The sequence below is a fragment of the Streptomyces sp. NPDC002536 genome, from assembly GCF_053594995.1.
The window spans coordinates 1-48997 of sequence record NZ_JBSFWU010000058.1 but is presented as its reverse complement, the minus strand read 5'-3'; the positions used below and the strand labels follow the sequence as shown (position 1 = coordinate 48997).

52 protein-coding genes and 1 pseudogene are annotated in these 48997 nt (G+C 70.8%); 25 read left to right on the top strand and 28 right to left on the bottom strand.

What is annotated here, in order from left to right:
- Positions 1-145: 145 nt before the first annotated feature.
- The 4 genes from ACWD4B_RS21625 to ACWD4B_RS21610 all read right to left on the bottom strand — a co-directional run bounded on the left by ACWD4B_RS21625 (position 146) and on the right by ACWD4B_RS21610 (position 3535).
- On the bottom strand, positions 146-367 hold the full coding sequence (locus tag ACWD4B_RS21625; protein ID WP_176606305.1) for a hypothetical protein: 222 nt from the start codon (positions 365-367) through the stop codon (positions 146-148).
- Positions 368-381: 14 nt separating this feature from the next.
- Positions 382-681 carry a hypothetical protein gene (locus ACWD4B_RS21620; RefSeq protein WP_451422252.1) on the bottom strand — a complete coding sequence of 100 codons (300 nt, stop codon included), beginning with the start codon at positions 679-681 and terminating at the stop codon, positions 382-384.
- Between the two features lie 157 nt (positions 682-838).
- Entirely contained in the window at positions 839-2068 is a 1230-nt protein-coding gene (locus tag ACWD4B_RS21615; RefSeq protein WP_451422251.1) for a S8 family serine peptidase, read from the bottom strand.
- Between the two features lie 237 nt (positions 2069-2305).
- The gene (locus tag ACWD4B_RS21610) at positions 2306-3535 is read right to left on the bottom strand and encodes an acyl-CoA dehydrogenase family protein (protein ID WP_451422250.1); all 1230 of its coding nucleotides are present in this window, start codon (positions 3533-3535) and stop codon (positions 2306-2308) included.
- Between the two features lie 184 nt (positions 3536-3719).
- Between ACWD4B_RS21610 and ACWD4B_RS21605 the strand changes: the two genes are divergently transcribed.
- The gene (locus ACWD4B_RS21605; protein WP_451422249.1) at positions 3720-4364 is read left to right on the top strand and encodes a TetR family transcriptional regulator; all 645 of its coding nucleotides are present in this window, start codon (positions 3720-3722) and stop codon (positions 4362-4364) included.
- Positions 4365-4517: 153 nt separating this feature from the next.
- Here the strand turns inward: ACWD4B_RS21605 and def are convergent, their stop codons facing one another.
- Entirely contained in the window at positions 4518-5087 is a 570-nt protein-coding gene (gene def / locus ACWD4B_RS21600; protein ID WP_451422248.1) for a peptide deformylase, read from the bottom strand.
- 165 nt (positions 5088-5252) lie between these two features.
- On the opposite strand from def, the gene ACWD4B_RS21595 reads away from it, so the two are divergent.
- From ACWD4B_RS21595 to ACWD4B_RS21575, 5 genes are all read left to right on the top strand, one after another.
- A complete protein-coding gene (locus ACWD4B_RS21595) occupies positions 5253-6491 on the top strand; it encodes a MurT ligase domain-containing protein (RefSeq protein ID WP_390778637.1) in 1239 nt (412 codons plus the stop codon).
- A 26-nt stretch (positions 6492-6517) separates the two neighbouring features.
- Positions 6518-7246: a type 1 glutamine amidotransferase gene (locus ACWD4B_RS21590; RefSeq protein ID WP_336417238.1), complete on the top strand. Its 729-nt coding sequence runs from the start codon at positions 6518-6520 to the stop codon at positions 7244-7246.
- 101 nt (positions 7247-7347) lie between these two features.
- Positions 7348-8373, top strand: a complete 1026-nt coding sequence (locus tag ACWD4B_RS21585; RefSeq protein ID WP_336417237.1) for a 6-phosphofructokinase — start codon at positions 7348-7350, stop codon at positions 8371-8373.
- A 78-nt stretch (positions 8374-8451) separates the two neighbouring features.
- Positions 8452-9411: a cytochrome c oxidase assembly protein gene (locus tag ACWD4B_RS21580; protein WP_451422247.1), complete on the top strand. Its 960-nt coding sequence runs from the start codon at positions 8452-8454 to the stop codon at positions 9409-9411.
- 110 nt (positions 9412-9521) lie between these two features.
- Positions 9522-9680 carry a hypothetical protein gene (locus ACWD4B_RS21575; RefSeq protein ID WP_336417235.1) on the top strand — a complete coding sequence of 53 codons (159 nt, stop codon included), beginning with the start codon at positions 9522-9524 and terminating at the stop codon, positions 9678-9680.
- Between the two features lie 21 nt (positions 9681-9701).
- On the opposite strand, the gene ACWD4B_RS21570 is transcribed toward ACWD4B_RS21575, so the two are convergent.
- The 4 genes from ACWD4B_RS21570 to lanL all read right to left on the bottom strand — a co-directional run bounded on the left by ACWD4B_RS21570 (position 9702) and on the right by lanL (position 13928).
- Positions 9702-10091, bottom strand: coding sequence for an SSI family serine proteinase inhibitor (locus tag ACWD4B_RS21570; protein ID WP_451422246.1), 390 nt, complete (start codon positions 10089-10091; stop codon positions 9702-9704).
- A 233-nt stretch (positions 10092-10324) separates the two neighbouring features.
- The gene (locus ACWD4B_RS21565) at positions 10325-10771 is read right to left on the bottom strand and encodes a DUF5990 family protein (RefSeq protein WP_451422245.1); all 447 of its coding nucleotides are present in this window, start codon (positions 10769-10771) and stop codon (positions 10325-10327) included.
- Between the two features lie 96 nt (positions 10772-10867).
- Complete coding sequence (locus tag ACWD4B_RS21560) at positions 10868-10990, bottom strand: ALQxL family class IV lanthipeptide (RefSeq protein ID WP_336417232.1); 123 nt, start codon at positions 10988-10990, stop codon at positions 10868-10870.
- Between the two features lie 70 nt (positions 10991-11060).
- Entirely contained in the window at positions 11061-13928 is a 2868-nt protein-coding gene (lanL, locus tag ACWD4B_RS21555) for a class IV lanthionine synthetase LanL (protein ID WP_451422244.1), read from the bottom strand.
- Between the two features lie 235 nt (positions 13929-14163).
- On the opposite strand from lanL, the gene ACWD4B_RS21550 reads away from it, so the two are divergent.
- Positions 14164-14838 (top strand): HdeD family acid-resistance protein, encoded by a 675-nt coding sequence (locus ACWD4B_RS21550; protein ID WP_451422243.1) that lies wholly within the window; start codon positions 14164-14166, stop codon positions 14836-14838.
- A gap of 55 nt (positions 14839-14893) precedes the next feature.
- On the opposite strand, the gene ACWD4B_RS21545 is transcribed toward ACWD4B_RS21550, so the two are convergent.
- The 4 genes from ACWD4B_RS21545 to ACWD4B_RS21530 all read right to left on the bottom strand — a co-directional run bounded on the left by ACWD4B_RS21545 (position 14894) and on the right by ACWD4B_RS21530 (position 20185).
- A complete protein-coding gene (locus ACWD4B_RS21545; RefSeq protein WP_451422242.1) occupies positions 14894-16174 on the bottom strand; it encodes a hypothetical protein in 1281 nt (426 codons plus the stop codon).
- 405 nt (positions 16175-16579) lie between these two features.
- Positions 16580-17179, bottom strand: coding sequence for a methyltransferase family protein (locus ACWD4B_RS21540; RefSeq protein WP_451422241.1), 600 nt, complete (start codon positions 17177-17179; stop codon positions 16580-16582).
- A 127-nt stretch (positions 17180-17306) separates the two neighbouring features.
- Positions 17307-19400, bottom strand: a complete 2094-nt coding sequence (locus ACWD4B_RS21535; protein WP_451422240.1) for an NEW3 domain-containing protein — start codon at positions 19398-19400, stop codon at positions 17307-17309.
- A gap of 146 nt (positions 19401-19546) precedes the next feature.
- The gene (locus tag ACWD4B_RS21530; RefSeq protein ID WP_451422239.1) at positions 19547-20185 is read right to left on the bottom strand and encodes a LysE family translocator; all 639 of its coding nucleotides are present in this window, start codon (positions 20183-20185) and stop codon (positions 19547-19549) included.
- Positions 20186-20354: 169 nt separating this feature from the next.
- Between ACWD4B_RS21530 and ACWD4B_RS21525 the strand changes: the two genes are divergently transcribed.
- A complete protein-coding gene (locus tag ACWD4B_RS21525) occupies positions 20355-21302 on the top strand; it encodes a glycoside hydrolase family 25 protein (RefSeq protein WP_451422238.1) in 948 nt (315 codons plus the stop codon).
- A gap of 55 nt (positions 21303-21357) precedes the next feature.
- A complete protein-coding gene (locus tag ACWD4B_RS21520) occupies positions 21358-22137 on the top strand; it encodes an SDR family NAD(P)-dependent oxidoreductase (protein WP_451422237.1) in 780 nt (259 codons plus the stop codon).
- A 134-nt stretch (positions 22138-22271) separates the two neighbouring features.
- Here the strand turns inward: ACWD4B_RS21520 and ACWD4B_RS21515 are convergent, their stop codons facing one another.
- Together ACWD4B_RS21515 and ACWD4B_RS21510 are read right to left on the bottom strand one after the other, a co-directional pair.
- A complete protein-coding gene (locus tag ACWD4B_RS21515) occupies positions 22272-22769 on the bottom strand; it encodes an RICIN domain-containing protein (protein ID WP_451422236.1) in 498 nt (165 codons plus the stop codon).
- Between the two features lie 246 nt (positions 22770-23015).
- Positions 23016-23318 (bottom strand): DUF1330 domain-containing protein, encoded by a 303-nt coding sequence (locus ACWD4B_RS21510; protein WP_451422235.1) that lies wholly within the window; start codon positions 23316-23318, stop codon positions 23016-23018.
- A 119-nt stretch (positions 23319-23437) separates the two neighbouring features.
- Here ACWD4B_RS21510 and ACWD4B_RS21505 point away from each other — a divergent pair, with 119 nt between their 5' ends.
- Positions 23438-23932, top strand: a complete 495-nt coding sequence (locus tag ACWD4B_RS21505) for a MarR family winged helix-turn-helix transcriptional regulator (RefSeq protein WP_451422234.1) — start codon at positions 23438-23440, stop codon at positions 23930-23932.
- 39 nt (positions 23933-23971) lie between these two features.
- Here the strand turns inward: ACWD4B_RS21505 and ACWD4B_RS21500 are convergent, their stop codons facing one another.
- A complete protein-coding gene (locus tag ACWD4B_RS21500) occupies positions 23972-24571 on the bottom strand; it encodes a 2'-5' RNA ligase family protein (protein ID WP_451422233.1) in 600 nt (199 codons plus the stop codon).
- A gap of 35 nt (positions 24572-24606) precedes the next feature.
- On the bottom strand, positions 24607-26016 hold the full coding sequence (locus ACWD4B_RS21495; protein ID WP_451422232.1) for a helix-turn-helix domain-containing protein: 1410 nt from the start codon (positions 26014-26016) through the stop codon (positions 24607-24609).
- A 360-nt stretch (positions 26017-26376) separates the two neighbouring features.
- On the opposite strand from ACWD4B_RS21495, the gene ACWD4B_RS21490 reads away from it, so the two are divergent.
- Positions 26377-26886: a hypothetical protein gene (locus ACWD4B_RS21490; protein ID WP_451422231.1), complete on the top strand. Its 510-nt coding sequence runs from the start codon at positions 26377-26379 to the stop codon at positions 26884-26886.
- A gap of 244 nt (positions 26887-27130) precedes the next feature.
- Here the strand turns inward: ACWD4B_RS21490 and ACWD4B_RS21485 are convergent, their stop codons facing one another.
- The 9 genes from ACWD4B_RS21485 to ACWD4B_RS21445 all read right to left on the bottom strand — a co-directional run bounded on the left by ACWD4B_RS21485 (position 27131) and on the right by ACWD4B_RS21445 (position 35186).
- Positions 27131-28042, bottom strand: a complete 912-nt coding sequence (locus tag ACWD4B_RS21485) for a helix-turn-helix domain-containing protein (protein ID WP_451422230.1) — start codon at positions 28040-28042, stop codon at positions 27131-27133.
- 271 nt (positions 28043-28313) lie between these two features.
- Positions 28314-29915: an alpha/beta hydrolase gene (locus ACWD4B_RS21480; RefSeq protein WP_451422229.1), complete on the bottom strand. Its 1602-nt coding sequence runs from the start codon at positions 29913-29915 to the stop codon at positions 28314-28316.
- Between the two features lie 176 nt (positions 29916-30091).
- Positions 30092-30886, bottom strand: coding sequence for an urease accessory protein UreD (locus tag ACWD4B_RS21475; RefSeq protein WP_451422228.1), 795 nt, complete (start codon positions 30884-30886; stop codon positions 30092-30094).
- Entirely contained in the window at positions 30883-31575 is a 693-nt protein-coding gene (ureG, locus tag ACWD4B_RS21470) for an urease accessory protein UreG (protein ID WP_451422227.1), read from the bottom strand. The genes ACWD4B_RS21475 and ureG overlap by 4 nt, the downstream gene beginning before the upstream one ends.
- Positions 31576-31605: 30 nt before the next feature.
- A complete protein-coding gene (locus ACWD4B_RS21465) occupies positions 31606-32364 on the bottom strand; it encodes an urease accessory protein UreF (RefSeq protein ID WP_451422226.1) in 759 nt (252 codons plus the stop codon).
- On the bottom strand, positions 32364-34109 hold the full coding sequence (locus ACWD4B_RS21460) for an urease subunit alpha (RefSeq protein WP_451422225.1): 1746 nt from the start codon (positions 34107-34109) through the stop codon (positions 32364-32366). The genes ACWD4B_RS21465 and ACWD4B_RS21460 overlap by 1 nt, the downstream gene beginning before the upstream one ends.
- Positions 34102-34413 carry an urease subunit beta gene (locus tag ACWD4B_RS21455; RefSeq protein WP_451422224.1) on the bottom strand — a complete coding sequence of 104 codons (312 nt, stop codon included), beginning with the start codon at positions 34411-34413 and terminating at the stop codon, positions 34102-34104. The genes ACWD4B_RS21460 and ACWD4B_RS21455 overlap by 8 nt, the downstream gene beginning before the upstream one ends.
- 14 nt (positions 34414-34427) lie before the next feature.
- A complete protein-coding gene (locus ACWD4B_RS21450) occupies positions 34428-34730 on the bottom strand; it encodes an urease subunit gamma (protein WP_451422223.1) in 303 nt (100 codons plus the stop codon).
- A gap of 141 nt (positions 34731-34871) precedes the next feature.
- Positions 34872-35186 (bottom strand): type II toxin-antitoxin system Phd/YefM family antitoxin, encoded by a 315-nt coding sequence (locus tag ACWD4B_RS21445; protein WP_451422222.1) that lies wholly within the window; start codon positions 35184-35186, stop codon positions 34872-34874.
- 84 nt (positions 35187-35270) lie between these two features.
- Here ACWD4B_RS21445 and ACWD4B_RS21440 point away from each other — a divergent pair, with 84 nt between their 5' ends.
- The 3 genes from ACWD4B_RS21440 (at position 35271) to ACWD4B_RS21430 (ending at position 37174) form a co-directional block, all read left to right on the top strand.
- Positions 35271-35909 carry a ClpP family protease gene (locus tag ACWD4B_RS21440; RefSeq protein WP_451422221.1) on the top strand — a complete coding sequence of 213 codons (639 nt, stop codon included), beginning with the start codon at positions 35271-35273 and terminating at the stop codon, positions 35907-35909.
- A 5-nt stretch (positions 35910-35914) separates the two neighbouring features.
- Positions 35915-36226: a hypothetical protein gene (locus tag ACWD4B_RS21435; RefSeq protein ID WP_451422220.1), complete on the top strand. Its 312-nt coding sequence runs from the start codon at positions 35915-35917 to the stop codon at positions 36224-36226.
- Between the two features lie 474 nt (positions 36227-36700).
- Positions 36701-37174 (top strand): C40 family peptidase, encoded by a 474-nt coding sequence (locus tag ACWD4B_RS21430; protein WP_336413639.1) that lies wholly within the window; start codon positions 36701-36703, stop codon positions 37172-37174.
- Between the two features lie 82 nt (positions 37175-37256).
- Here ACWD4B_RS21430 and ACWD4B_RS21425 read toward each other — a convergent pair whose 3' ends face one another.
- Entirely contained in the window at positions 37257-37685 is a 429-nt protein-coding gene (locus ACWD4B_RS21425; RefSeq protein WP_451422219.1) for an ATP-binding protein, read from the bottom strand.
- A gap of 279 nt (positions 37686-37964) precedes the next feature.
- On the opposite strand from ACWD4B_RS21425, the gene ACWD4B_RS21420 reads away from it, so the two are divergent.
- Together ACWD4B_RS21420 and ACWD4B_RS21415 are read left to right on the top strand one after the other, a co-directional pair.
- Positions 37965-38843 carry a helix-turn-helix domain-containing protein gene (locus ACWD4B_RS21420; RefSeq protein ID WP_451422218.1) on the top strand — a complete coding sequence of 293 codons (879 nt, stop codon included), beginning with the start codon at positions 37965-37967 and terminating at the stop codon, positions 38841-38843.
- A 10-nt stretch (positions 38844-38853) separates the two neighbouring features.
- Entirely contained in the window at positions 38854-39105 is a 252-nt protein-coding gene (locus tag ACWD4B_RS21415; RefSeq protein ID WP_451422217.1) for a DUF397 domain-containing protein, read from the top strand.
- Positions 39106-39121: 16 nt separating this feature from the next.
- Here the strand turns inward: ACWD4B_RS21415 and ACWD4B_RS21410 are convergent, their stop codons facing one another.
- Entirely contained in the window at positions 39122-40282 is a 1161-nt protein-coding gene (locus ACWD4B_RS21410) for an 8-amino-7-oxononanoate synthase (RefSeq protein ID WP_451422216.1), read from the bottom strand.
- Positions 40283-40442: 160 nt separating this feature from the next.
- Between ACWD4B_RS21410 and bioB the strand changes: the two genes are divergently transcribed.
- The 9 genes and pseudogenes from bioB to ACWD4B_RS21365 all read left to right on the top strand — a co-directional run.
- Positions 40443-41621, top strand: coding sequence for a biotin synthase BioB (gene bioB / locus ACWD4B_RS21405; protein ID WP_451422215.1), 1179 nt, complete (start codon positions 40443-40445; stop codon positions 41619-41621).
- Positions 41614-42918 carry an adenosylmethionine--8-amino-7-oxononanoate transaminase gene (locus ACWD4B_RS21400; protein ID WP_451422214.1) on the top strand — a complete coding sequence of 435 codons (1305 nt, stop codon included), beginning with the start codon at positions 41614-41616 and terminating at the stop codon, positions 42916-42918. Before bioB ends, ACWD4B_RS21400 begins: the two co-directional genes overlap by 8 nt.
- Positions 42919-42933: 15 nt before the next feature.
- Positions 42934-43725: a dethiobiotin synthase gene (bioD, locus tag ACWD4B_RS21395; protein ID WP_451422253.1), complete on the top strand. Its 792-nt coding sequence runs from the start codon at positions 42934-42936 to the stop codon at positions 43723-43725.
- Between the two features lie 145 nt (positions 43726-43870).
- Positions 43871-44557, top strand: coding sequence for a class I SAM-dependent methyltransferase (locus ACWD4B_RS21390; protein ID WP_451422213.1), 687 nt, complete (start codon positions 43871-43873; stop codon positions 44555-44557).
- 100 nt (positions 44558-44657) lie between these two features.
- The gene (locus tag ACWD4B_RS21385; RefSeq protein ID WP_451422212.1) at positions 44658-45536 is read left to right on the top strand and encodes an LLM class F420-dependent oxidoreductase; all 879 of its coding nucleotides are present in this window, start codon (positions 44658-44660) and stop codon (positions 45534-45536) included.
- Between the two features lie 179 nt (positions 45537-45715).
- Positions 45716-47041 carry a hemolysin family protein gene (locus ACWD4B_RS21380; protein WP_451422211.1) on the top strand — a complete coding sequence of 442 codons (1326 nt, stop codon included), beginning with the start codon at positions 45716-45718 and terminating at the stop codon, positions 47039-47041.
- Positions 47038-48051: a hemolysin family protein gene (locus ACWD4B_RS21375; protein WP_451422210.1), complete on the top strand. Its 1014-nt coding sequence runs from the start codon at positions 47038-47040 to the stop codon at positions 48049-48051. Before ACWD4B_RS21380 ends, ACWD4B_RS21375 begins: the two co-directional genes overlap by 4 nt.
- A 35-nt stretch (positions 48052-48086) precedes the next feature.
- On the top strand, positions 48087-48854 hold the full coding sequence (locus ACWD4B_RS21370) for an SGNH/GDSL hydrolase family protein (protein WP_451422209.1): 768 nt from the start codon (positions 48087-48089) through the stop codon (positions 48852-48854).
- Positions 48855-48903: 49 nt separating this feature from the next.
- Positions 48904-48997: pseudogene (locus tag ACWD4B_RS21365) on the top strand (ABC transporter permease); the annotation flags it as partial.

The window sequence follows — 48997 nt, the reverse complement described above, 5'->3', positions numbered from 1 at the left end:
ACGACCCCGTCCGCGGGAGCCCCGTAAGGGGCGCGGGGCGGTCACATCATGCGGCTCCGCCGCGTGGGCGCGACCAGCCACCGACGGCCCGCAGCCGACGCACCGCCCGGGGTCCGGGGCGAAGCCCCGGGAAGGAGCCCCGCCCTCAGCCGGCGTGGGTGAGCTGCACCAGCGTGATGGTGTCGGCGCCGATGAGGATGACGCCCGCCACCCGGCCACGCGCAATGATCCGCATGATGCCGTCGTCGACGCCGTACGGCGCGGAGTGGGCGACGGGGTCGATCAGGGCGTCGAGGAGGCACACGGCGAGGTCGCGGCGCGGCTCGTCGGGCAGGCCCTTGTAGGAGTGGTGGAGCGTCGGGTCCATGCGGAGCCGGTAGGTCACGCGGCACCCCGGCTGTTGCGGTCCGCGGCGGAGTGCAGCTCGTCCGGCGCGACGTCGATGAGACCCGCCGTATAGGCGGCCGGCGGCCGGCCGTTCTCGTGGACGAGCTCCCGCAGCTGCTCCAACCGGGGCCGTTCCGCCTCGAAGGCCTCGACGAAGGCGACCCACCGCTCCAGGACGGCACCGATCTCGCGCACGTCGGTGAAGGACACCTCGCGCATGAAGGTGGCCCGCAACTCCGGGTGCGGCAGGGCGTGGCCGATCCTGTCGATCGTCCACGGCTGGCCGGTGCTCATCGGTCCTCCAGGCGTCGGCGGTTCGTGGGTGGTGACACCGTAGCGGACGGTGCAACGGACACGGCACGGCCGCCGCGCCCTTGTGGGGGTGGGGCGCAGCGGCCGGCCGGGGTACTGCTTCGGGGTGCTGCTCGGTACTACTTGGTACTGCTTGGTACTACTTGGTGACGCGCAGCAGCTTGTTGGGCGTGCCCTCACCCGGGTTGGAGATCTTGTCCGGGGTGGCGGCCGCGACCAGTGCCGACTGGACCTGTGCCGGGGTGGCGTCCTTGTGCTCGGCGAGGTAGACCGCGGCGGCGCCCGTCACGTGCGGGGTGGCCATGGACGTACCGGAGATGGTCTTGGTGCCGGAGTCGCTGTCGTTCCAGTCGGAGGTGATGTCCGTGCCGGGGGCGTACAGCTTGACGACGCTGCCGAAGTTGGAGAAGTCGGACTGCTGGTCGTCCTTGGTGCTCGAAGCGACCGTGATGGCCTCCTTCACCCGGGCGGGAGAGCTGTTGCCCGCGTCGGTGGACTCGTTGCCCGCCGCCACGGCGAAGGTGACGCCCGAGGCGATGGCCTTGGAGACGGCCGCGTCGAGGGCCTCGTCCGCGCCGCCGCCCAGGCTCATGTTGGCCACCGAGGGGCCCTTGTGGTTCTTGGTGACCCAGTCGATGCCGGCGACGACCTGCTCGGTGGAGCCGGAGCCCTGGGCGTCCAGCACCCGGACCGCCACGATCTTCGCCTTCTTGGCCACGCCGTGCTCGGTGCCGGCGATGGTGCCCGCGACGTGCGTGCCGTGGCCGTTGCCGTCGTCCGCGTTGTCGTTGTTGTCGATGGCGTTGAAGCCGTAGGAGGCGCGTCCGCCGAAGTCCTTGTGGCTGATGCGCACACCGGTGTCGATGACGTACGCGGTGACGCCCTCGCCCGCGCTGTCCGGGTAGGTGTACTTGCCGTCGCCCTTGGTGTCGGCCTGGTCGATCCGGTCCAGACCCCAGGACGGCGGGTTCTCCTGGGTGGCGTTGATGGTGAAGCGGTGGTTCTGGACCACCTTCGCGACGGCCGGGTCGGCGGCGAGCCGCTTGGCCGCGGTCCGGTCCAGCCCGCTGGCGGAGAAGCCGTGGATCGCCGAGCTGTAGGTGCGGTTGACCTTGCCGCCGTACCGCTCGGCGAGGTTCTTGCTCTCCTTGCCGGTGGCCTGGGCGGCAGCCATGCCCTTGCCGTCCTTCAGCATGACGATGTAGCTGCCGTCGACGGCGCCCTTGGACTCCGTCCCGTAGACGGTGCCCTCCTTGGGCGTCGATGCACCGGCGGGCAGAACCAGCAGCGTGGCTCCGGCCGTTGCGGCGGCTGCGGTGGCTATCGCCAGAACGAGACGCCGCTTCCCGGTGCGTTTGTGGGTTGCCATAACGAGGGTTCCTCCTCGTGCGGTTGTGTGGGGGATTGCGCGGTGCACGCGCAACAACACCCGGAACAGCGGATGATCCGCGTCCGGGTGCCCACGACCCTGTCAGGCTTGACACGCTCAGATCAAACCTTCACGGGGAGGTGTGAGATAGGCAACGTCGTTGTGTAACTACAAACCCCTTTGAACGACGGCAATTTGGAAACGTGTTGCGTTCAACTGCCGGGAACCAAAGCCGTATTAACGGATCGGCACACCGGAAACCGCCCGAGCGATGACGAGCCGCTGGATCTCGCTCGTCCCCTCGAATACCGTGTAAATGGCCGCATCCCGGTGCATCCGCTCCACGGGGTATTCGCGGGTGTAGCCGTTGCCGCCCAGGATCTGCATCGCCTGCGCCGTGACGGACTTCGCCGTCTCCCCCGCGAACAGCTTGGACATCGAACCCTCCGCCGCCGTGAAGGGTTTGCCCGCGGTCGCCATCCAGGACGCGCGCCAGACGAGCAGCCGGGCCGCGTCGATCCGTGTGCGCATGTCGGCGAGTTGGAAGGCGACGCCCTGGTTGTCGATGATCGGGCGGCCGAACTGGACCCTCGTCTGCGCGTAGTCCAGGGCGACTTCGTACGCGGCCCGGGCGATGCCGACCGCCTGCGCGCCCACGGCGGGGCGGGAGGCCTCGAACGTGGCCATGGCGGCGTTCTTCACGCGCTCGCCGCCGCCCGCGGCGGCGCGTTCACGGGCGCGCGCCAGACGCTCGTCCAGCTTCTCCTTGCCGCCGAGCAGGCAGTGGCCGGGCACCCGGGCGTCCCGCAGCACGACCTCGGCCGTGTGGGAGGCGCGGATGCCGTGCTTCTTGAACTTCTGCCCCTGGGAGAGCCCGGCCGTGCCCGGCGGCACGATGAAGGAGGCGTGGCCGCGCGGGCCGAGTTCCGGGTCGACGACGGCGACGACCACGTGCACATTGGCGATACCGCCGTTCGTGGCCCAGGTCTTGGTGCCGTTGAGCACCCACTCGTCCTTGGCCCCGTCGTACACGGCACGGGTGCGCATCGCCGCGACGTCCGAACCGGCGTCGGGCTCGGACGAGCAGAAGGCGGCCACCTTCACGTCGTCGGCGTCACCGTACATCTGCGGTATCCAGGTGCCGATCTGCTCGTCGGTGCCGTTGGAGAGGACGCCGACCGCCGCCAGGGCGGTGCCGGCGATCGCCAGGCCCAGACCGGCGTCGCCCCAGAAGAGCTCCTCCAGGGCCATGGGGATGCCCAGACCCGTGGGGTCGAAGAACTGCTGAGCGTAGAAGTCGAGCGAATAGAGGCCGATCTTGGCGGCCTCCTGCACGACGGGCCAGGGGAACTCCTCGCGCTCGTCCCACTCGGCGGCAGCCGGCCGCATCACATCGGCGGCGAAGCCGTGGATCCAGTCCCGGACGGCTTTCTGATCGTCGTTCAGCTCCAGGGCGAACTCGGCCATGTCCCCTCCCAGTCATCGTTACCATCGGTAACGCGAGTATGTTACCGGTCGGTAGGAGGCGTCAAGAGGCCATTGCCTCCGCCCGCCCCTCGAATCCGTTGCGTGGAGCGGGTGTTACGTTGCGCAGGCGTCATGCACCACGGGTCGTGACGTCATGAACCACAGGGGCGGGGAGGCACGTCATATGGAGACCAGCCAGCGGGACGATCAACAGCGGGCGGCGGAACAGCGGCGCAGGGAGCTGCTGGAGGCCGCGGACCGGGTGGTGCTGAGGGACGGGCCGGGGGCGTCCATGAACGCCATCGCGGCCGAGGCGGGGATCACCAAGCCGATCCTCTACCGGCACTTCGGCGACAAGGGCGGGCTCTACCGGGCGCTCGCCACGCGGCACACCGAGGCGCTGCTGGACGGGCTGCGCGCGGCGCTCGACGCGCCCGTCGGCCGGCGCGAGCGGGTCGAGTCGACGCTCGACACCTATCTCGCGGCCATCGAGGCACGGCCCCAGGTGTACCGCTTCCTGATGCACCCCGCGGAGGAGGAGCAGCCCGCGGAGCAGGGCTTCGACGTGGGACGCCACTCCGCACCGCTGCTGCGGCGGCTCGGCGAGGAGCTGGCCGAGGTGATAGCGGAGCGGGTCGACCTGGGCCCGGACGGCGCGGAGCTGGCGCGGGCCTGGGGCCACGGGATCGTGGGAATGATGCACGCCGCGGGCGACTGGTGGCTCCGCGAGCGGCCGTTCCCTCGCGCCCGCCTCGTCCGGCACCTGGCCGATCTGTTGTGGGGCCGCCTGGCGGTGGCGGGCGACCTGGCCGGAGGCCCGGGCTTCTGAGCCCCGGAAGGGGCGCGGGGAACTGCGCGATCAGCCACCGACGGCCTGCAGCCGACGCACCACCTTGGGGTCCGGGGCGAAGTCCCGGGACTTCGACTGCAGGCGCATCGTGGCTGATCGCGCAGTTCCCCGCGCCCCTTCCGGGGCGCCCCGTTACGGGGCGGTAATGCGCAGCATCTCGGTGCGCCCCGCCCACGAAGCCCTGCGCGCAGCGCGAAGGGTGCGCCACCGACGCAACCCGGTCAGCCGGTCCGTGTACAGGCCACCGTCGAGGTGATCGCACTCGTGCTGCAGGCACCGGGCGAAGAACCCGGTGCCGCGCACGTGCACGGGCGCACCGTCGACGGTGACACCCTCCACGACGGCCTCGTCGAACCGCTCGGTACCCGCTTCGAGGCCCGGCAGCGACAGACAGCCCTCGGGCCCGCGCACGGTGATGCCCCCGGTCTCGACCAGCCGCGGGTTGACGATGTGACCGACGTGGCGCACGTCCTCGTCGTCGGGGCAGTCGTAGACGAAGACCCGCAGGCCGACCCCGACCTGGTTGGCGGCGAGCCCCACACCGTTCGCCGCGTACATCGTGGCGAACATGTCCTCGACAAGCCGGGTCAGCTCCGGGCCGAATTCGGTGACCTCGGCGCAGGAGGTGCCCAGACCCCGGTCCCCGAGGAGCCTCATGGGTCTGACTTGTCCGGAACTGCCGGGTATCGAGCCTCTGCGCATGGGCTCAAGAGTACGTTCCTGCAGGCGGCCGGTTCGGGCCCCCGCCGGGATCTCGATAGGCTGATCCTTGACCGAGGCCTCCTGGCCGGCGATTCGGCACGGGGGGAGCGTTCCACCGGCGGACCAGGATCGGGCCCGGCGCGGATGCAAGGAGGATCTAGGACGATGGCAGGCAACACGGGGCCGCTGTCGCCGCGGGCCAAGCTGGCCGTGACGGCGGGCAAGGCTGCTGCGGCGGTGTCTCGGGCCGCGGGGCGCGGCAGCGGATCGGTGATCGGCGGCAAGGTCGCGCTCAAGCTCGACCCCGACCTGCTGGCCCGGCTGGCGACCCACCTGGACGTGGTCCTGGTCTCCGCCACCAACGGCAAGACCACGACGACCCGGCTGATCGCCGAGGCACTGCGGGCCAGCGGACCGGTGGTGTCCAACGCCCTGGGCGCGAACATGCCCGCGGGCATCACTTCCGCCCTGGCCGGCGGCTCGGACGCGCGCTACGGCGTGATCGAGGTGGACGAGAAGTACCTGGCGGGCGTCGCGCGTGACGTGAACCCCAAGGCCATAGCGCTGCTGAACCTCTCGCGCGACCAGCTCGACCGCGCCGCGGAGACCCGCATGCTGGCCGAGAAGTGGCGCGAGGGCCTGACCGGCAGCAAGGCCGTGATCATCGCCAACGCCGACGACCCGCTGATCGTGTGGGCCGCCTCCTCCTCGCCGAACGTGGTGTGGGTGGCGGTCGGCCAGGAGTGGAAGGACGACGCCTGGTCCTGCCCGTCGTGCGGCGGCGTGATGCAGCGCCCCGGCGACGACTGGTTCTGCGGCGAGTGCGGCTTCCGCCGGCCCACCCCGAGCTGGGCGCTGTCCGGCGACTACGTGCTCGACCCGCACGGCTCGGCATGGCCGATCCACCTGCAGCTGCCGGGCCGGGCCAACAAGGCCAACGCCACCACCTCCGCCGCCGTGGCCGCCACCTTCGGGGTGCCGCCGCAGGTGGCGCTGGAGCGGATGTACCAGGTGCAGGCGGTGGCCGGCCGGTACGACACCGTGAGCTTCCTGGGCCGCGACGTCCGGCTGCTGCTGGCGAAGAACCCGGCCGGCTGGCTGGAGACCTTCTCCCTGATCGACGGCCCCCCGGCCCCGGTGATCCTCTCGGTGAACGCCCGCGGCGCGGACGGCACCGACACCTCCTGGCTGTGGGACGTCGACTACACCCGGCTCGCCGGGCACCCGATCTTCGTCATCGGCGACCGCAAGCTCGACCTGGCGGTGCGCCTGGAGGTCGCGGGCGTGGAGTTCCGGGTCTGCGAGACCGTGGACGAGGCCGTGCAGTCGGCGCCGCCCGGCCGGATCGAGCTGATCGCCAACTACACGGCGTTCCAGGACGTCCGCCGCCGCGTCGGCAACTGAAGACCCACCACGGAAGGATTGTGAGCATGAGCCAGAACAGTCTGCGCGTGGTCTGGGTCTACCCCGACCTGCTCAGCACCTACGGCGACCAGGGCAACACCCTGGTCCTGGAGCGGCGGGCGCAGCAGCGCCGGCTGGACGTCCAGCGCCTGGACGTCCGTTCCGACCAGCAGATCCCCACCTCGGGCGACATCTACCTGATCGGCGGCGGCGAGGACCGCCCGCAGCGGCTGGCCGCCGAGCGGCTGCGCCGCGACGGCGGTCTCAACCGGGCCGTGGCCAACGGCGCGATCGTCTTCTCGGTCTGCGCCGGCTACCAGATCCTGGGCCACGAGTTCATCAACGACCTGGGCCAGCGCGAGCAGGGCCTGGGCCTGCTGGACGTGATCAGCACCCGCGGCGAGGGCGAGCGCTGCGTCGGCGACGTGCTCGCCGACATCGACCCGCAGCTGGGCCTGCCCCCGCTGACCGGGTTCGAGAACCACCAGGGCGTCACCCACCTGGGCCCGTCGGCCCGCCCGTTCGCCCGGGTGCGCTTCGGCAAGGGCAACGGCACGGGCGACGGCACCGAGGGCGCGTTCAACGACACGGTCTTCGGCACGTACATGCACGGCCCGGTCATGGCCCGCAACCCGCACATCGCGGACCTGCTGATCAAGCTGGCGCTGGACGTCAACGCCCTGCCGCCGGTGGACGACCGCTGGTACGAGGCGCTGCGCAACGAGCGGATCGCGGCGGCGACACAGCCCGCATGACGGACGGTCCGGGTCCCCGTCACCCCTTCTGAACTAGGGTGGCGGGGATCCAACCGGACGACGGGGTCCGGTCTCCGGCCCTGTTGTGAAGGTTCCCTGTCATGCGCATCGGTGTACTCACCTCCGGCGGCGACTGCCCCGGACTCAACGCCGTCATCAGGTCCGTCGTCCACCGCGCGGTCGTCGACCACGGTGACGAGGTCGTCGGCTTCCGCGACGGCTGGCGGGGCCTGCTCGAAGGCGACCACCGGCCGCTCGGCCTGGAGGACGTCGCCGGCATCCTGGCCACGGGCGGCACGATCCTGGGCTCGTCGCGGGTGCAGCCCGCACAGCTGCGGGACGGCGTCGAACGCGCCAAGGAGCACGTCGCCGACCTCGGCATCGACGCCGTGATCCCGATCGGCGGCGAGGGCACCCTGAAGGCGGCCCGGCTGCTGTCGGACGCGGGTCTGCCCGTCGTCGGCGTGCCCAAGACGATAGACAACGACATCACCTCGACCGATGTGACCTTCGGCTTCGACACCGCGGTCGGGGTGGCGACCGACGCCCTGGACCGGCTCAAGACCACCGCCGAGTCGCACCAACGCGTCCTCATCGTCGAGGTGATGGGCCGTCACACCGGCTGGATCGCCCTCAACTCCGGTATGGCCGCGGGCGCTCACGCCATCGTCGTGCCCGAGCGGCCCTTCGACATCGAGGAGTTGACCGAGGTGGTCGGCAAGCGCTTCGCCGACGGCAAGCGCTTCGCGATCGTCGTGGTGGCCGAGGGCGCCAAGCCGCGCGAGGGGACGATGGCGTTCGAGACCGGCGGCACGGACGTCTACGGGCACGAGCGGTTCGCCGGTGTGGCACGGCAGTTGGCCGTCGAGCTGGAGCAGCGGCTCGGCAAGGAGGCCCGCCCGGTCATCCTCGGGCACGTGCAGCGCGGCGGCACGCCCAGCGCCTACGACAGGGTGCTGGCCACGCGCTTCGGCTGGCACGCCGTGGAGGCCGCGCACCGCAAGGAGTTCGGCATGATGACGGCGCTGCGCGGCAACGACATCACGCTGGTGCCGTTGGCCGATGCGGTCGAGCAGTTGAAGACGGTGCCGGAGGACCGGTACGCCGAGGTCGAGTGCGTGCTGTGAGCCGACCCCGCGGCTGATCCCCCGCGAGTGCGCCTCTACTCTGGTCAAGGCGCATTGGTCCGAATTGGGAGAGAGTGGATGGATCACAGCGGGCATCACGGCATGATGATGATGGACATGCCGCCGTTCACGCTGGGACGGGGCCTGGAGTTCAGCGGCGACCCGTTCTTCATGATCGGCAGCCTGCTGGGGCTGGGGCTCTACGGCTGGGCCGTGGTGCGGCTGCGGCGACGCGGCGACAAGTGGCCCATCGGCCGGACCGTGGCGTGGGTCCTGGGCGTGCTGTCGGTGGCCCTGGTGATGTGCACCAAGCTCAACGACTACGGCATGGTCATGTTCAGCGTGCACATGGTGCAGCACATGGTCATCAGCATGCTCTCCCCCATCCTGCTCCTGCTGGGCGCGCCGGTGACGCTGACGCTGCGCGCGCTGCCCGCGGCGGGCCGCGGCCGCAAGGGCCCGCGCGAGTGGCTGGTCGCCCTGCTGCACAGCCGCTACATGCGCGTCATCACGCATGCGGCGTTCACGATCCCGCTGTTCATCGCGAGCCTCTACGCCCTGTACTTCACCCCGATCTTCGACTTCCTGATGGAGACGAAGACCGGACACATCGCGATGATGGTCCACTTCCTCGCCGTGGGCCTCGTGTTCTTCTGGCCGATCATGGGCGTGGACCCGGGCCCGCACCGGCCGGGCTATGTGATGCGGATGCTGGAGCTGTTCGCGGGCATGCCGTTCCACGCGTTCTTCGGCATCGCGCTGATGATGGCGACCCAGCCCATGATCGGCACGTACATGCACCCCCCGGCTTCGCTGGGCATCGACCCCCTGTCCGACCAGACGGCGGCGGGCGGCATCGCCTGGGCGTTCAGCGAGATCCCCTCGGTCGTGGTGCTGATCGCGCTGGTCTACCAGTGGTACCGCTCCGAGCAGCGGCAGGCGAAGCGGATCGACCGCAACGCGGCGCGGGACGGCGACAAGGAGCTGGCGGCCTACAACGCCTACCTGGCCTCGCTCCGGGCGCGCGAGCAGCAGTAGCAGACGGCCACCGGCCTATGGCGGACGGACCGCGGCGAGGAGACCATGGACTCCTGGCCGCGGTCCGCGCGTTTGTACGGCCTGGCGGGCCGCAGTTGAGGAGGTGCGGGATGCCCGGCTCGACAAAGGCGATGGCAGGACTGACGGTGGGCGCGCTGATCGCGGTGACCGCCTACTCCGTCGCACTCGGCAGCAACGGCTGGCTGTGGTTCACGTGGGTGGTGCTGGGGCTGGCGACGGTGGGAGTCGCGGTGGCCCGCAGAACGTGACGCCGCAGGCGCTGTGGCCGGTCAGAAACGGAAGACGGGCCCGGTGGCGGCGTCGAGCGCACAGGGGTTGGCGAAGGCCTTCCGCCAGTTGACGTCCTGCCCGTGCCACTCCCCCTTCGCGGTGGCGATCACCGGATCGTCCTCAAGGGTGCACGCGTGCGGCTCGCCACGCAGCGCGTCCGGCCGCCCGCCGGCCGCGATCAGGTCCCGGCAGGCCTCGGCCCCGTGCGGGTGCGGTCCGTGCGCCCCGGGGCAGCCGAGCCGGACACCGCGGATCCAGCTGTGCTCGGCACCGGAGACGGTCAGCAGGAGCCGCCCCTCCTCCTGCTCGTCGGCCGATGCCGGGACGAGCGGCAGGGCGAGCAGGGCGGTGGCGGTCGCCGCAGCGGCCGCGGTGGAGCATACGGACATGGGTGGATCTCCTCGGGTGCGGGATGCGGGATGCGGGGTGCGGGATGCGGGGTCGCGGGCCAGGCCACCGCGCACGGGTGCACGGCGACAAGCGCCCGCACCGCCCGCGTCGCCCGTCCGGCGGGGCCCGGCCACTCGGTTGGTCGCCGCCCTGTCAGGGGCGCGGGCATGTCGACTGCGGGTGTGTCGTGGCTGATCGCGCAGTTCCCCGCGCCCCTTACGGGGCGCAGATCCTAGTGCGCGGCCCACTCGACAACCGGCGGTACCACCCGCCCGCACAGCGGATGACCCTTGGCGTCGGTGAGGGCGAGCCGGGCCACCAGCGCACCGCGCCGCCGCGCCTCGGCGAGTACCTCGGGTGGGACATCGGCCAGCATCAGCTTGGCGCGCCGGAACATCCGGAGCTCCTCCTCCTGCGGCTGCCTCCCGATCCACGAGAGGTAGACGAAGCGTCCGCCGAGCCGGTTCTGCACGTACGGGCCGCGCAGTTCGCCGTCGGCAGTGAACGTGCAGGGGAACGTCCACGTCACCGTCGGGGCGTCGCCGGGCTGCGGGTCGAGCAGTTCGGCGGGGCGGTCCTTGCGCTGGACCGCGACCTCGATCCCGGCGGCCCCGGGAAAACCGGGCCCGGGCCCGCAGTGGCGGCCGGGCAACGTGTGGCCTTCGATGCGCAGTTGCATGCCGCCAGTATCGGACCATGGCGCCCCGTAAGAGGCACGAGCGGCAAGCCGGCCCGCCCCGTACGGCCACGGGGCGGACCAGCGTCGTTCACCGGCCTAGACGTTGGTCCAGGAACAGCTCCACGAGCAGCTCCACGAGCAGCTCGACGGGCAGTCGATGCTCTCCTCGAACTCCTCCTCGGACGGAAGCATCTGCAGCACGTTCACGTCGTTCGCCATGTTGGTCACCTCCTCTCGGAATGCGGTGGGTCTCCACACCGGGGGGCGGCCGGGGTGGAAGGGCTCGGTGTCACCGGCCGCCGGGCGGGCCGGTGAAGATGTCGGGCAGCCAGAGGCGGGGGCCGCCGTCCCGCAGGCGCAGCAGGAAGGCCAGTACGCCGGCGAGCCCCGTGTTGTAGTCGGGGGAGACGGCGGCGCCGGTCTCGTCCGGGGCGAGGATGCGGCCGTCGTGCAGGGCGTGACGGGCGTGGATGCTCACGGCGAGCTCCTCGGCCCAGCTGCGGTACTCGCCCTCGCCCGTCGCCTCGGCGAGGTCGAGCAGGAACTCGCCGTCGCCCGCCAGTCCGTGGCACTGCGAGGTGCCGGCGTGCCACCGGGAGCGGCGTACGGCGAGGGCCGCCCGGTGGCCGGCCTCGCGCAGTCTGTCGTCCGGGGTTTCCTGCCAGAGGCGTATCAGGAAGGTGCCGATCCCGGACGATCCGCTGCACCAGTGCGTCTTGAGGGGCCGGCTGGTGGGACCGGCCGGCCAGTAGGCGGCGCCGTCCTTCGCCTGGGCCGTCGCGAGCAGGGTTTCCCCGGCGTCGGTGGCCATGGCGAGGTGGCTGCTGTCGTGGCCGGCCCTGCCGGCGGCGAGCAGGAACGCTCCGACGCCGGCGACTCCGTGGGCGAAGCCGTAGTGGACGAGGCCGGCCAGGCGTGACGCCCAGCCGCGGGGAATCGGCCAGTAGGAGAGGTTCCCCCTGCGCTCGCGTGCCGCCGCGACCGCGTCGGCGGCCTCACGGGCCCTGTCCAGGAAGCGGTCGCTGCCCGTGTCCTCCCAGAAGCGGAGCTGGGTCATGCCCGCCCCGGCCGTGCCGTGACAGATGTCGGGGTTGGGCGAGTGCAGCGGTATGCGTTCGGCGAACTCCTGGGCTCGGGCGACCAGTTCCTCGTCGCCGAGGGCCCGTCCGGCGGCGAGGAGTGCCCATGCCGTGCCGGATCGGCCGAAGTGGAGTCCGGGCAGCGCGCGGGGTTCGCGCCCCGCCGTGCGGCCGATCCAGTGGGCGGCGGTGGCGGTGGCCTCCCGCAGGGCGGGGTCCGGGGCGGACTCGTATGCGCGGGTCAGTACGCCCAGGATGCCCGCGGCCCCGTGCTGGACGTTGCACGGGTCCGTCGTGGCGCCGAACGGCGAGGCGGGCCACAGGCGTTGCGGCGCAGCCGGGTCCATCGTGGTGAGGAGGTGGTCCAGCGCATCGCCGATCATCTGCTTCAGCCCTGCGTCGCCCAGCCGGCCGGTGCTCCGGGACGCGACCGCCCTGTGCAGGGGCGTGCCGCGGCGGAGGAGGTCCCGTACGGCGTCGGGTCCGGGGCGCCGGGCGGGGTCGTCGTGCATCAGGGCGACGATGGCGGGGGCAAGGCGTTGCGCGACGGGGTTGTCGGCGCACAGGGTGCCGAGCCACTCCCGGATCCTCCGGTGCTGAGGGCGTACGGACGGCTGGTCGGGCGGCAGTTGGGGGTCGACGCCGGTGGCGGCGTAGAAGAGGGTGGCGCCCAGGCTGAAGAAGTCGGCCGAGGGCTCGGGTGCCGTGCCGAAGAACGGGGAGGCGATCTGCTCCGGGGCGGCGTAGCCCGGCGTGTACACGCGGGTGACCGGATCGCCCCGGCGGGCGAGGTACTCCAGGTCGATCAGGCGGAGTTCCTCGTCCGGCAGCACCATGACGTTGCCGGGGTTGAAGTCCCGCAGCACGAGGCCCTTGCCGTGGACGTGCTCCACGAGTTCCAGCAGGCGCAGGGCGATGCGTTCGACGGCCTCGGCCGGCGGGCCCCACGTGGCGCCGTCGTGCGTGATGTTCTCGGTCACCCATCTGCGGAGCGTGACGCCCGGCAGCTCCTCCTCGACCAGGAAGAGCTCGTCCTGCTGCTCGAAGAGGGCGACCGGCCGCGGGGTGATGCCTGCCGGTTCCAGCAGTTCGAGCATCGCCGCTTCGTGCCGCCGTGCGTCGCGTACGTCCAGGCCGGTGAGGGTGGCGCCGGTGTGCGGGCGGGCCTGTTTGATGACGACGAGGAGGCCGGTGTCGTCCTCTATCGCGCGGTACACCCCGCCCGTGAAGGCGTGGCGGACGACCTGCCGTACGGTGTACCGGCCGTCGAGCCGTACGGATCCGGCAACCGTCCTGTCGGGAGCGGCAGTCGGCGAGGCGAACGGGTCCCGGGGCGCCCAGCGGGGCGGGGAGAACCATGCGTTGCGCTCGTCCCGGGCCGGTGTGCCGTCCGGGGCCAGCAGCATGGCCTCGTAGGAGCCGTCGTTGCCCAGGACGGGAATTCCTTCGTGGACACCGAAGCGGTAGTGCACCAGGCTGCCGGGGCGATACGGACGGTCGGAGAGGATTCCGGGACCGGGCAGCCCCAGGGTCGCCCGGTGCAGTTCTTCTGCCAGTTCCCGGAGTCGCGTCTCGTCGCCGTCGGGATATGCGGTGATGAACTTTCCGCCGCTGCCCCGGTCGTAGCCCCGGGAGACCAGTTCGGTCACCCGTGCCGGGGTTCCGGCGAACTTGAACGGGCAGCGGTGGCGGACCAGGACGTCTGCGGCCCGCGCCAGGACGAGCGGCGCGGACAGCGGGGTCGCGGAAAGGTGCAGTTTCCATCCCTGGATCCCGCTGCGCCTGTCGTGCGGCGCGACATGGGACCAGAAGTCCCCCTGGCCGACATGCCATTCCGTTGCACCGTGACGGGAAAGGGCCGCCCGAACGCACTCGGAAAGCAGTGAAACCTCACCGGGGAATTCACGATCGTCGTACGCCACGAGTACGCCCACTTCCGGAGATCCATGCCCGTCACCTGGCCTGCCCGGCCACTCAACATAGCCGCCGAAGAGGCCCGTTGACCCGGCCCCGCCGGAACCCTGTGCATGGGCCACACGGAAACGGCCAGAGGAATGATCGACTTCATTTCCCGGCATTTCATTGCCATTTCATCGCGGGCGCAGGATCTCCACTGGCCAGTTGATTCCCGATACGGACCGATACGCTTCGGTTCAGCGGATTCCGTTGAACCGTCCGGTAGGCGATCTGGCGCAAAAGAGCTCTGCGCACTTCTCCGGTTGCCGCTGCTCCGGAACCTGTGCAAGCCTGAGGACAAGAAGCGGTCGGCCGCCTGCTCAAGAGCTCTCCCCGGCTTCAGGAGAGGCGAGTGCTATGGCAACCCCGCATACATCAGGCGAACACCACGACACGGAGCCGCAGGGCTTCGAACCCGGCGGTGGCCCAGGAGCGTTGGCCCGGGCCGGCTGGCAGATTCTGCTGACCACCGGCGTGGCATCCGTCGCCCTCGGCGTCGTCGTCCTGGCCTGGCCGAAGGCCAGCCTCACCGTGGTCGGCGTCCTTTTCGGCATCTATCTGCTGGCCGTCGGAGCCTTCCAGCTGGCAGGGGCCTTCGGGGACCACATCCCCGGTCACCTGCGCGTCCTGGGCTTCATCAGCGGCGGCCTGTGCGTCCTGCTCGGCCTGGTGGCCCTCCGCGGTCCGGCGCAGTCGATCCTGCTGCTCGCACTCTGGATCGGCTTCGGCTGGCTGTTCCGGGGCGTCATGCTGACGGGGGTGGCCCTGTCCACCGCGGCCCTGCCCGCCCGGGGCTGGCAGGTGTTCCTCGGCATCGTCAGCATCCTGGCCGGCATCGTGATGGTCAGCGCCCCCTTCCACTCGATCGCCGTGCTCACCCTGGTCACGGGCATCATGCTCGTCGCACTCGGGCTGATCGAAGCGGTTCACGGCATCCAGCTCCGCGCCCGCCTGGGCCGGACCTCCCGGCCTGCCGCACCGAGCGCCGGTGCCGGGCACGGTCACCGCTGGCACCTGGGCCATCAGCACTAGAACGCGCGCGTGGAGGCCCGGCGGTATCCACCGGGCCTCCCGACGCGGTTGCCGGTTACTGCGCGAGCGACTTCGCGAAGAGGCCGTAGAGCTTCTTGTACGCGTCGTCCTTCTTCGGGATCAACACCTGGACGGTAATGGTCAGATGACCCTTGGCCGGGACGATGTGGACGCCCTCCGGCGGGGAGCCGAGGAGGACCTCGCCGTTGGAGCCGTCCTCGATGATCATCCCCCAGAAGGTGGCGACGAATTCCTTTGCCAGGACCGATCCGTCGGGGAGCTGGCCGAAGCCGAGGTTCCAGTGCTTCACAGCCGTTTCCCCGGCGTGCATGGTGATGTCGTAGGAGTAGATGTACTTGTGGGTCTCCCAGTCCTCCCAGCTGGAGTTGAACTTGTACTCGACCCTGAGGTCCTTGTCGGCCGCGGTGAAATTCACCGTGTCGGGGGCCGACTCCTGAGCACCGCGCACGGCCTTGGCCGTCACGCTGTGCTTGCCTAGGCTCCAGCCGCCCTGGGGGGCGAAACTCCAGACGTTGGTGGCCACCTTGGCGGTGCCGATCTCCTTGCCCCCTTCGGTGAGCGTCACCGTGTCGGCGTTGAACGCGACGCCGTCGACGGAGACGCCGGTGTCCACCTCGGTGCCCTCCTTGGGAGAGCGGATGTCCACGACGGGAGTCGGCAGGGTGACGTAGAAGCGGAGGTACGCCTTGCCGGACGTCACGTTGTCCCGCACGGCCATGGCGGAGAGATCGTGCTGCCCGAGCGTCCAGTCGGCGTCCGGCGTGTACTCCCACGTGCTGTCCTTGACCGGGCACGCGCCCAGTTGCTTGGCCCCTTCGTAGAGCAGCACCTGCTGCGCGTCGGGCGTGGCGCTGCCGCGCACGGCCTGCCGCCGGTTCTGGGTCTGCGCGCCGGCCTTGGGCTCGGTGAAGACCGGGAGCGGGACGGGCTTGGGGGCCGCGAGGGCCGACTGGGCCTGGTCGTTCCACGTGCTGGTCGGGCTCCCGGAGAGCGGGATCCGGGTCAGGTCGGCAATCTCCGAATTCGCGGACACGGGTAGCTGCGAACCGCCCTGATTGGTCCGGGTGAAGAGGATGTTGTCCTTGCCGGTGTTGTTGACGACGCTGCTCACGCCGTCGTCGCTCTGGTCGAATCCGTAGTCGCTGAAGTTGTTCGCCGTTCCGTCGACGGGGATGACGAGAATCTTGTCGCGCGGTCCCCCCACGTTGAAGTTGACGTCGGCGAACAGACAGAAGGAATTCTTCGGGGCCTTGTCCTTGCCTCGGCCGCGGATGACATACGGCTCGTCCGCGGATTTTCCGTTTCCGTTGGCCATTTCGAACCCTCGCCTTCGTTTCGCCCGGCTGGAGCACCGCAAGGCTGCCCAGGGGGATGAACCACGGTCAATTACGGCAAGGACGTTCGAACTCCTTCAGGACATGCACCTGTTGGCCGGATTCCGGTTGGGCCACGGCGGGAGAGTTGCGGCGGGAGCCGCCGTTCCGCTGCCGGCGCCCTGCCGGCTCCTGGGCACCGTTGCTCACACCTGCCCCGGACGTGGTGGCCGAGTACCGGGTGCCGGGTCCGGGCAGCCGGCTGCACACTGCCGCCGCCCAGGGTGCCCGACGCCTGGGGACGCGGATCTTCCGCAACGAACCGGCCGATGTGGCGAGGGCGTTCACCGCGCACCTGTCCGGCGAGGGCCGCTTCACGGACCGGCGCCCTGGTCTTCAGCGGCGCTTCACGCCGCCGGAGCGTCTCCGCGGCGTCGCAGGCGCGGGACCAGCCGCGGGACGCGCCGCTTGTACTCCTCGTACGCACCCGGGAACGCCTCGCTCATCAGCTTCTCCTCGACGCTGATCTTCCACTGCATCAGGCCGAAGGCCAGCAGCACGGCCACCACCCAGCCGCCGAGCAGCATCAGCAGTGCGGTGCCGATGAACATGCCGAAGATGCCGGTGTAGATGGGGTGCCGGACGATCGCGTAGGGGCCGTCGGTGCGCAGTTCGTGGCCCTGCTTGGCCACGGGGGCGGAGGTCCACATCAGGCCGAGGCGGATGCGGGCCCAGATCGCGAAGGCGGTCGCGGCGATCAGCACGACGGCGCCGACGGCACGCAGCCACTGCACGTGCACGGTGAGCGGGTCCCATGTGCCGTGCGGCAGCAGCGTGTTCACCGTCACCGCCACGACGATCCCGGCCGCGATGCTCCACCGCTGGAGCGGCTGTCCGCGCTTTCGTACGGCCGGGGACCGGCGGGCGTTGTAGAGCGCGCCGAGGGCCCACACGGTCAGGAACGTCAGCCAGCAGACGACGTCGATCACCGTCGCGCGTGGCGCCACTGCGCATCGGTCATGTTCGCCTCACCCCCTTCGGCCGGGACGGCCGCCGCGCCACCACCGGCTTTCCGATGAGACGCGGCGGCCTGCCGACAGGTTGCCGTGCAGCGCCTGCGGCGATCGTCGGACGTCAGTTCTGGCGGAAGTCCACGAAATCGGCCTCGCCACTGGCGCCCTCGCTGTGCGAACTGGTGAACACTCCCACGTCCTGAACGGGGTTCACCCGCGGGAGGGTTGCCGCACCGACCCGGGTCCATGCCGTGCCGTCCTCCGAGCGGTACCCGGTGAAGGTCGAGCCCGAGCGCGTCAGCTTCAGCCAGGTCGGGTAGGCGGCCGTACCGCTTCCCTCGTTGGACGGAGCGCTGTTGGCGTCCAGACGGCCACTGCCGGTGCTGTCCCACTGCAGGACGTAGCCCTTGCCGGGGGCTTCGGCGAGGATGACGTAACCCGGTGCGGATCCGGACCCGGTGATGTCGTTGCGCACCATGATCCCCGCCTTGGCCCATTCGTTGGTGGATGCCTGGGCCGTCAACTTGACGACGGTCGTGGAGCCGTCGTGCTCCGCGCCCGGTCGGTAGATCGCGCTGTACTGGTCGACGCCGGACCACAGGTCGGCACCTGCACCGTCGATCGCGAGGCGGTCTCCCTGCGCGCCGAAGACGGCGGTGGTGTCGGTGAAGGTCTTCAACGGGGCCCGGACCGGGGCTGCGAGCTCCACGGCATGCGGCGCGGTGATCGTCCGGGAGCCGCCCGGCCCCCGGACGGACGCGGTGCCGCTGATCGTGGCGTGGGTGATCGGCGCGGGGAGGACGACCGGGGCGGTCACGCGGAACCTGGCCACCGCCTGCTGCCCGGCGGCGAGTCGGTCGAGGCGGACGGGCGTGAGCGGGGTCGCGGTCCACCCGGCGGGCGCCCCGACACCGAGCTGCACGCCGGTGGCGGTCCGTGTGCCCTCGTTGATCAGGGTGGTGGTCACCGTGTCGGAGCTGCCGGCCGTCCAGCCGGGCACGGTGGCGTCCAGCACCAGGTGCGGCGCGTACCGGCCCGGCGCGACGGTGGGCGACACGCGGTACATCACGGTGCCGTGACCGGGCACGGCAGCGCTGATCGCCCCGGCGCTCTCGGTGGTGCGGTGCTCCCACAGGTCCCGCAGAACGTACCCGCGCGCGGGGCCCAGCCCGATGTCCCGGGCGGTGGTGGAGATCACGGCGGGTGCGGTGTTCTCGTTGAACAGCGTCACCGCGACGCTTCCGTCGGCGAGGGGCTTGGCGAGCACGTCCAGACCGTTCTTCATGCTCACCGGCCGGCCCTGCCTGCCGAGCCGGTCCTGGTCGACGGCGATGACCTCCTTGTTGCCGTAGACGGCCAGGGTGTCGGGCCGTGCCGACCGCAGGTCGGCGCCGGAGATCAGCGGGGCGGCCATCTCGGCCCAGAGCGAGAACTCGGTGCGGTCCTCGGCCGGGGTCATGCCGTTGCCGACCTCCAGCATGTCGGGGTCGTTCCAGGCTCCCGGCCCGGCCGCGTCGGCGAGCTTCACGTTCGCGTGGAAGATCGACAGCATCCGGCCGTAGGACGCGTCGATGTCACCGGTGGTGCGCCAGAGGTTGCCGACGGGACGGGCCCAGCTCGTCACGGCCTCCTCGCCCCAGTTGCAGAGGCTGTAGACGATCGGGCGACGCGTCCTGGCCAGGGCATCGCCCATGGCCCGGTAGCGCGTCCGGGAGGGGACGCCGAGGTTGTGGCAGTTGTCGTACTTGAGGTAGTCGACTCCCCAGGCGGCGAAGGAGTCGGCGTCCCGCTGCTCATGGCCGAGGCTGCCGGGATAGCCGGCGCAGGTCAGTGTGCCGGCGCTCTCGTAGATGCCGAGCTTGAGGCCCTTGTCGTGCACGTGGCGGGCCACGCCCGCGATGCCGTGCGGGAACTTGGCCGGGTCCGGGACGAGTTGGCCGTCGGCCCCGCGGGAGCCCGCCATCCAGCAGTCGTCGATGTTGACGTACGTGTACCCGGCGTCCCGCAGCCCGCTGGTGACGATCTTGTCGGCGGTCTCCTCGACGAGTTTCTCGCTCACGTTGCAGCCGAAGGTGTTCCAGTCGTTCCAGCCCATGGGCGGGGTCCGGGCCAGACCGTTGTCGAGGGCGGCGGCCGGGGTGGCGGCGACGGGCAGCGCCGCCAGGGGTGCCGCTGCCAGCGCGACAGCGATGAGAGCAGCCCACGTTCTTCGCATCGGTTCTCCTGTGGCGTCAGGGACAACATGGTCTGATGCCTTACGTCGAGCGCGGGGGGATCGAACCAAAACCAACACAACCAGTCAAGGGGCAACAGAAGATAACCGAAAGCAACGAAGGCCGGAGGGATCTCCCCGTCAGCCTGTCAGTCCTTCCGCCCCGTCACGGCGACACCGACACCAAGGCCGATCATCGTGAGCCCGCCCAGGCCACCGACCAGGGCGAGCCGCCGCGGCGAACGGGCGAACCAGTCCCACGCGGTGGCCGCGGCCAGTCCCCACACACTGTCCGACACCACGCCGATTGCGGTGAACACCAGCCCGAGCAACAGCATTTGAGCCGCGGCATGTCCTCGTTCACGATCGACGAACTGCGGCAGCATCGCCGTGAAGTACACGATCGTCTTCGGGTTGGCCACGCCCACCGCGAACCCCTCCCACACCGAGCGCAGACCCCCTCGCGAGGACCGTCCTCCGGTGAACGCGGCCTGCAACGACCGGCGTTGCCGCCACGCCTGCACCCCGAGGCACACCAGGTATGCGGCACCGGCCAGTTTCACCGCGATGAAGACGAGGACCGAGCGTTCCACGACGGACCCGACCCCGAACGCCACGGCCACGATGAGCACTTGGGCACCGAGCATGTTCCCCGCGACGGACGTCAGAGCGGCACGGCGCCCCTGCGCCAGCGCCCGGCCGATCACGAACAGCACGCTCGGTCCGGGTATCACGATGACCAGGAACGACATGGCCACGAAGGCGAGGATGCGGGCGCCGGACACCATGGAGCCATGTAAGCACGACGGCCCCAGCACCCCGCCTCCCCGAACCCAATGAGTCGGATCCGGCCAAAATCCGTTCCTGTTCCTTCAATCATGGGCACTCCCCCGCTTGACAACGCCTCCGACCGGGCAATTGCTAAGCGCACCGCCGAGGCCGAAGGGAATGATCCGCATGGGGATCTACGGCCAGGACTGGGCCAGTTACCAGTCGTCAACCCCGGACACCGGCGGCCTGTCGTTCGCGTTCGTCAAAGTGAGCGAGGGCCTGTCGTACATCAACCCCAAATGGGCATCCCAGCGGGACCATGCCAAGGCACACGGCCTGGTCTGGGGCGCCTACCACTACCCCCACATGGCCAACAGCCCGTCCGACGAAGCCGACTTCTTCCTCGCCCAGGTCGCCTGGCAGCCGGGTGACATCGTCGTCCTCGACTGGGAAGGCTACGACGACGCCAACAGCGGCGTCTCCAAGGCCCGCCAAGTCGCCTACCGGGACGCCTGGCTGAGCTACGTCAAATCACGGATGCCCGATCACGCGGTCGGCATGTACTGCAATCTCGACTACTGGCTGCACGTCGACACCACCTGGAACTGCGGCGACTTCCTCTGGATCGCCACCGCCGGCCGTCCCGCCGGCAGCCCCGGCATACAGGCCCCCTGGCTCTTCCACCAGTACAGCGACGACGGCGTCGACCGCGACTACTGCCATCTCCGCAGCAGAGCGGCTCTCCGGGACTGGTCACTGTCCTTCCAGCAGCAGCCCGCACCCCCCACCCCTCGCTACGCGGAGGACGACATGCTCGCGTACCTGCCCCCGATCCCCGCGAACACGACCGTCGACATACCGGTCGAACCCGCGGGGACCCTGGCCTCCCCCCAAGGTGGCACCAACAAGGGCCCGTTGTGGCTCTGTCTGGCTCCGCAGGGCGCCGACGGCCAGGTGGTCACCACCCTCCACCACGAAAGAGGCGACTGGGACGCCCCCGCCGCGGCTGTCACCGTGTCCCTCACCGGCAGCAAGCTCGTCCTGCAGCTCCCGGCCGGTGCGAACGTGGACAAGGTCCGGATCCACTCCACGGCCCCGCTGCTCGGCTACATCACCGGGCGCCAGGTCGCCTGAGCACGTGTTCCACCCCGGTCGCCGCCACCGCGGACACGCCGTCTAGGGTGCGGGCATGAGCTCAGACAGCTACCTCTCCGGCCTGTTCTCGCTCGACGGCCGGGTCGCCGTGGTGACGGGCGGCAGCTCCGGCATCGGCCGGGCCATCGCCGGGGCGCTCGCGCGTGCGGGGGCGAGCGTGGTGATCGTGGCGCGCAAGGAGCCGGACCTCGTCGCCACGGTCGAGGAGTTGACGGCGGACGGCTGCCGGGCGGCCTGGGTGAGCGCCGACCTGGGCACCCGCGAAGGGGTGCGCGCGGCGGCGGAGCAGGCGGCCGCGGTGTTCGGCGAGCCCGACATTCTCGTCAACAGCGCCGGGATCAACCTGCGGCCGCCGATGGACGAGCTGAGCGACGAGGTGTGGGACACCACGATGGCGGTGAACCTGGAGGCACCGTTCCTGCTGGGCCGACGCTTCGGACCCGGCATGGCCGAGCGGGGCTTCGGGCGCATCATCCACATCACCTCCCAGCAGGCGCACCGGGCGTTCGTCCAGAGCGGCGCCTACGGAGTCTCCAAGGGAGCACTGGAGTCACTGGCCCGCTCCCAGGCCGAGGCGTGGTCGTCGCACGGCGTCACCTGCAACACGCTGGTGCCCGGCTTCGTCATGACCCCGCTCAACGAGCGGCTGTCGTCCGACCCGGAGAAGGTGGCGGCGCTGGCCGCACGCACCCTGGTCGGACGCAACGGCCTGGCCGAGGACTTCGCGGGAGCGGCGGTGTTCCTGGCCAGCGGCGCATCCGGCTACGTCACCGGTCAGTCGATCTTCGTCGACGGCGGGTTCTCCGTCCACTGAGGCCGGACGAGCAGGTGCCCCTGGGCACCCTCACCCGCGGTGGATCTCTTGGCGCAGACGAATGCCCCGGTCCGGAGGGACCGGGGCACTGATGCAAGGGCTCCACGCCGAGCGCCGGGATGCTGCGCCCGTGCTCAACCGATCGGGAGCTCCCAGCGCTGGTTGTTGCCCCCGTTGTACTCCCACATCTGGGCCCGGGAACCGTTCTCGGTGCTGAAGTCGTTGATCTCCATCACCTGGTTGTTGGGGGTAGCGCCGGCGTAGAAGACAATTTCCTTCTGGTCGTCCTCGCCCAGTTGGGCCACCCACCACGACTGGTTGAGACCGCCATTGCAGTCCCACTGGATGAGCTGGGATCCATCGCCGATGTCCCCGCCAGGGGCGTCCAGGCACTTTCCGGAGTTCGCGTTGACGACAACCTTGCGCTTGGATCCGTCCGGAGCGTTCCGGATGAACCACCTCTGGTTGGCGCCACTGTGGCAAGACCACTGCCGGACGGCGGCGCCGTTGTCCTTGCTCCAGTCCGCCACTTCCAAGCACTGATGGCTGTACTTGTTCTGGATGACCACACGCTCAGTCGGAACGGCCGACGCGGGTGCGATCTGAACCGTCGCCATCAACGCGCCGGCCATCCCGAGAACGGTGGCTGCTCTCTTCACAGGCACATGCATGATTCCCCCAATTACACAGTCTCTGTAGGCCGTCCTGCCCCGTTGGAGCGGTGGCTCGCGGACACTATAGACGGACCTTGATCATTTAGCACCGGCTCGGCATCGACCCGGGCAACAAGAGCCCGGGCCGCAAGCGGACCGTCGCCACCGACGCGCCCGGCCCGGTCGTCGCCGCCGTCGCAGCCGCAGCCGCAGCCGCAGCCGCAGCTAGGCCGCCATACCGCTCACCAGGTTGAACTCGACCGGACCGCCCATGGTCTCGATGCGCCAGATCGCCAGCTCCTGATAGGCGGCCGACTCGTACCAGCCACGGGACGCGTCCTCGGACGGAAATTCCAGGATCGCCGTCCGGGTCAACTTTCCGGTGCCCTCAAGTCGTTGCGGCTGCCCGAAGGCCAACAGCCGCCCCTGGTAGGGCTCCAGGGTCGCGCCGACGTTGGCCAGGTAGGGCGCAAGGGCGCTGTCCGGGGTGTCGTCGGTGCGGGTGATGATCACGTAGTGCAGAGGCATGAGCCAACCCTTCAATGACGAATCTTTTGACGTCGAAGTGATCGTCGAGGCTCACGCTATGCCGCTCCGGCGTCGACGTCAAACAGTTCGACATCGAAGCTTCCTGCTAGGTTGGCATCATGAACGACGCGGTGGACGAAATCATCGGGCGGTGGGGCGCTGTCCGGCCCGACCTCGACACCTCCCCGATCGGCGTGGTGGTCAGGATCTTCCGCGCCTCCCGCCTGCTCGAACAAGGCATCAAGGGCTACTTCGAGGCCCACGGCCTGGAGTCATGGGAGTACGACGTACTCTCGACCCTGCTGCGGGCCGGCGACAGCAGCACCCTGCGGATGGGCGACCTGGCCGGAGCGGCGATGGTCAGCCCCGGTGCGCTGACCAACCGGATCGACCGCCTCGCCGCCAAGGGACTGGTCACCCGCGCCACCGACCCCGACAACCGCCGCCTCGTCCGCGTCACCCTCACCACGGAAGGGCGCCGCCTGGCCGACGGCCTCATCGAGGGTCACATCGCCAACGAACTCAGCCTCATCGGGGGGCTTACCCTGGACGAACAAGCCCTTCTCGGCACCTTGTTGCGCAAGCTCCTGCTGTCCCTCGACGACCGGCCCTGACTTCTCCGTCCACTGAGCCACACGTACGGACACGGGTGTTCAACCGAGCGGCACCTTCGCAAAGCGCTCCCACTCGTACATGCGGTGGTCCCGGTTGAGCACGATCAGCTCGACACTGTCGATGCGGGCTCGTGCCGGCTCGGCGTCGACGCGGGCAAGCGCTTCGGATACCGGTGCCACAGGTCCCTTTGAGTTGCTGTACGCGATGGAGACATGGGGGGCGAAGCCGTCGGCAGCCTCGGGCACTTGGTGCCACACGTCCGCGATGGCGGCGCGGATCGCCGTCCGGACATCGACCGGTAGCCGGCTCGGCGATGCCCCCCACCGGATGGCCTCGGGCGTGATGTCAGGCCGGTCAAGGATAAGTTGGAAGGCGGGCACGGCGCTCAGGCGCGCGGTGGCTGCGTCGACGATGGCTCGTGCCTCCTTCTCCGCAATCTCGTCCACGAAGCCGAGGCCCTGCATAGTGAGGTGCAGCCACCGGTCCGGCACCAGATCGAGGCCCTGCACGTCGGCCAGACCTTGACGGTAGGTCTCGGCGAGCCGATGAACGTCCGTAGCGTCCTGGAACGTGAAGTGCCAGGTGTAGAACCGTCGCCCTGGCCGCCAACCCGGCCTCCACCACCAGTGGTCGGCCATGGTCGCTGGTTGAGTACTCATGGCCCGCCATCCAATCAGCCGGAGCCGCAGCCTGGCGAGAGGGCGAGATGTTGCGGTGCCGTCGTCTCACACCATGCATCGATCTCTTCCCGAAGCCGTACAGCCGATCGCGCTCGGGGGTGGCAGGAGTGGACCACTGTGGTCGCCAGCTCCCGCATACGGCGCATGACCGGTTCGAGCCGGTGTTCCGGTGCAAGCGACAGCACGGGGGCAACGGCATCCGCCGTGCCGTCGGGCGAGTCCAGCAGCAGGAAGGCAGAGGCGCGTGCGATGTGGATCTGGGCGCTGGTGCCGTAGGAGTGAGCCGGCTGACTCCTCAGTGCGTTATCAGCTTCTTCCAGGGCGCGGTGGGCGTCACCAGCCCGAGTGAACACTGCGGCTGCATAGTTGGCTCGCCGGGCTTCCGGACAGGAGAACAGGCCGCCGATCTCGTCTTCACCTCTGATGTGATCACGTGCGTCGTTGGCGCGGGCGAGTGCACTGCGGGCTTCGTCGGTCGACCCGAGTTCCGCCCAGGCATCCGCCTCCTGGGAGGCCAGGAGCACGGCCACGGTGCCCTGTGGGCGGCAGGCACTGCCGCGTTGGGCGTAGCCGATGGCGTCGCGGAGTCGACCGTCCCAGAAGGCGATCTTCGACCGCGTGGAGAGCACCCAAGCGCTCAGCTCCGCGTGCCCTGCCAGTTCGGCGCACAGCCACGCGGTGCGTCCATGGGTCTCGGCGTCGCGGAGTTGGCCGAGGTCGCTGGACATCCAGGCCAGCAGGGTACAGAGGTACCCGGCCACCACATAGAGGTCACAGGCCTGTCGGGGATGCTGTCGTCCTTGGAGCAGGTCGAATGTACGGTCGCGGAGTTTTCGGGTCTGGATGAAGACGTGTGCCGGATGTCCGGTGAGGTAGTCCTCGGAGAGGGTGCGGGCATCCGCCATGAGCTGCTCGATGGCAATGTCGCCGACATTTGTCGCCTCGGCCCACGTTGCCCAGTTCGCGGACTCCTCCGCTGCAGCGTGGAGGAGTTGGGTGCCGACCGGCTCCAGGCGCAGTGCCGGCTCCGGATCCGGGGTGCCGGCCGCTGTTGACCGCGCCGTCGCCCGGGTGAGGACCAGGCGCTCCGTTTCGGGCATCGCCCTGCGATCGTCGAGGTCGAGGAGCTGGTCGATGCTGCACTCGTACATCTCGCTCAGGGCAGCCAGGACGGCGATGGTGGGCCGTCGCCCGGACGGGCCTGGCCACTTCTCCCACTTGCCCACCAGGCTGGCATCGGCTGCAACTACCCCACTGCTACCGGAACCCGCTTCGTTGATGCGGTCGGCGGTTTCCTGCAACGTCCAGCCGAAGGCGTGCCGCCAGGCTTCACGAGGCCTGAAGGCGAAGCGAGCACGCATCTCGGATGCGATCTCCGCCCGAGGGCATCCGACGACCGTCATCTCCTGACGAAGTCGGTCACGCTCGGGCTTGGATCCGGTGCTGGAGCGGGGAAGCATAGGCGTCCTCGTGGCGTGATGGATGCCCACACGGTAGCCGCCGCCCTGCCGCTAAATGCCCGACTCGGGGCAGAGCGACTGTCGTTGTGGGCCCATTCCGTGGCCAAAGGCGTGCCTAGCCCCAGGTCAGTGGCATGTCGGGCTGTCCAGGGTTTTTGGACTCCGCTGCCCGTGACGCGTACGACGCGAGTTGAAACGGTGGTGGGGTGCAAGAGAGGCCCATTCAGGCCTCGGTTGCATGAACCCGAGAGGTGTACGCGCTGCGCATGCCCCTGCCACCAGTCGACCAACAAAGGCATTCAGGTGACGTATCCGGCCCATCCCCTTGATCCCCGTCCGTCCTGCGACGCGGTCCGCTGGCTCGTCTCTCGGGAACTGCGCCCGAGCGATGCCCGCGAGTCATGGGCGAGAGGCCTGACCGCCACACTCAAGGTCGGCCTGCACTTCGACGTCGTCCAACTCCCTTCCGGGATCGTGGAACGAGGCATCCACGGCATCAGGGACCGGGACGGCATCGAGAACCACTTCCATGCGGTCGGCATCACCAGCGCCGTCATCGCTTCCCGCTCACAAACCGCCTACAGCCTGCTCGTGCCACCAGGCACTTCCCAGAACTGGAAGGAACCAGGCACCAAGTGCATCGGCATCGACCACCCCGTCAACTACCTCGGTGTGCCGGTCCCCACCCGCAGGGAACCACCAGGCGCGTACTGGCTCCTGCCCCCACCGGAAGACGACCGCATACTGTGCGACCCGGCGAAGATCCGCACGCTCACCGGCAAGGCCCGAGAGCGCCAAGGCCGGACGGGATGACCAGGTTCTGTTCGTGGTGCAAGGAGCCCGTGCCCAAAGCCACAGCAATCGACATCGTCGAAGGCGACCAAGTGGCCCACGCCGTCTACGCGTGCCCCGACTGCATGGCCAGGTACCAGCTCGTACCGCTCCGCGGCCACGCGCTCACGCCCCGAGCGGATCGATGACGCCGGTCCACACACCAGAAACGTCAGTGCCCCGGCCCCTCCGGACCGGGGCACTGAACTTCAACATGAGGTGCAAACTACTGTGCAGCAGCCTTCGGCCCCGATGCTGAGCTGGTAACCGGGTACACGCGCGGATCGGCAATGTAGACACTGAACCAGTCGTTGGTGAGGGTGCGGAAGCCGGCCGGGGTGCAGCCGGTCAGCAGACGGAAGTCGCGGTTGAGGTGGGACTGGTCGGTGTAACCGCACGTCGCCGCGGCTTCGGCCCAGGAGGGCGGGCGAGTTCTGCGCATGAGGGACATGACGCGCTGCAGCCGGGTTATGCGGGCCACGGTCTTGGGAGACAGCCCGACCTCCTGGCGGAAGCGGACGTTCAAGTGCTGGCGGGACCATCCCACTTCGTCCGCCAGCACGCTGATCGGCCCGGCCGCTGTGCCAGTCAGCCGTCTCCAGGCCTGGTGGACCTGGGGCGGTAGTTCCGGCCCCGCAGCGATACGAGCCAGCAGGAAATCATCGAGGATCCGGAACCGGGCAGGCCAGCCTGGGGCCTCGGCGAGCTGTTCGGTGAGCCGTCGGCCATCCGGGCCCAGGAGATCGGTGAAGTGCACGCTTCTGCGGGCCAGTTCCCACAGGGGGAAGCCGAACAGCGCGCGGGCTCCCAGAGGTGTGAGGAGCGCCACCAAACCGTACTCCCGTCCGGACTGCCGGATGAAGAGGGGATGGTCGCTCAGCCCGGATACCGGGGAGAGCGGGAGGCTCTGTTGCAGCCCCGGGGTGTCGGTAACGAGATGCCGGACCGGCGGCTCGAAATCGATGAGGAGCATCACCGCTGCCAGCGCCGTCACGCGTCGCACCTGTGGCTGGGCGAGCGAGAAGCTCTGCCCCGTATACCCCAGAACATGGCCGGCCAGCATGGGGTGCGGGGCGCGGAAGGCCAGTTCGGCCGAGTGAGCCTCCTGTATGACGGTCACGGCCGCCTGGTCGTCCATGCAGTCGCTCCTTTCGGAAGCGCATCGCACCGGCTGCCAGAGCAGAGCTTACTTTTTTCCAATCCTTCTGCCAGAGGCGCTGGTTAGGTTGGTCGTGCGCGTCGCCTCTGCCGGGCGTACGGGCCCGTCGTGGACCACCTCCTCGGGGGAGAGGTGGTCCACGCGGATCGGTTTGACCGTCCAGGCCGACGAGGCCTAGGCCCGCACAGCCGAAAGGTCGGTGCCCTGGCCACTTCTGACCAGGGCACCGACCTGTACGTAAAGACGCTGACTACTGCGCAGCAGCCGCCTTCGGCGGCTCCGGCGTCGCGTGCGGGGTGCACGTCACGTCCTTGCCGTCCGTCTTGCCGGTGAGGAGGTAGGCGTCGACGCGGTCGTTGATGCAGGGGTTGACCAGGCCCGTCACGCCGTGCGAACCCGCGCCCTGCTCCGTGATCAGCTCCGAGCCGCGGAAGCGCTTGTGGAGCTCGACCGCGCCGGCGTACGGCGTGGCGGCGTCACGGGTGGACTGGACGATGAGGGTCTTGGGCAGGCCCTTGTGGGTCGCGACCTCGACCGGGTTCTGCTGCGGCGTCTTCCAGGTGGCGCAGGGCAGGTTCATCCAGGCGTTGGACCAGGTCATGAACGGAGCCTTGCGGTCGACGCGGGTGTTGTCCCGGTCCCACCTGGTCCAGCTGGTGGGCCACTTGGCGTCGGCGCACTCGACGGCCGTGTAGACGGCGTTGCTGTTCTCGGAGGCGATGTTGCCCGCGGTGTCGGCCAGGTGCGGGCCGGCCGCCTCGACGAGGGCCTTCTCGTCGCCCGCGCGGTACTTCTGCCAGTTCTGGGCGACCGGGACCCACGAGGAGTCGTAGTACGCCGCGCTCTGGAAGTAGTTGATCAGCTCGGCCGGGCCGACGACCCCGCCGATGGGGTTCTTCTTGGCGGTGGCCCGGAGCTTCAGCCACTCCTGCTGGACCTTCTCCGCCGTGTCGCCGATGTGGAAGACGGAGTCGTGCTTGGCGACCCAGGTCTCCCAGTCCTTGAAGCGGCCCTCGAAGGCGACGTCCTGCTCCAGGTTGGCCTGGTACCAGATGTTGTCCTGCGCCGGGTTGACGACGCTGTCGACTATGAGGCGGCGGACGTGCGACGGGAAGAGGGTGCCGTAGACGGCGCCGATGTACGTGCCGTAGGAGACGCCCAGGTAGTTGAGCTTCTTCTCGCCGAGGGCGGCCCGGACGACGTCGATGTCGCGGACGGTGTTCGGCGTGGTGAGGTACGGCAGGAGGTCACCGCTGCGCTCGTAGCAGCCGTCCGCGTACTCCTTGGCGAGCTTGCGCTGGGCGCGCTTGTCGGCCTCGCTGCCCGGCACCGGGTCGGCCTTGGGGGCCTTGACCCACTGCTGCGGGTCGACGCAGGAGATGGGGGCGGAGTGGCCCACACCGCGCGGGTCGAAGCCGACGAAGTCGTAGGCCTTGGCGGTCTTGGCCCACAGGGGGCTCTTGGCCGTGATGCGGCGCGGGAACTTCATGCCCGAGCCGCCGGGGCCGCCCGGGTTGTAGACGAGGGAGCCCTGGTGCTCGCTCGCGGTGCCGGTGGCACGGGCCCGGTCCACGGCAATCTTGATGGTGCGGCCGTCGGGCTTGGCGTAGTCGACGGGCACGGTGACGAAACCGCACTCGATGGGCTTCTCCAGGCCCCAGTCGGCAGGGCATTCCTGCCACTTGATGCCGGCCTTGGCCGCGCGCTCGGCGGCGATCCGCGCGCCGTGGGCCTCGGCGGCCCCGCCCGGCACCCGGCTGTCGGCGCTGGCCGCGGGTGCGGCCAGGAAACCGGCGACGAGGGCGCCGGTCACCACGGTGCCGGCCGCACCGAATATCGCTTGACGTCTCACGTGGGACTCCCCCTGCTGGCTACGCCGCTCGGTCGACTGCGGCGTTGATCACGAAGGTCAGGGGGATCCTTTCGCTTCCCCTGCCACAAACGACAGGGTGTGCGAGCGTTCTTTACTAATCCGTAAAGATGACGTCACAAGAGATGCCACATGAGGCGCTGTTCACCGCCAACCACTCAAATCGCCTGTATCGATTCATTGATGTCCGAGAGCAGTGAATTCAGGAGTTTTCGCAGGGCCAGTGCGTCCGGCGCCACTGCGCTCACGGCCGCCGCCGGGCCCGCGAGCGGGGTGAGCACCGCCGTCGCCCCCAGCGCGCGGGGCTCGACCGGGCGGCGTTCGAAGGCCGGGTCGACGACGAGGAGTTGGCCCACGGCCCGGTGCCCGCCCAGCACCGCGGCGCCGTCCCAGCCCGGCACGCCGGGCCCGTAGGCCAGCTCCTGGTCGAAGAGCGGCCGCCCGGCGCGGCGCACCGTCAGCCGCGAGACGAGCCGGCCCGGCGGCTCGCCCGTGCGGCCGAGGACCTGCTCCTCGCGCAGCACCAGGCGGGCGCCGGGGGCGAGTTCGACCCTCGTGGCCGTCCGCAGATCGCTGCCGCGCGCGGAGATCAGCGGTTCGGGGAGCCACTGCAGGACGGCGCCGTCACCGACGCGGAGGGAGGTGTCGTACGTGGCCGGGGCACCCGTGCGGCCCGGCAGGGCGATCGTCGCGGCCGTCGTGGAGAAGCGCAGCGCGGCCCCGTCCTCGACCTCCGCGGTCAGGGTCAGCCGGTCGCCGCCGAGCGGGGCGCTCATGGCACCGACGAGCGCCACCCGCGCCTCGGGCCCGCGCACGCCCGTGCGCCGCAGGGCGAACGGGCCCTGCCCGGCGAGGACCGGCAGGGCGGTGCCGCCGCGGCCGTCCGGCGCGGCGACGATCCGGGCCGCGGCCACCACACCCCCGGTGGGCCCCGCGGTGAGCGTCGCGGTCACGCGGCCGTCCAGGCGGCGAGCTTCCCGCGCACCCAGTCCCGTACCGGCCCGATGCCGTCCTCCGTGGTGAGCGCGGTGAACGCGACGGGCAGTCCGCCCCGTTGGGCCTTGGCGTCGCGGGCCATGACCTCCAGGTCCGAGCCGACGTACGGGGCGAGGTCGGTCTTGTTGATCACGAGCAGGTCGGCGGTGGTGACGCCGGGACCGCCCTTGCGAGGGATGTCGTCGCCCCCGGCGACGTCGATGACGAAGATCTGCGCGTCGACGAGCCCCTTGGAGAAGGTGGCGGTGAGGTTGTCGCCGCCGGACTCGACCAGGACCAGGTCCAGGGGGCCGACCGTGTCCTCCAGCTCCTCGACGGCCTCCAGGTTGGCGGAGATGTCGTCGCGGATGGCGGTGTGCGGGCAGGCCCCGGTCTCGACCGCGGTGATGCGCTCGGGCGGCAGCACGGCTTCGCGCAGCAGGAACTCGGCGTCCTCGCGCGTGTAGATGTCGTTGGTGACGACGGCTATCGACAACTCGTCGCGCAGGGCCCGGCACAGCGCGGCGACGGTCGCGGTCTTGCCGGAGCCGACGGGCCCGCCGAGCCCGATCCGCAGCGCCCGGCGCGTGCCGTCGGGGCGCAGCGGGGTCGCTGCGCTGTACGTGTGGCGGTGGGGGTAGGCGCCGTCTGAGTGGTCGAGGTGCACGGGATCCCTCCGGTCGGGTTCGGGTTCGGGTTACGAGGCGAAGAGGCGTACGGGCCAGCCCGCGTGCTGCTCCGCGGTGATGTCGAGCAGCGGGGCGGAGCCCGCGGGGAGGACGTCGATGCCCTCGTACCCGGCGCGAACGGCGGCCTCGGTGGCCCGGGTTGCGACCTCGTCGAGCTCGGGCGCGAGCCGGGCCAGGACGGCGGTGGCCTCGAAGGGGTCGAGGCCGAGCAGTCGTACGACCGCGGTGGCCGGGCCGTTCATCGCCTCGTACCCGGCGGCGTACGCGGCGTCGGACGGCCCGAGCCCGGCGGCCCGGGCGGCTGCGCCGAGCACGACCGGCTGGTGGACGCCGCGCGGCCGGGCCGCTGCGAGGGCGTCCAGTGCGTCGCAGGGCCAGGCGGCCCGGGCGGCCCGCATCATCTGGCGCCCGAGCCGGCGGGCTGCTGCGCGCAGGGCGGCCGAGGGGGTGCGGGCGTCGGCGGCTTCGTCGAGGGCGAGGGGGTCCGCTCCCGCGGCGGCGGCACCGGCAATGCCTGCGGCAGCCAGTCCGGCGGTCCATAGCCGACCACGGCAGAACGCCTCCAACGACGGCGCGTCCGTCAACCGGCCGGCCTTGACGGCGGCTTCGGCTCCGCCGGAGTGGGCGTGGCCGCCGGCGGGGAAGCGGCCGTCGGCGAGGATGAGCAGGGCGGCGCGGGTCGTCTGTGGCTGGTCGCGCCCACGCGGCGGAGCCGCATATGTGTCTGCCTCGCGCCCCTTACGGGGCGCGATGCCTGAAGTCCCCATCAGAACAGGAAGTACCTTTGCGCCATCGGCAGTTCCGCTGCCGGCTGCGGATCCACCGGATCCCCGTCGATCGTGACCGTGAACGTGTCCGGGTCCACCTCCACCCGTGGGCGCGCGTCGTTGTTGCGCATGTCCGCCTTGGTCACGCCCCGCGTGCTCCGGATCGGCACGAATCGTTTTCCCAGCCCCAGTCGTTCCGGCAGGCCGTCGTCGAGGGCCCACTGGGTGACGAAGTTCAGGGAGTTGGCGGCCGGGGCGCGGCCCATGGCGCCGAACATCGGGCGGGGCAGGATCGGTTGCGGTGTGGGAATGGAGGCGTTCGCGTCGCCCATCTGCGCGTACGCGATCTGGCCGCCCTTGACGACCAGCTGTGGCCGGACGCCGAAGAACGCCGGTTCCCACAGCACCAGATCGGCGAGCTTGCCCGCCTCCACGGAGCCGATCTCGTGGTCGAGGCCCTGGGCCACCGCGGGGTTGATGGTGTATTTGGCGACATAGCGCCGCGCGCGCACATTGTCCGCCGGGCCGTCCCCCGGCAGCGCCCCGCGCCGCCGCTTCATCACGTGGGCGGTCTGCCACGTGCGCAGCACGACCTCGCCGATGCGGCCCATGGCCTGGGAGTCGGAGGAGATGATCGAGATGGCGCCGAGGTCGTGCAGCACGTCCTCGGCGGCGATCGTGCCGGGGCGAATGCGGGACTCGGCGAAGGCGAGGTCCTCCGGCACGGCGGGGTTGAGGTGGTGGCAGACCATCAGCATGTCGAGGTGTTCCTCGACGGTGTTGACGGTGTGCGGCCGGGTGGGGTTGGTCGAGCTGGGCAGGACGTTGGCCTCGGAGACGACCGTGATGATGTCGGGTGCGTGCCCGCCGCCCGCGCCCTCGGTGTGGTACGCGTGGATGGAGCGGCCCGCGATGGCGGCGAGGGTGTCGCCGACGAAGCCCGCCTCGTTGAGGGTGTCGGTGTGGATGGCGAGCTGGGCGCCGCTCTCCTCGCACACGTGCAGGCAGGCGTCGATGACGGCCGGGGTGGCCCCCCAGTCCTCGTGGATCTTGAATCCGACGGCGCCGCCGCGCAGTTGGGCGCGCATCGCGTCGTAGGAGACGGTGTTGCCCTTGCCGAGCAGGCCGATGTTGACGGGGTAGGCCTCCAGCGCGTCGAACATCCGGGCAAGGTGCCAGGAGCCGGGGGTGATGGTGGTGGCCTTGCTGCCCTCGGCCGGGCCGGTGCCGCCGCCGACGAGGGTGGTGACGCCGGAGGCGAGCGCCTCCTCGGCGGCCTGCGGGCAGATGAAGTGGACGTGGGCGTCAATGGCTCCGGCCGTCAGGATCCTGCCGTTGCCGGCAATGATCTCGGTCTCGGGGCCGATGACGAGGTCGGGATGGACGCCGTCCATGGTGTCGGGGTTGCCGGCCTTGCCGATGCCGGTGATCCGCCCGTCGCGGATGCCGACATCGGCCTTGACGACGCCCCAGTGGTCGAGGACGACCGCGCCCGTGATCACGGTGTCCGGGGCGCCCTCGGCGCGGGTGGTGCGGGACTGGCCCATGGACTCGCGGACGACCTTGCCGCCGCCGAAGACCGTCTCGTCCCCGGCGTGGCCGGGACCGCCGGAGCGGTCCTCCTCGATCTCGACGAACAGGTCGGTGTCGGCGAGCCGGATCCGGTCGCCGACGGTGGGCCCGTAGAGCGCGGCGTAGACGGAGCGCGGGAGTTCCGGGAGGGCGGGGTCGGACAGTTCAGTCATCGAGTGGTCCCCCGCACTCGCCGCGCAGTCCGGTCACGATGCGTTTGCCGCCGATGGGGACGAGGCCGACCTCGACGGGGATGCCGGGCTCGAAGCGGACGGCCGTGCCGGCGGCGATGTCCAGCCGCTTGCCGCGGGCGGCGGTCCGGTCGAACGCCAGGCCCGGGTTGGCCTCGGCGAAGTGGTAGTGGGAGCCGACCTGGACGGGCCGGTCGGCGGTGTTGAGCACGGTCAGCCGGGTGCGGTGCAGGCCCTCGTTGAGCCGCACCGGGCCTTCGGCGTACAGGATTTCTCCGGGTATCACGGCACTTCCCCCTGTCACGCGATGGGCTCGTGGACGGTGACGAGCTTCGTCCCGTCCGGGAAGGTGGCCTCGACCTGGACGTCGGGGATCATCTCGGGTATGCCCTCCATCACCTCGTCACGGGTGACGACCTTGCGTCCGGAGGACATGAGTTCGGCGACCGTGCGCCCGTCGCGGGCGCCTTCGAGGATGTGGGCCGTGATGAGCGCCACGGCTTCGGGGTGGTTCAGGAGCACCCCGCGTGCCCTGCGCTTCTCGGCGACATCCGCGGCCACGTGGAGGAGCAGGCGTTCCTGCTCGTGCGGGGTCAGTTGCATGTATCCCACCTCAACACAGCGGTGACCTGGGGCCCTTCCCCCGGGAACCGGGAATTGCAGATTAGGGCGCAAGCTTTTCCGCTGCGTTAACTGACGCTTTGCCAGGCCGTGGCAGACGCTCCCGGAGGGCAGCCCCGGGGGTCAGCTCCGGGGGCCGCCGCGGCCCGGGTCGCGGTGCTCGGCGGCGATGCCGAAGCGGCCGCGTTCGCCCGCGGCGGACGACAGCGGGCGCACGGTGGAGACCGTGCTGATCACCTGCTCCTCGGCGGCGGCCCCGGGGGCGTCCTCCGCGAGGCGCTCGCTCTCCTCGAGCCGTTCCAGGTCGGCGGCGGACACCAGGGCGACGAGCGGCTTCCCGTGGCGCGTGACGACCACCCGCTCCCCGGCGTAGACAACGCGGTTGATCAGCTCCGCCAGCTCGGCTCGGGCTTGCGTCACAGGAATCTCGTAGGCCATGACCCCATTCTAACGAGGTGTACGTCCTGTACATTTTTCACAGACGCGAGGGCCCGCCCGGGCCCGGCCCATGGGAGGTATGCCATGCATCGACCCACGACAGCCCGCTATGTCCTGCCGGAGTTCACGGAGCGGACGAGCGACGGCACGCGGACGCTCGACCCTTACTCCAAGCTGCTCTCCGAGCGGATCGTCATGCTCGGCACGCCGGTCGACGACACGGCGGCCAACGACGTGATCGCACAGCTCACGCACCTCGAACACGCGGCGCCCGAGCGCAGCATCTCCCTGTACATCAACTCGCCCGGCGGCTCCTTCCCCGCCATGTGCGCCGTCTACGACACGATGCGCTTCATCGGCTGCGACATCGAGACCGTCTGCCTCGGCCAGGCCGGCCCGGTCGCGGCCGTGCTGTGCGCGGCCGGCACCCCGGGGCTGCGGCTGGCGCTGCCGCACGCCCGGTTCGTCCTCCACGAGCCCGAACTCCCCGAGCCCGTCCGGGGACAGCCCTCCGATCTGGCCCTCCACGCCGAGGAGGTGCAGCGCCACCGTGACAACCTGGTGGGGATGCTGGTGCGGCACACCGGGCGGAGCGAGGAGCGGATCCGGCGGGACCTCGACCGCATGACCGTCTTCGACGCCGCTGGCGCCGTGGCCTACGGCCTGGCCGACCACGTCGTCGTGAACCGCGACCGGCAGTCCGCGCAGCCCGGGGCCAGGTGAGGCGGATGTGGCCGCCGGAACTGCCGCCGCTGCCCGCGCTCACCCGGGCCGAGGGCGACGTCGTGGACCGTTATCTGGAAGTACTGGATCTCCTCGGCCGGATCAATCCATCGCGCACGCGCCACACGTACGGCGGGCTACGAGCCGCGCAGACGCTCGTGGTCGCGGCCACCGGACTGCGGGACGCTCTCGCCCTGATGTACGAACGGGGCGAACGCGAGGTGCATTCGGGCACGCTGGCGCGGGCGTTGCGGGTCCTGGACGGTGAACGTCGGGCACAGAAAGTGATGTTGCCGCCTTCGGAGGCGAGCGGATGAGCGAAAACCTTCAGGACCCCATTTCCCGCCGACGGCGTAGGGAACCGTAGACGGGCGGCGGTGATCATTCCGATCACCGCGCGCACGTCGCGCTCGCGGGCGGAATCACGCTGCAGGTGGCGGTCTCAGCACGGAATTCCCGCCATGGTCAAACCGCCCTGCGTCCACCGGAATTGCCCAGAGGTGACGAGGCTCACATAGCACGGTTTCCGCTCGGCGTGGCCGTCACCTCTGCGTCAAGATCCCTCCGACGACAAGACCCCGCCACCACGGCGGGGCGGTCCGGGCGGACGCCGAACCCTGCCGCCGCCCGGGCGACCGGTCGACACGAGTGCACCGGCAGGGATGGAGGACCCGAGCACGACGGGACGGCGGGACCGTCCCTTGGGGTGAAGCCGCCCAGGCGGCCGGGCATTCTTCGCCTGCCCGAACCCGACAGGTCATCCTTCACAGGCGGCTGACGAAGGGTTTGGCATGGGCGCGCACAAACGTCCTTCAAGGCTGTCGAGGGGTAAAACCGCATCGGCCCTGACCCTCGCCGCAGTCGGAGCCACGATGTTCCTGCCTGGCGGCGTCAACAAGGCCGACGCCTCGACCATCTCCGACCGGGCTCTGCAGATCGCCGAGTCCAAGGCCGGCGCCCCCTACCAGTGGGGCGCGACGGGACCGTACCGCTTCGACTGCTCGGGGCTGACCCTCTACTCCTTCAAACACGCCGGCAAACAGCTGCCGCGCACCGCAGAGGACCAGTACAACCGCACGGAGCACATCCCCGCCTCGGTCCGTGAGCCCGGGGACCTGGTCTTCTTCCACCACGGCGGCTACGTCTACCACGTGGGCATCTACGTCGGGGGCGGCAGGATCCTGCACGCCCCCCACACCGGCTCGGTGGTCCGCCTCGAACACATCTGGACCAGGAACGTCTGGTACGGACGCGTCGACGACTGAGAACGGCGGCTGAGAACGGCGGCACTCCGGGGCGCGCACCGCGGGCGCGCCCCGGACGCACGGATCACACGCGTCGTCCGGCTCAGGCGGCGGAATCCGTCCACGGCAGGCGGATCCACACCGTCTTGCCCCCGTCGGGGGTGGGGGTGACGGAGAGCCCGCCGCCGCGCTCCAGGGTGAGGGCGCGGACGATGACCATGCCCCGGCCGCTGTCCTGCTGAACGGCCGCGGGCAGCCGCCGGGGGTGGCGCGGGTGACTGTCCGTGACGCCGATGCGCAGCTGCTCCTCCCGCTCCAGCCGGACCTCCACCGTGAAGGTGGGCGACTGGCCCCGGGTGTGCTGCACGGCGTTGGTGACGAGTTCGGAGACGATCAGCCGCACCGCATAGGCGGCGTCGGAGCCGTCCGGGAGGCCCCATTCCGCGAGCACGTCCGCGACATAGCGGCGGGCCGTGGAGACCGAGGCCGGGGCGCTCGGCAGAGTGACGGTTGCTTCCTGGTGGTCTGCCATGGCGCTGTCCCTTTCCCACCGGGACGGACTCCGACCGCATTGCGCAGGGAAGTCGGGAACGGAACCGGCGGCTCTGCGTGACAGCCTGCCACTGATAACCGCCGGGATGGGAGCGATCCACCGGGATATGCATATATCTGTCGCTCGAAGCGGTGAACTCTGCTACGGGAGACCGGATTTGGAACCACACTGGTCCCGTGACTCCGGCATGTGAAGGAAGAGCCCAGTCGACCGTGGCGTGAAGGTCTCACCACGGCCGGGCGCGGGGAGGATGGCCGAATGCGATACGGACCCGCGGTGCGCCGCCGCAAACTCGGTGCCGAGCTGCGCCGTCAGCGCGAACTGACGGGGATGACCAGCCGGGAGGCCGCGGGAGCGGTCGGCTGGCACCAGTCGAAGGTGAGCCGGATCGAGACGGGCAGCAGTGGCGTGAAGCCGTCGGACGTGGCCCGGCTGCTGGACGCCTACCGCGTCTCGGACCCCGAACTGCGGGCGCTGCTGGGGGCGCTGTGCGGTGCGGGGTCCACGGATGCGGCCGGGGCCCGGCGCGGCTGGTGGTACGCCTACCGCGACCGGCTGCCGGCGGCCTATCTCGACTTCATCAGCCTGGAGTCGGAGGCCTCCAGGGCGCGCACCCTGGAGACCACGGTGGTGCCGGGGCTGCTGCAGACCGCGGCCTACGCACGGGCCGTGACCATGGCGGCGCTCGGCGATCCCCCGGAGCAGCGCGTGGCGGAGCTGGTACAGGTGCGGCTGGCGCGGCAGTCGGTGCTGCGCGGGGAGAAACCGCTGGAGTTGTGCGCGGTGCTCGACGAGGCGGTGCTGCGGCACGAGGTCGGCGGACCGGAGGTCATGGCGGAGCAGTTGCAGCAGTTGCTGCGCACGGGTTCGCTTCCGCATGTGCGCCTGCATGTGCTGCCGTTCGCCCGGGCCAACCATATCGGCATCACCGGGCCTTTCGTTATCTTCTCATTCCCGCGCATTGCCGATCTGGACGTGGTGGTTCTGGACCACTTGACGAGTAGCCTCTATCTGGAGCGGAAAGAAGACCTCCGGGCGTACGGCTCCGCCTTCACCACACTCCGGGCGCACGCCCTCTCGCACGAGAACTCGTTGGATTTCATCGCCGGGATCGCCGGGAACGGCGCCGGCGGGTGAGGAGTTCAACATGTCCGCAATGCCGCGGATCACTCCCTCTCATGCGCCACTTTCGACTCGCTGCCCTTCACACCCTTCGGACTGGCACCGCAGCAGCTACAGCACCGGAATGAACAACTGCGTCGAAACCGCCACGATCGGGCCGGGGCTCCTCGCCGTGCGCGATGCGCAGCGGACGACGGGCCCCGCCCTGCTGTTCACCCCCGCCGCCTGGACCCGCTTCGTCTCGGGCCTGAACGGCGGGGCTCTCTTCGAACTCTGAGCACTGCCAAGGGGGTTCAGACCGCCGGAGCGGTCCGTACGACCGTTCCGGCCGCCCGGGCGACCTCCGCGTCCGACAGATCCCCCCGGGCGGTCAGCCGCAGCCGCGAGATGCCGTCGGGCACGGACGGCGGCCGGAAACACCCGACCGCGAGCCCGGCCTCCCGGCAGTCCGCCGCCCACTGCACCGCCGCCTCCGGCGACGGCGCCTGCACCGAGACCACCGCCGCGTCCGGCCGCACCGCCCTGAGCCCGGCCTCCGTCACCCGCCGGTGGAGCTCCCGGGCCACGGCCCGGACCCGGTGCGCGCGCTCCGGCTCCCGGCGCAGCACCCCGAGGGCGGCCAGCGCGGCGCCGGCCGCCGCAGGAGCGAGGCCGGTGTCGAAGATGAAGGTGCGCGCGGTACTGACGAGGTGGGCGATGACCCGGGCCGGTCCGAGCACCGCACCCCCCTGGCTGCCCAGCGACTTCGACAGGGTGACCGTGGTGACGACGCCCGGCGCGCCCGCGAGCCCCGCCGCGTGCACCGCGCCCCGGCCGCCCTCGCCCAGGACGCCGAGCCCGTGCGCGTCGTCGACGAGCAGGGCGGCGCCGGCCTCCCGGCAGACGTCCGCGAGGGCGGGCAGCGGAGCCGCGTCACCGTCCACCGAGAAGACCGAGTCCGTGACGGCGAGGGCCCGGCCGCCGTGCGCGGCAAGGGTCTTGCGGACCGCCTCGGGGTCGGCGTGCGGGACGACCGTCTTCTCCGCGCGCGCCAGCCGACAGCCGTCGATGAGCGAGGCGTGGTTGCCCTCGTCGGAGACCAGCAGCGTGCCGCTGCCGACGGGCCCGGACAGCGCGGTGACGGCGGCCAGGTTCGCGGCGTAGCCGGAGGAGAAGACCAGCGCCGCCTCGAAGCCGCAGAACTCCGCCAGGTCCTCCTCCAGCCGGGCGTGCAGCCCGGTGCTGCCGGTCACCAGCCGGGAGCCGGTGGCGCCCGCACCCCACACCCGGGCCGCCTCCGCCGCCGCCCCGGTGACCTCGGGGTGCCGGGACAGGCCCAGGTAGTCGTTGCCCGCGAGGTCGGTGAGGGACGCACCGGCCTGCCGGGGCCGCAGGGTCCGCACCAGCCCCGCGGCCCGCAGCCGCTCGTGCTGGGCGTCGATCCAGTCGAACGGGTCCCGGTCTGCTCGGTGCATGTGCGTCCTCGGTGCCGAAGGGGGTAGCGAAGTGGGTTTGCACCGCAAGGTAGTCGCCGGGGGGCCTGTCGCGGGATGTGGTGATACACACACGTGAATCGGCCCGTCTTGTGCGATCTCTCCTTGGCCGGAACGGGTGGCGTGAGCAAGGATCTCCGCCATGGACCTGCTGAACACGCTGGTGGAGAAGGGGTTGCGGCGCGAGCTGCCGACCCGTGAAGAGGCCCTCGCCGTACTGGCGACCTCCGACGACGAGCTGCTCGATGTGGTGGCGGCGGCGGGCAGGGTGCGCCGGAAGTGGTTCGGGCGGCGGGTGAAGCTCAACTACCTCGTCAACCTCAAGTCCGGGCTCTGCCCCGAGGACTGCTCGTACTGCTCCCAGCGGCTCGGCTCCGAGACCGGGATCCTCAAGTACACCTGGCTGAAGCCCGAGGACGCCTCGAAGGCGGCGGCCGCGGGGGTGGCCGGCGGCGCCAAGCGGGTGTGCCTGGTCGCCAGCGGCCGCGGGCCGACGGACCGGGACATCGACCGGGTCTCGAAGACCATCGAGGCGATCAAGGAGCAGAACGAGGGCGTCGAGGTGTGCGCCTGCCTCGGCCTGCTCTCCGAGGGCCAGGCGGAGCGGCTGCGCGACGCGGGCGTGTACGCCTACAGCAACAACCTCAACACCTCCGAGGCGACGTACGCCGACATCACCACGACGCACACCTACGCCGACCGTGTCGACACCGTACGGAAGACGCAGGAAGCGGGCATGTCGGCCTGCTCCGGACTGATCTCCGGTATGGGCGAGACCGACGAGGACCTCGTCGACGTGGTCTTCTCGCTGCGCGAGCTGAACGTCGACTCCGTGCCGGTCAACTTCCTCATCCCCTTCGAGGGGACGCCGCTGGCCAAGGAGTGGAACCTCACCCCGCAGCGCGCGCTGCGCATCCTGGCGATGGTGCGGTTCGTGCACCCGGACGTGGAGGTGCGCCTGGCGGGCGGCCGGGAGATCCACCTGCGCTCGCTGCAGCCGCTGGCCCTGCACCTGGCCAACTCGATCTTCCTGGGCGACTACTTGACCAGCGAGGGCCAGGAGGGCAGGGCCGACCTGGCGATGATCGCGGACGCGGGCTTCGATGTGGAGGACATGGACACCACCACGCTGCCCGCCCACCGCTCCGACGCCGCGGGCTGCGGCGGCGGAAGCTGCGGGCCGTGCGGGGACGACGGCGCGGAGCCGGCGGCACAGGCGCAGGCCGCACCCGCGGCTCAGGCCGAGCCCGACGAGGCCCGCACCGACCTGGTCGCCGTGCGCCGCCGGGGCGCGGGGACGGACCTGCCGCCCAATGCCTGAGCCCCTCGCTCCCGAGCGGCTGCTGGCCCTCGACCGGCAGCACGTCTGGCACCCCTACGGCCCGATGCCGGGCCGGCAGGAGCCGCTGATCGTGGAGTCTGCGTCCGGCGTACGGCTGCGGCTGGCGCAGCCGGTGCACGGCTCGGACGAGCTGGTGGACGGGATGTCGTCGTGGTGGGCCGCCGTGCACGGCTACAACCACCCGGTGCTCAACGAGGCCGTCCAGGCGCAGTTGGGGCGGATGAGCCATGTGATGTTCGGCGGGCTCACCCACGAGCCCGCCGTGCGGCTGGCCGCCCGGCTGGTGGAGATCGCGCCCGAAGGGCTCGAGCACGTCTTCCTCTCCGACTCCGGCTCGGTGGCGGTCGAGGTCGCCGTCAAGATGTGCCTGCAGTACTGGCGTTCCGTCGGGCGGCCCGCCAAGCGGCGCCTGATGACCTGGCGCGGCGGGTACCACGGGGACACCTGGCAGCCGATGGCCGTGTGCGACCCGGACGGCGGGATGCACGAGCTGTGGTCGGGGGCGCTGCCGCGGCAGGTGTTCGCGGACGCGCCGCCTGCCGGGTTCGACGCCGGGGCCGACCCGGCGTACACGGCACACCTGCGGGAGCTGATGGAGCGTCACGCCCATGAGCTGGCCGCGGTGATCGTGGAGCCCGTGGTGCAGGGCGCGGGCGGGATGCGCTTCCACTCCCCCGCGTATCTGCAGGTGCTGCGCGAACTGTGCGACGAGCACGACGTCCTGCTGGTGTTCGACGAGATCGCCACCGGATTCGGGCGCACCGGCGCCCTGTTCGCGGCGCAGCACGCGGGGGTCACCCCCGATGCGATGTGCGTCGGCAAGGCGTTGACCGGTGGCTATCTGTCGATGGCGGCGACGCTGTGCACCCCGCGGGTGGCCGACGGCATCTCGCAGGGCGAGGTGCCGGTGCTGGCGCACGGCCCGACGTTCATGGGCAACCCGCTCGCGGCGGCGGTCGCCAACGCGTCCCTGGACCTGCTGCTGCAGCAGGACTGGCGGACGGAGGTCAAGCGCATCGAAACCGGGCTGCAGAACGGGCTCGCGGAGGCGGCCGGGCTGCCCGGGGTCCGGGACGTCCGGGTGCTCGGGGCCATCGGCGTCGTCCAGCTCGACCGCCAGGTGGACATGGCGGCGGCCACCCGTGCCGCGACGCACGAGGGCGTGTGGCTGCGGCCGTTCCGCGATCTGGTCTACACGATGCCGCCGTATGTCAGCGGTGACGACGATGTGGCGCGCATCTGCGCCGCGGTGTGCGCTGTCGCGCGGGAGGGGTGACGCGTAGTCCTTCGGCTGCGGGCCGTCCGTGGCTGGTCGCGCAGTTCCCCGCGCCCCTTCGGGGCACGGGCTGAGGAGAGGAGACATCCGATGTCGGTACTGATCGTCTCGGGGACGGGCACGGAAATCGGCAAGACGGTGACCACCGCCGCCATCGCAGCGGCAGCCCGCGCGCAGGGCAACACGGTGGCCGTGCTGAAGCCCGCGCAGACCGGCGTCGCCCCGGGCGAGCCCGGGGACGTCGCCGAGGTCGAGCGGCTGGCGGGAGCGGTGACGGGCGTCGAACTGGCCCGTTTCCCGGAGCCGTTGGCGCCCAACACGGCGGCCCGCCGGTCGGGCCGGGAACCGGTGCGGCCGGCGGAGATCGCGCAGGCGGCGGAGGAGCTCGCGAAGGACCACGACCTGGTCCTGGTCGAGGGCGCGGGCGGGCTGCTGGTGCACCTCGACGACACGGGCAGCACGCTCGCGGACGCGGCGAAACTGCTGGACGCGCCCGTGCTGGTGGTGGCCCAGGCGGGCCTCGGCACACTGAACGTCACCCAGCTCACCGCGGAGGCGCTGCGGGCGAGGGGCCTGCGCTGCGCGGGCGTCGTCATCGGCAGCTGGCCCGCCGAGCCCGGGCCGGCCGTGCACTGCAACCTCGCGGACCTCCCCGTGGTGGCGGACGCCCCGCTGGCCGGCGCCGTCCCCGAGGGGGCGGGCGGGCTGACCCCGGAGGAGTTCCGGGCGGCGGCACCGGGCTGGCTGACCCCGGAGCTGCACGGCACCTGGGACGCGGCCGCGTTCGCCGCCGCACTGCGGAACTGAAGGTTCCGGCACCGTCCGGCACATCCGTCCCTTCTTGCACAACTGCCCCGGCAGCATGGGACATTGCGGCGCGCCGACGGTGCCGAGGGTGCCGCCCGGGGGAACAATCGCGGTAGCCGTCGTTCCCCCGGGAAGGGGTTGTGCCATGCCGCTCCGCAGCACCAGAACGCCGCACGACGTCGTGCATCACCCCGTCTTCGCACGGTTCTACGGAAAGTTCAGCCCGATCATGGACGAGCGGGCCGGAATCGGTGCGCACCGGGACGAGCTGCTGGCGGGGCTCTCGGGCCGGGTGATCGAGATCGGTGCCGGGAACGGGCTCAACTTCGCCCACTATCCCGGGTCGGTCTCGGAGGTGGTGGCGATCGAACCGGAGCGCCGGCTGCGGCTGATGGCGGCCGAGGCGGCGGTCCGGGCCGGGGTGCCGGTGGACGTGGTTCCCGGGGCGGCGGAGGCGCTGCCGGTCAAGAGCGAGGCGTTCGACGCAGCGGTGGTCTCCCTGGTGCTGTGCTCGGTGCGGGACGTGCGGCGGTCGCTGGCGGAGCTGCGCCGGGTGCTGCGGCCGGGCGGCCAACTACGGTTCTTCGAGCACGGCCTGGCCGAGGGCCCGGCGCTGGCCTCCGTGCAGCGGGCGCTGGACCGCACCGTCTGGCCGCTGCTGTTCGGCGGCTGCCACACCTCGCGCGACCCGCTGGCGGCGCTCACCGAGGCGGGCTTCGAACTGGGGAGTTACCGCCGCCTGAAGGTGCCGCAGACCCGGGTGCCCACACCGTCCTCGCCCTGCTTCCTCGGCACGGCGGTGCGGCCCGCGGAGCCCGAACTGCGGCGCTGAGACCGGGCCATGATCGACACGAGGAGCCGCTGAGGTATTCTCCCCCAAGATCGGAGGCGCCCTCCGGTACGCCGGAGGGCCAAGCACTCAGGGGGAGTTCATGACGCGCCCGTTCCGTTTCGGTGTCAACATGCTCGACATCGGCACCCGCGCCGCATGGCGCGAGAAGTGCCGCAAGGCCGAGGCACTCGGCTACGACGTCGTTCTCGTGCCCGACCACCTCGGCATGCCCGCCCCGTTCCCCGCGCTCGTCGCCGCGGCCGAGGTCACCGAGCGGCCGCGGGTGGGCACGTTCGTCCTCAACGCCGGTTTCTGGAACCCCGCGCTTCTGGCCCGCGAGGCGGCCTCGACCGACCTGCTCACCGACGGCAGGCTGGAGTTGGGGCTCGGCGCGGGCTATGTGCAGGCCGAGCACGACAGCGCCGGGCTGCCCTTCGGCTCGCCCCGCGAGCGGGTCGACCACCTGGAGCGCACCCTCACCGAGGTGCGCCGGCTGCTCGGCGACCCGGAGCACGGGCCGGCGGCCGTACAGCCGCGCGTCCCGCTGCTGGCCGGGGGCAACGGCAAGCGGGTGCTGCGGATCGCCGCGCAGCACGCCGACATCATGGCGTTCACCGGCGGGGGCACCGGCCCCGACGGGCGGCCGCGGCCCCTCGCCCCCGCCGCCCTGGCGGAGAGCGTCGCCGCCTTCCGGACCTTCGAGGGCGACCGGGCCGAGCCCACCGAGCTCAACTTCCTCGTCCAGATCGTGGCGGTCGGCGGCGACCCGCGCGTCAAGGCCCGCGAGCTGATGGGCTACCGCGAGGAACTCGGCGTCGAGGACTTCCTGGACCACCCCTCCCTGCTGACCGGCTCGGTCAAGGAGATCGCCGACAGTCTCCGGGCCCACCGCAAGCACTACGGCTTCTCCTACTTCACGATCCTGGAGCCGTACCTGGAGGCCTTCGCCCCGGTGATCGAGGAGCTGCAGGGGACCTGACCGGGGCCTGACCCGCCAGGGGGCTTTGCCGATCCTTTACCATGGCGACACCCGTTCTTCTTCGTTCCGGCGAAAGGTTGTGAGCGTCCGCCCATGGGCGAGCCCCCCAGTACCGGTCCCTGCCGTCGACATCGCGCGGTCCCTCCGCCCCTGCCCGATCATGGGACGGAGGTGAACCGATGACCGAAGTGCTCCTTCTGGTGCTCGCCCTGCTGCTGACGCTCGCCTGCGCGGTGTTCGTCGCGGCGGAGTTCTCCCTCACCACCGTCGAGCGCGCCGAGCTGGAGCGGGCCGCCGAGAACGGCGAGCGCGGGGCGCAGAGCGCGATCGAGGCCGTGCGCAGCCTGACCTTCCAGCTCTCCGGGGCCCAGCTCGGCATCACCGTCACCGGCCTGGTCATCGGCATGCTCGCCAAGCCGTCCATCGCCGCCCTGCTCACCGGCCCCGTCGAGGCCCTCGGCCTGCCCGCCGCCGTGGCCTCCTCCACGGCCCTGATCCTGGCCACCGTGGTGTCCACGGTGGTGCTGATGGTCGTCGGCGAGCTCGTGCCCAAGAACTGGGCGATCGCCCGCCCGCTGCCGGTGGCGAAAAAGGTTGCGGGCCCGCAGCGCGCGTTCAGCACCGCCTTCCGCCCGCTGATCCGGCACCTGAACAACACCGCCAACCGCTTCCTGCACCGGATGGGCCTGGAGCCCGCCGAGGAGCTGGCCTCCGCGCGCGGCCCCCAGGAGCTCGTCGCGCTCGCCCGCCACTCGGCCCGGGAAGGCGCGCTGGAGAAGGACACCGCGGAGCTCTTCGTCCGCACCCTGAACCTGGCCGACCTGACCGCGGAGAACGTGATGACCCCGCGCGTCCAGGTCGTCGCCCTCGACGTGCGGGCCACCGCCGAGGACGTCGCCAACGCCACCCGCGCGACCGGCCTCTCCCGCTTCCCCGTCCACCGGGGCGGTCTGGACACCGTCGTCGGCACCGCCCACATCAAGGACGTGCTGGCGATTCCTGCCGACCGGCGCCCGCATCACCCCGTCGCCGAGCTGCTCCGCGAGCCGCTGCTGGTGCCGGAGTCCCTCACGGTGGACCGGCTGCTGGACCGGTTCTCCGCCAAGCGCAGCATGGCCGTGGTCATCGACGAGTACGGCGGCACGGCCGGCGTGGTGACGATGGAGGACATCATCGAAGAGGTCGTCGGCGAGGTCCGCGACGAGCACGATCTCCCCGAGCGCCCCGACCTGGCGATGACCGGCCGGGACGCGGAGGGCCGCAAGGTCTACGACGCGGACGGCGCCGTCCGCACCGACGACCAGCTGGAGGAGATCGGGCTGCGCGTGCCGGAGGGCCCGTACGAGACCGTCGCGGGCCTGGTCGCCACCGAGCTCGGCCGCATCCCGGCCGAGGGCGACGTGGTCCGCATCGCGGGCTGGCGCATCGACGTCACCGACGCCTCCGGGCGGCGTGCCGCCCGGGTGCGCCTGACCGCGCCCCTGCCCGGGGAGGCGGACCGATGACCTTCGTGCAGTTGCTCATCGGGCTGGCGACCCTGGCCGTCAACGCCTTCTTCGTCGGCGCCGAGTTCGCGATGATCTCGGTGCGCCGCGGCCAGATCGAACCGCTCGCCGAGGACGGCGACCGGCGGGCCCGCAGTGTGCTGTGGGGGCTGCGGCACATCTCGGCCCTGCTCGCCGCGGCACAGCTCGGCATCACCCTGTGCACGCTGGTGCTCGGCGTGGTCGCCGAACCGGCCATCGCCACCGTGCTGCACCCCCTCTTCGACGCGGTGGGCATGCCGCAGGCGCTGATCCACCCGGTGTCGTTCGTCATCGCGCTGGCCGTCGCCACGTATCTGCACATGCTGTTCGGCGAGATGGTGCCCAAGAACGTCGCCCTCGCCGAACCCGTGCGCACCGCCCTGCTGCTCGGCCCGCCGCTGGTGACGCTCGCGCGCGCCCTGCGCCCGGTGGTCTTCACCGTCAACGAGCTCGCGAACGGCGCCCTGAAGCTGCTGCGCGTCGAGCCCAAGGACGAGGTGGCGGCCACCTTCTCGGACGACCAGCTCGCCCGGATCGTCGCCGACTCCAGCGAGGCGGGCCTGCTCGACGCCCGCGCCACCGAACGGCTGCGGGACGCCCTGGAGCTGGGCAAGCGCCCGGTCGGGGACGTGGTGATGGAACTGGAGAAGGTCGTCTCGGCACGGCAGGGCATCACCCCCGAGGGGCTGGAGCAGCTCTCCGCGGCCACCGGCTTCTCCCGCTTCCCGGTGGTCGACGAGCAGGACCGGATCCTCGGCTACCTCCATGTGAAGGACGCCCTGGACGCCGAGCCGCGCGACGAGCCCTTCCTGCCGGAGCAGATGCGGCCGATCGCCCGGGTCCGCTCCGACACCCCGCTCGACGACGTGATCACCGCGATGAGCGGCACGGGCGCCCACCTGGCGGCGGTCATCGGCGAGGACAACCGGCTGACCGGGCTGGTCACGCTGGAGGACGTACTGCGCGAACTGGTGGGCCGGCAGCCGTGATCCGCCGCCGCGCGCAGGCGTAGGATCGCCGGGTCATGCAGATGAATGCCACTTACACCAGTTTTGTCGCGGTCGGCGACTCCTTCACCGAGGGCATGTCCGACGGACTGCCGGACGGCTCGTACCGCGGCTGGGCCGATCTGCTCGCGGCCCGGCTGGCCGAGCGCACCCCCGGGTTCCGGTACGCGAACCTGGCGGTGCGCGGCAAGCTGATCGGCCAGATCGTGGACGAGCAGGCGGCGCCGGCCGCCGCGATGGGCGCCGACCTGGTCACGCTGGTCGGCGGGCTCAACGACGTCCTGCGGCCCTCGTGCGACGTGGACCTGGTCTGCGCCCGGCTGGAGGAGGCCGCGGCCCGGCTGGCGCCGAGCTGCCGACAGCTGGTGCTGATGCGCAGCCCGGGGCGGCAGGGGCCGGTGATGGAACGGTTCCGGCCCCGGATGGAACAGCTCTTCGACTTCGTCGACGGGCTGGCCGAGCGGCACGGCGCCCTGGTCGTGGACCTCTTCGGGGCCGAGGTGCTGGGCGACCCCCGGCTGTGGGCCGAGGACCGGCTGCACCTGGACGCCGAGGGGCACCGGCGGGTGGCGGAGGCCGTGTGGCAGGCGCTGGGGGGCGCGCCTGCCTTCGATTGGCGGGATCCTCTTCCCCCCGCTGCCCGCGCCGGCTGGGTCGCCCGGCGAGCGTCGGACGCCCGCTTTGCGCGGGAGCACCTGCTGCCGTGGATCGGGCGGCGAGTGTCGGGCCGCTCCTCCGGGGACGGGCGGCCGCCGAAGCGGCCGGAACTTTTGCCGTACGTGTAAAAGTGCGACGTGTCTGTGGCTGGTCGCGCAGTTCCCCGCGCCCCTTCGCCCCGTCAAGATCTTCGGCGCCACCGACCGTGGCGCGCTGTTCTCCGGAGCCGCGCTCGCCGTCGTGCTGATGGTCACCACCCTCCTCGCCTTGC

What these genes read in the sequence shown, in the direction of transcription:
- ACWD4B_RS21625 (WP_176606305.1), bottom strand. Translation starts at nt 367, where the DNA reads ATGGACCCGACGCTCCACCACTCCTACAAGGGCCTGCCCGACGAGCCG.
- ACWD4B_RS21620 (WP_451422252.1), bottom strand. Translation starts at nt 681, where the DNA reads ATGAGCACCGGCCAGCCGTGGACGATCGACAGGATCGGCCACGCCCTG.
- ACWD4B_RS21615 (WP_451422251.1), bottom strand. Translation starts at nt 2,068, where the DNA reads ATGGCAACCCACAAACGCACCGGGAAGCGGCGTCTCGTTCTGGCGATA.
- ACWD4B_RS21610 (WP_451422250.1), bottom strand. Translation starts at nt 3,535, where the DNA reads ATGGCCGAGTTCGCCCTGGAGCTGAACGACGATCAGAAAGCCGTCCGG.
- ACWD4B_RS21605 (WP_451422249.1), top strand. Translation starts at nt 3,720, where the DNA reads ATGGAGACCAGCCAGCGGGACGATCAACAGCGGGCGGCGGAACAGCGG.
- def (WP_451422248.1), bottom strand. Translation starts at nt 5,087, where the DNA reads ATGCGCAGAGGCTCGATACCCGGCAGTTCCGGACAAGTCAGACCCATG.
- ACWD4B_RS21595 (WP_390778637.1), top strand. Translation starts at nt 5,253, where the DNA reads ATGGCAGGCAACACGGGGCCGCTGTCGCCGCGGGCCAAGCTGGCCGTG.
- ACWD4B_RS21590 (WP_336417238.1), top strand. Translation starts at nt 6,518, where the DNA reads ATGAGCCAGAACAGTCTGCGCGTGGTCTGGGTCTACCCCGACCTGCTC.
- ACWD4B_RS21585 (WP_336417237.1), top strand. Translation starts at nt 7,348, where the DNA reads ATGCGCATCGGTGTACTCACCTCCGGCGGCGACTGCCCCGGACTCAAC.
- ACWD4B_RS21580 (WP_451422247.1), top strand. Translation starts at nt 8,452, where the DNA reads ATGGATCACAGCGGGCATCACGGCATGATGATGATGGACATGCCGCCG.
- ACWD4B_RS21575 (WP_336417235.1), top strand. Translation starts at nt 9,522, where the DNA reads ATGCCCGGCTCGACAAAGGCGATGGCAGGACTGACGGTGGGCGCGCTG.
- ACWD4B_RS21570 (WP_451422246.1), bottom strand. Translation starts at nt 10,091, where the DNA reads ATGTCCGTATGCTCCACCGCGGCCGCTGCGGCGACCGCCACCGCCCTG.
- ACWD4B_RS21565 (WP_451422245.1), bottom strand. Translation starts at nt 10,771, where the DNA reads ATGCAACTGCGCATCGAAGGCCACACGTTGCCCGGCCGCCACTGCGGG.
- ACWD4B_RS21560 (WP_336417232.1), bottom strand. Translation starts at nt 10,990, where the DNA reads ATGGCGAACGACGTGAACGTGCTGCAGATGCTTCCGTCCGAGGAGGAG.
- lanL (WP_451422244.1), bottom strand. Translation starts at nt 13,928, where the DNA reads ATGCCGGGAAATGAAGTCGATCATTCCTCTGGCCGTTTCCGTGTGGCC.
- ACWD4B_RS21550 (WP_451422243.1), top strand. Translation starts at nt 14,164, where the DNA reads ATGGCAACCCCGCATACATCAGGCGAACACCACGACACGGAGCCGCAG.
- ACWD4B_RS21545 (WP_451422242.1), bottom strand. Translation starts at nt 16,174, where the DNA reads ATGGCCAACGGAAACGGAAAATCCGCGGACGAGCCGTATGTCATCCGC.
- ACWD4B_RS21535 (WP_451422240.1), bottom strand. Translation starts at nt 19,400, where the DNA reads ATGCGAAGAACGTGGGCTGCTCTCATCGCTGTCGCGCTGGCAGCGGCA.
- ACWD4B_RS21530 (WP_451422239.1), bottom strand. Translation starts at nt 20,185, where the DNA reads ATGGTGTCCGGCGCCCGCATCCTCGCCTTCGTGGCCATGTCGTTCCTG.
- ACWD4B_RS21525 (WP_451422238.1), top strand. Translation starts at nt 20,355, where the DNA reads ATGGGGATCTACGGCCAGGACTGGGCCAGTTACCAGTCGTCAACCCCG.
- ACWD4B_RS21520 (WP_451422237.1), top strand. Translation starts at nt 21,358, where the DNA reads ATGAGCTCAGACAGCTACCTCTCCGGCCTGTTCTCGCTCGACGGCCGG.
- ACWD4B_RS21515 (WP_451422236.1), bottom strand. Translation starts at nt 22,769, where the DNA reads ATGGCCGGCGCGTTGATGGCGACGGTTCAGATCGCACCCGCGTCGGCC.
- ACWD4B_RS21510 (WP_451422235.1), bottom strand. Translation starts at nt 23,318, where the DNA reads ATGCCTCTGCACTACGTGATCATCACCCGCACCGACGACACCCCGGAC.
- ACWD4B_RS21505 (WP_451422234.1), top strand. Translation starts at nt 23,438, where the DNA reads ATGAACGACGCGGTGGACGAAATCATCGGGCGGTGGGGCGCTGTCCGG.
- ACWD4B_RS21500 (WP_451422233.1), bottom strand. Translation starts at nt 24,571, where the DNA reads ATGGCCGACCACTGGTGGTGGAGGCCGGGTTGGCGGCCAGGGCGACGG.
- ACWD4B_RS21495 (WP_451422232.1), bottom strand. Translation starts at nt 26,016, where the DNA reads ATGACGGTCGTCGGATGCCCTCGGGCGGAGATCGCATCCGAGATGCGT.
- ACWD4B_RS21485 (WP_451422230.1), bottom strand. Translation starts at nt 28,042, where the DNA reads ATGGACGACCAGGCGGCCGTGACCGTCATACAGGAGGCTCACTCGGCC.
- ACWD4B_RS21465 (WP_451422226.1), bottom strand. Translation starts at nt 32,364, where the DNA reads ATGGGGACTTCAGGCATCGCGCCCCGTAAGGGGCGCGAGGCAGACACA.
- ACWD4B_RS21460 (WP_451422225.1), bottom strand. Translation starts at nt 34,109, where the DNA reads ATGACTGAACTGTCCGACCCCGCCCTCCCGGAACTCCCGCGCTCCGTC.
- ACWD4B_RS21450 (WP_451422223.1), bottom strand. Translation starts at nt 34,730, where the DNA reads ATGCAACTGACCCCGCACGAGCAGGAACGCCTGCTCCTCCACGTGGCC.
- ACWD4B_RS21445 (WP_451422222.1), bottom strand. Translation starts at nt 35,186, where the DNA reads ATGGCCTACGAGATTCCTGTGACGCAAGCCCGAGCCGAGCTGGCGGAG.
- ACWD4B_RS21440 (WP_451422221.1), top strand. Translation starts at nt 35,271, where the DNA reads ATGCATCGACCCACGACAGCCCGCTATGTCCTGCCGGAGTTCACGGAG.
- ACWD4B_RS21435 (WP_451422220.1), top strand. Translation starts at nt 35,915, where the DNA reads ATGTGGCCGCCGGAACTGCCGCCGCTGCCCGCGCTCACCCGGGCCGAG.
- ACWD4B_RS21430 (WP_336413639.1), top strand. Translation starts at nt 36,701, where the DNA reads ATGGGCGCGCACAAACGTCCTTCAAGGCTGTCGAGGGGTAAAACCGCA.
- ACWD4B_RS21425 (WP_451422219.1), bottom strand. Translation starts at nt 37,685, where the DNA reads ATGGCAGACCACCAGGAAGCAACCGTCACTCTGCCGAGCGCCCCGGCC.
- ACWD4B_RS21420 (WP_451422218.1), top strand. Translation starts at nt 37,965, where the DNA reads ATGCGATACGGACCCGCGGTGCGCCGCCGCAAACTCGGTGCCGAGCTG.
- ACWD4B_RS21415 (WP_451422217.1), top strand. Translation starts at nt 38,854, where the DNA reads ATGTCCGCAATGCCGCGGATCACTCCCTCTCATGCGCCACTTTCGACT.
- ACWD4B_RS21410 (WP_451422216.1), bottom strand. Translation starts at nt 40,282, where the DNA reads ATGCACCGAGCAGACCGGGACCCGTTCGACTGGATCGACGCCCAGCAC.
- bioB (WP_451422215.1), top strand. Translation starts at nt 40,443, where the DNA reads ATGGACCTGCTGAACACGCTGGTGGAGAAGGGGTTGCGGCGCGAGCTG.
- ACWD4B_RS21400 (WP_451422214.1), top strand. Translation starts at nt 41,614, where the DNA reads ATGCCTGAGCCCCTCGCTCCCGAGCGGCTGCTGGCCCTCGACCGGCAG.
- ACWD4B_RS21390 (WP_451422213.1), top strand. Translation starts at nt 43,871, where the DNA reads ATGCCGCTCCGCAGCACCAGAACGCCGCACGACGTCGTGCATCACCCC.
- ACWD4B_RS21385 (WP_451422212.1), top strand. Translation starts at nt 44,658, where the DNA reads ATGACGCGCCCGTTCCGTTTCGGTGTCAACATGCTCGACATCGGCACC.
- ACWD4B_RS21380 (WP_451422211.1), top strand. Translation starts at nt 45,716, where the DNA reads ATGACCGAAGTGCTCCTTCTGGTGCTCGCCCTGCTGCTGACGCTCGCC.
- ACWD4B_RS21375 (WP_451422210.1), top strand. Translation starts at nt 47,038, where the DNA reads ATGACCTTCGTGCAGTTGCTCATCGGGCTGGCGACCCTGGCCGTCAAC.
- ACWD4B_RS21370 (WP_451422209.1), top strand. Translation starts at nt 48,087, where the DNA reads ATGCAGATGAATGCCACTTACACCAGTTTTGTCGCGGTCGGCGACTCC.